45 protein-coding genes, 1 tRNA gene and 1 pseudogene (1 of these 47 running past the window's edge) are annotated in these 57,671 nt (G+C 26.1%); 16 read left to right on the top strand and 31 right to left on the bottom strand.

Annotation, left to right across the window (positions count from 1 at the left end; genetic code table 11):
* The first annotated feature begins 354 nt into the window (after positions 1 to 354).
* Positions 355 to 1,230: a DMT family transporter gene (locus tag BHYOB78_RS00005; protein WP_020064899.1), complete on the top strand. Its 876-nt coding sequence runs from the start codon at positions 355 to 357 to the stop codon at positions 1,228 to 1,230.
* A 68-nt stretch (positions 1,231 to 1,298) separates the two neighbouring features.
* Entirely contained in the window at positions 1,299 to 2,180 is an 882-nt protein-coding gene (locus BHYOB78_RS00010; RefSeq protein ID WP_012671285.1) for a VIT1/CCC1 transporter family protein, read from the top strand.
* A gap of 6 nt (positions 2,181 to 2,186) precedes the next feature.
* Here the strand turns inward: BHYOB78_RS00010 and BHYOB78_RS00015 are convergent, their stop codons facing one another.
* The 3 genes from BHYOB78_RS00015 to BHYOB78_RS00025 form a co-directional block, all read right to left on the bottom strand.
* The gene (locus BHYOB78_RS00015) at positions 2,187 to 2,606 is read right to left on the bottom strand and encodes a hypothetical protein (RefSeq protein WP_012671286.1); all 420 of its coding nucleotides are present in this window, start codon (positions 2,604 to 2,606) and stop codon (positions 2,187 to 2,189) included.
* A 13-nt stretch (positions 2,607 to 2,619) separates the two neighbouring features.
* Complete coding sequence (locus BHYOB78_RS00020; RefSeq protein WP_020064901.1) at positions 2,620 to 3,150, bottom strand: hypothetical protein; 531 nt, start codon at positions 3,148 to 3,150, stop codon at positions 2,620 to 2,622.
* Between the two features lie 557 nt (positions 3,151 to 3,707).
* Positions 3,708 to 5,297 carry an arginine--tRNA ligase gene (locus BHYOB78_RS00025; protein WP_020064902.1) on the bottom strand — a complete coding sequence of 530 codons (1,590 nt, stop codon included), beginning with the start codon at positions 5,295 to 5,297 and terminating at the stop codon, positions 3,708 to 3,710.
* Positions 5,298 to 5,858: 561 nt separating this feature from the next.
* Here BHYOB78_RS00025 and BHYOB78_RS00030 point away from each other — a divergent pair.
* Complete coding sequence (locus BHYOB78_RS00030; RefSeq protein WP_012671289.1) at positions 5,859 to 6,881, top strand: GGDEF domain-containing response regulator; 1,023 nt, start codon at positions 5,859 to 5,861, stop codon at positions 6,879 to 6,881.
* A gap of 16 nt (positions 6,882 to 6,897) precedes the next feature.
* The gene (locus BHYOB78_RS00035) at positions 6,898 to 7,494 is read left to right on the top strand and encodes an L-threonylcarbamoyladenylate synthase (RefSeq protein ID WP_020064903.1); all 597 of its coding nucleotides are present in this window, start codon (positions 6,898 to 6,900) and stop codon (positions 7,492 to 7,494) included.
* Positions 7,495 to 7,947: 453 nt separating this feature from the next.
* On the opposite strand, the pseudogene BHYOB78_RS00040 reads toward BHYOB78_RS00035, so the two are convergent.
* From BHYOB78_RS00040 to BHYOB78_RS00060, 5 genes and pseudogenes are all read right to left on the bottom strand, one after another.
* Positions 7,948 to 9,110: pseudogene (locus BHYOB78_RS00040) on the bottom strand (HEAT repeat domain-containing protein).
* A gap of 95 nt (positions 9,111 to 9,205) precedes the next feature.
* On the bottom strand, positions 9,206 to 9,847 hold the full coding sequence (locus BHYOB78_RS00045; protein ID WP_020064904.1) for an OmpA family protein: 642 nt from the start codon (positions 9,845 to 9,847) through the stop codon (positions 9,206 to 9,208).
* A gap of 20 nt (positions 9,848 to 9,867) precedes the next feature.
* Positions 9,868 to 10,479 carry an OmpA family protein gene (locus BHYOB78_RS00050; RefSeq protein ID WP_012671293.1) on the bottom strand — a complete coding sequence of 204 codons (612 nt, stop codon included), beginning with the start codon at positions 10,477 to 10,479 and terminating at the stop codon, positions 9,868 to 9,870.
* Between the two features lie 176 nt (positions 10,480 to 10,655).
* Positions 10,656 to 12,368 carry a class I SAM-dependent methyltransferase gene (locus BHYOB78_RS00055; RefSeq protein ID WP_012671294.1) on the bottom strand — a complete coding sequence of 571 codons (1,713 nt, stop codon included), beginning with the start codon at positions 12,366 to 12,368 and terminating at the stop codon, positions 10,656 to 10,658.
* A 119-nt stretch (positions 12,369 to 12,487) separates the two neighbouring features.
* Positions 12,488 to 13,183, bottom strand: a complete 696-nt coding sequence (locus tag BHYOB78_RS00060; protein ID WP_012671295.1) for an ankyrin repeat domain-containing protein — start codon at positions 13,181 to 13,183, stop codon at positions 12,488 to 12,490.
* 565 nt (positions 13,184 to 13,748) lie between these two features.
* On the opposite strand from BHYOB78_RS00060, the gene BHYOB78_RS00065 reads away from it, so the two are divergent.
* Complete coding sequence (locus BHYOB78_RS00065; RefSeq protein WP_020064905.1) at positions 13,749 to 15,323, top strand: aryl-sulfate sulfotransferase; 1,575 nt, start codon at positions 13,749 to 13,751, stop codon at positions 15,321 to 15,323.
* Positions 15,324 to 15,353: 30 nt separating this feature from the next.
* Complete coding sequence (locus BHYOB78_RS00070; protein WP_020064906.1) at positions 15,354 to 16,253, top strand: cysteine hydrolase family protein; 900 nt, start codon at positions 15,354 to 15,356, stop codon at positions 16,251 to 16,253.
* A 139-nt stretch (positions 16,254 to 16,392) separates the two neighbouring features.
* Here BHYOB78_RS00070 and BHYOB78_RS00075 read toward each other — a convergent pair whose 3' ends face one another.
* Positions 16,393 to 16,845, bottom strand: coding sequence for a DIP1984 family protein (locus BHYOB78_RS00075; RefSeq protein ID WP_012671300.1), 453 nt, complete (start codon positions 16,843 to 16,845; stop codon positions 16,393 to 16,395).
* Positions 16,846 to 16,913: 68 nt separating this feature from the next.
* On the opposite strand from BHYOB78_RS00075, the gene BHYOB78_RS00080 reads away from it, so the two are divergent.
* Entirely contained in the window at positions 16,914 to 17,336 is a 423-nt protein-coding gene (locus BHYOB78_RS00080) for a hypothetical protein (protein WP_020064907.1), read from the top strand.
* Positions 17,337 to 17,674: 338 nt separating this feature from the next.
* Here BHYOB78_RS00080 and BHYOB78_RS00085 read toward each other — a convergent pair whose 3' ends face one another.
* The 6 genes from BHYOB78_RS00085 to BHYOB78_RS00110 form a co-directional block, all read right to left on the bottom strand.
* A complete protein-coding gene (locus tag BHYOB78_RS00085) occupies positions 17,675 to 18,358 on the bottom strand; it encodes an HAD family hydrolase (RefSeq protein WP_020064908.1) in 684 nt (227 codons plus the stop codon).
* Between the two features lie 286 nt (positions 18,359 to 18,644).
* Positions 18,645 to 20,369, bottom strand: a complete 1,725-nt coding sequence (locus tag BHYOB78_RS00090) for a tetratricopeptide repeat protein (RefSeq protein ID WP_047108717.1) — start codon at positions 20,367 to 20,369, stop codon at positions 18,645 to 18,647.
* Positions 20,370 to 20,959: 590 nt separating this feature from the next.
* Complete coding sequence (gene aspS, locus BHYOB78_RS00095; RefSeq protein WP_012671307.1) at positions 20,960 to 22,720, bottom strand: aspartate--tRNA ligase; 1,761 nt, start codon at positions 22,718 to 22,720, stop codon at positions 20,960 to 20,962.
* Between the two features lie 210 nt (positions 22,721 to 22,930).
* Complete coding sequence (locus BHYOB78_RS00100; protein WP_012671308.1) at positions 22,931 to 23,473, bottom strand: ComF family protein; 543 nt, start codon at positions 23,471 to 23,473, stop codon at positions 22,931 to 22,933.
* A complete protein-coding gene (locus BHYOB78_RS00105) occupies positions 23,466 to 23,966 on the bottom strand; it encodes a hypothetical protein (protein ID WP_020064963.1) in 501 nt (166 codons plus the stop codon). The genes BHYOB78_RS00100 and BHYOB78_RS00105 overlap by 8 nt, the downstream gene beginning before the upstream one ends.
* Positions 23,967 to 24,484: 518 nt before the next feature.
* Positions 24,485 to 25,381 carry a fumarylacetoacetate hydrolase family protein gene (locus BHYOB78_RS00110; protein WP_020064964.1) on the bottom strand — a complete coding sequence of 299 codons (897 nt, stop codon included), beginning with the start codon at positions 25,379 to 25,381 and terminating at the stop codon, positions 24,485 to 24,487.
* Between the two features lie 219 nt (positions 25,382 to 25,600).
* Here BHYOB78_RS00110 and BHYOB78_RS00115 point away from each other — a divergent pair, with 219 nt between their 5' ends.
* Together BHYOB78_RS00115 and BHYOB78_RS00120 are read left to right on the top strand one after the other, a co-directional pair.
* Positions 25,601 to 27,580, top strand: coding sequence for an ATP-dependent helicase (locus tag BHYOB78_RS00115; RefSeq protein WP_020064965.1), 1,980 nt, complete (start codon positions 25,601 to 25,603; stop codon positions 27,578 to 27,580).
* A gap of 343 nt (positions 27,581 to 27,923) precedes the next feature.
* Positions 27,924 to 28,580 carry a DNA-formamidopyrimidine glycosylase family protein gene (locus BHYOB78_RS00120; RefSeq protein ID WP_012671313.1) on the top strand — a complete coding sequence of 219 codons (657 nt, stop codon included), beginning with the start codon at positions 27,924 to 27,926 and terminating at the stop codon, positions 28,578 to 28,580.
* Positions 28,581 to 28,650: 70 nt separating this feature from the next.
* On the opposite strand, the gene BHYOB78_RS00125 is transcribed toward BHYOB78_RS00120, so the two are convergent.
* Complete coding sequence (locus tag BHYOB78_RS00125) at positions 28,651 to 29,478, bottom strand: EFR1 family ferrodoxin (protein ID WP_012671314.1); 828 nt, start codon at positions 29,476 to 29,478, stop codon at positions 28,651 to 28,653.
* Between the two features lie 205 nt (positions 29,479 to 29,683).
* Here BHYOB78_RS00125 and BHYOB78_RS00130 point away from each other — a divergent pair.
* Positions 29,684 to 29,757, top strand: a tRNA-Ile gene (locus tag BHYOB78_RS00130).
* Positions 29,758 to 29,907: 150 nt separating this feature from the next.
* On the opposite strand, the gene BHYOB78_RS00135 is transcribed toward BHYOB78_RS00130, so the two are convergent.
* Together BHYOB78_RS00135 and BHYOB78_RS00140 are read right to left on the bottom strand one after the other, a co-directional pair.
* Positions 29,908 to 30,225: a hypothetical protein gene (locus BHYOB78_RS00135; RefSeq protein ID WP_012671315.1), complete on the bottom strand. Its 318-nt coding sequence runs from the start codon at positions 30,223 to 30,225 to the stop codon at positions 29,908 to 29,910.
* 162 nt (positions 30,226 to 30,387) lie between these two features.
* Positions 30,388 to 32,001, bottom strand: a complete 1,614-nt coding sequence (locus BHYOB78_RS00140; RefSeq protein ID WP_020064966.1) for a peptide ABC transporter substrate-binding protein — start codon at positions 31,999 to 32,001, stop codon at positions 30,388 to 30,390.
* A 298-nt stretch (positions 32,002 to 32,299) separates the two neighbouring features.
* On the opposite strand from BHYOB78_RS00140, the gene BHYOB78_RS00145 reads away from it, so the two are divergent.
* The 3 genes from BHYOB78_RS00145 to BHYOB78_RS00155 are packed head-to-tail and all read left to right on the top strand — an operon-like array spanning position 32,300 to position 33,616.
* On the top strand, positions 32,300 to 32,500 hold the full coding sequence (locus tag BHYOB78_RS00145; RefSeq protein ID WP_028331371.1) for a hypothetical protein: 201 nt from the start codon (positions 32,300 to 32,302) through the stop codon (positions 32,498 to 32,500).
* Between the two features lie 26 nt (positions 32,501 to 32,526).
* The gene (locus BHYOB78_RS00150; RefSeq protein ID WP_020064967.1) at positions 32,527 to 33,078 is read left to right on the top strand and encodes a hypothetical protein; all 552 of its coding nucleotides are present in this window, start codon (positions 32,527 to 32,529) and stop codon (positions 33,076 to 33,078) included.
* A gap of 25 nt (positions 33,079 to 33,103) precedes the next feature.
* Entirely contained in the window at positions 33,104 to 33,616 is a 513-nt protein-coding gene (locus tag BHYOB78_RS00155; protein ID WP_020064968.1) for a hypothetical protein, read from the top strand.
* Between the two features lie 566 nt (positions 33,617 to 34,182).
* On the opposite strand, the gene BHYOB78_RS00160 is transcribed toward BHYOB78_RS00155, so the two are convergent.
* Entirely contained in the window at positions 34,183 to 35,466 is a 1,284-nt protein-coding gene (locus BHYOB78_RS00160; RefSeq protein WP_020064969.1) for an adenylosuccinate synthase, read from the bottom strand.
* 463 nt (positions 35,467 to 35,929) lie between these two features.
* On the opposite strand from BHYOB78_RS00160, the gene BHYOB78_RS00165 reads away from it, so the two are divergent.
* Positions 35,930 to 37,693: a tetratricopeptide repeat protein gene (locus tag BHYOB78_RS00165; protein WP_020064869.1), complete on the top strand. Its 1,764-nt coding sequence runs from the start codon at positions 35,930 to 35,932 to the stop codon at positions 37,691 to 37,693.
* A gap of 27 nt (positions 37,694 to 37,720) precedes the next feature.
* On the opposite strand, the gene BHYOB78_RS00170 is transcribed toward BHYOB78_RS00165, so the two are convergent.
* The 12 genes from BHYOB78_RS00170 to mnmL form a co-directional block, all read right to left on the bottom strand.
* Entirely contained in the window at positions 37,721 to 38,884 is a 1,164-nt protein-coding gene (locus BHYOB78_RS00170; protein WP_020064868.1) for a hypothetical protein, read from the bottom strand.
* Positions 38,885 to 38,920: 36 nt separating this feature from the next.
* Positions 38,921 to 40,513 (bottom strand): hypothetical protein, encoded by a 1,593-nt coding sequence (locus tag BHYOB78_RS00175; protein WP_020064867.1) that lies wholly within the window; start codon positions 40,511 to 40,513, stop codon positions 38,921 to 38,923.
* Between the two features lie 14 nt (positions 40,514 to 40,527).
* Positions 40,528 to 41,322, bottom strand: a complete 795-nt coding sequence (locus BHYOB78_RS00180; protein WP_020064866.1) for a hypothetical protein — start codon at positions 41,320 to 41,322, stop codon at positions 40,528 to 40,530.
* A gap of 592 nt (positions 41,323 to 41,914) precedes the next feature.
* Complete coding sequence (locus BHYOB78_RS00185; RefSeq protein WP_028331363.1) at positions 41,915 to 44,101, bottom strand: methyl-accepting chemotaxis protein; 2,187 nt, start codon at positions 44,099 to 44,101, stop codon at positions 41,915 to 41,917.
* 261 nt (positions 44,102 to 44,362) lie between these two features.
* Complete coding sequence (locus BHYOB78_RS00190) at positions 44,363 to 45,523, bottom strand: iron-containing alcohol dehydrogenase (protein ID WP_020064864.1); 1,161 nt, start codon at positions 45,521 to 45,523, stop codon at positions 44,363 to 44,365.
* A gap of 108 nt (positions 45,524 to 45,631) precedes the next feature.
* Positions 45,632 to 48,688 carry a tetratricopeptide repeat protein gene (locus BHYOB78_RS00195; RefSeq protein ID WP_020064863.1) on the bottom strand — a complete coding sequence of 1,019 codons (3,057 nt, stop codon included), beginning with the start codon at positions 48,686 to 48,688 and terminating at the stop codon, positions 45,632 to 45,634.
* A gap of 3 nt (positions 48,689 to 48,691) precedes the next feature.
* Positions 48,692 to 49,048, bottom strand: coding sequence for a hypothetical protein (locus BHYOB78_RS00200; RefSeq protein ID WP_020064862.1), 357 nt, complete (start codon positions 49,046 to 49,048; stop codon positions 48,692 to 48,694).
* A 140-nt stretch (positions 49,049 to 49,188) separates the two neighbouring features.
* On the bottom strand, positions 49,189 to 49,554 hold the full coding sequence (locus BHYOB78_RS00205; RefSeq protein WP_020064861.1) for a hypothetical protein: 366 nt from the start codon (positions 49,552 to 49,554) through the stop codon (positions 49,189 to 49,191).
* Positions 49,555 to 49,699: 145 nt separating this feature from the next.
* Positions 49,700 to 52,474 (bottom strand): trep protein, encoded by a 2,775-nt coding sequence (locus BHYOB78_RS00210; protein WP_020064860.1) that lies wholly within the window; start codon positions 52,472 to 52,474, stop codon positions 49,700 to 49,702.
* A gap of 130 nt (positions 52,475 to 52,604) precedes the next feature.
* A complete protein-coding gene (locus BHYOB78_RS00215) occupies positions 52,605 to 53,024 on the bottom strand; it encodes a DUF3592 domain-containing protein (protein ID WP_020064859.1) in 420 nt (139 codons plus the stop codon).
* Positions 53,025 to 53,726: 702 nt separating this feature from the next.
* The gene (locus BHYOB78_RS00220) at positions 53,727 to 54,908 is read right to left on the bottom strand and encodes a dicarboxylate/amino acid:cation symporter (protein WP_012671336.1); all 1,182 of its coding nucleotides are present in this window, start codon (positions 54,906 to 54,908) and stop codon (positions 53,727 to 53,729) included.
* A 441-nt stretch (positions 54,909 to 55,349) separates the two neighbouring features.
* A complete protein-coding gene (gene mnmL / locus BHYOB78_RS00225; RefSeq protein ID WP_020064858.1) occupies positions 55,350 to 56,321 on the bottom strand; it encodes a tRNA modification radical SAM protein MnmL/YtqA in 972 nt (323 codons plus the stop codon).
* A 221-nt stretch (positions 56,322 to 56,542) separates the two neighbouring features.
* Here mnmL and BHYOB78_RS00230 point away from each other — a divergent pair, with 221 nt between their 5' ends.
* Positions 56,543 to 56,962 (top strand): DUF3592 domain-containing protein, encoded by a 420-nt coding sequence (locus tag BHYOB78_RS00230; protein ID WP_020064857.1) that lies wholly within the window; start codon positions 56,543 to 56,545, stop codon positions 56,960 to 56,962.
* A gap of 579 nt (positions 56,963 to 57,541) precedes the next feature.
* A protein-coding gene (locus BHYOB78_RS00235; protein ID WP_020064856.1) for a DUF2828 family protein crosses the window boundary here: on the top strand, positions 57,542 to 57,671 show its 5' end (the start). The gene runs 1,370 nt beyond the window's last position; 130 of the gene's 1,500 nt are visible here — the first part of the coding sequence; it begins with the start codon at positions 57,542 to 57,544; the stop codon falls past the right edge of the window.

Here is a 57,671-nt window from a genome sequence, read left to right on the forward strand (position 1 = left end):
TTTTGCATATAAGAAGAAATTAAAAAAAACATATAAATATGATGTTGATAACTATGTTGATATTAACAGATATGAAATAATGAAAAGATAATAAATTTTATAATGAAATTCAGAATTTTCATAAAATGAAAATTTGTTTGCAATGTTAATAGTTTTTTATTGTTTATTAACATCTTATCAACTAATATTATTTTAAATGATGTACTTTAAGAATTTATTTTATCATCATACTTAAAACTAAATACCATAAACAATTTATTTGTTCTTTTGAAATTTTTATAAACATATAATTATTGATTTTTAGATGATTTTAATATAATATTTTCCGATATTTACAAACCTAAAGAAAATGATATGATTAACGATTCAAATAATAATATAAAACTAGGTTCCTTATTTATAACGTTTTCAGCTCTTTCATTTAGTATAATGGAAATAGCAGTAAAAATTTCTGGTTCTAATATACCTGTGATGGAGCAGGTTTTTGTACGTAATTTAATAACATTATTTATAAGTGCCTTTGTTATGATTAGAGATAAAGAAAGGCTATTTCCAAATAAGAGCAATATTTTATCAATAGTATGCCGCTGTATATCAGGATATTTAGGTATTATATCCTATTTTTATGCTACTAATAACATGGTGCTTGCGGATGCTTCAGTGCTTCAAAAAACTTCTCCATTTTGGTCTAGTTTCTTTGCTTTTCTTTTGATAAAAGAAAAGGTTATTAAGATGCAATGGTTTGGAATGATTATTGCTGCAATAGGATCTATATTTATAATAAAGCCTAGTATGAATTCTAATGTTTTTCCTGCTATAGTAGCTCTTTCCGCTGCTATTTTTGCAGGCATTTCATATTCTATAATAGGTTCACTAAAAGGCAAAGAAAGCAACTCTTTGATAATATTTTATTTTTCTTTATTTTCATGTTTATTTTCTTTGTTCTTTGTAAAAAGCTTTGTAATACCAAATTTATTTGAATTATTTCTTCTTTTGCTCATAGGAATATTTGCAGGATTCGGACAATTCTTTTTAACTATAGCATATAAAAAAGCTCCTGTTTCTGCTGTAAGTATATATAATTATACAGGTGTTATATTTTCATATATTTTTAGTGTATTTTTATTTAAAGAAAGGGTAGATATTTATTCTATAATTGGAATGCTGCTTACAATATTTGCCGCTCTATTGGTTTATTTTTATAAAAATAAGATTTATATTAAAAATTAATTTATCACTATATTTTTCTTTTATATTATTATATAATAGATATATAAAATATTTTATTGGAAATAAAAATGGATAATAATATTTCTAAAAACACTATGAAGCTTTTATTAGAGATGCAGCAAAATGAAGTAACAGAACATGCTGTTTATTTAAATCTTGTAAAATTTGTGAAAAAAGAAGACGATAGAAAAATATTAGAGAATATTGCAAAAGAAGAATATGCTCATTCAAAAATATTAGAGAAATATACAAATAAAAAATTGAGACCTCAGAAATTAAAAGTATTAAAATATTTTATATTAAGTTTTATATTAGGATATACATTTGTAATAAAGATAATGGAGGGAGGGGAGAAGAACGCTGAGAATATATATTCAAGAATAGTATCTGAAGTCCCTGATGCCAAAAAGATAGCTTTTGATGAAGATGAGCATGAAAATAAGCTTATATCAATATTAGATGAAGACAGACTAAAATATGCAGGTTCTATGGTTTTGGGTTTAAGCGATGCTTTAGTTGAGATAAGCGGTACATTGGCTGGTTTGAGCTTTGCTTTGCAGAATAATAAATTAGTTGCATTATCTGGAATCATAACAGGTATATCTGCTACATTGTCAATGGCTTCTTCTGAATATTTATCTGCTAAAGCTGAAGGAGATAAAAATGCATTTAAATCATGTTCATATACAGGAATAATGTATTTAATAACAGTAACACTTTTGATATTGCCTTATCTTATTTTTCCAAGCAATCATTATTTATATGCTTTGATAACTATGCTTTGTATAGTTGTACTTATAATATTTTTCTTCACTTATTATATATCTGTGGCTAAAAGTCTTCCTTTCAAAAAGAGATTCTTTGAGATGGCAGGAATTAGTTTGACTGTTGCCGGAATTAGTTTTTTAATAGGTCTTTTAGTGAAGCAGTTTTTGGGTATAGATATTTAAAAATTATCAGCTTACTATATTTTCAAGTTCATTTATTATATTGGATATTATTTCATTATATTCTTTGAACCATCCGCTATTTGTAAGTGTATCCCAAGTGCTGAATTTTAAATCTTTTGTGTTTCCTGTAGTATTATCTAAAAGTTTTGTATTAGAAAAGTTTACAATGAATTTATCATATTCCAAATGGAAGTTTATATCAAAGCATAATGAATTATTATCAGTTATATTATTAGATACAAAGAATAAATATACTAGTCCATTATCATAGCTGCTGAATTTATTATTTCCTGCTTCATTTTTTACCCATTTAAGGATTTCTTTTCTTAAATCATTACCTTTTAATTTTGTAGATACAAATATTTTCTGTTCGGCTACAGCTATTGCATAGATATTAAATAAAAATATTAATATTATTTTTTTCATTTAAAGTTTTATATTATAACTCTCTTATTGTAGATAAAATATTATTAATTTGTTTTGATTGTCTTTTATAATCATTTTTTATCAAGGCAACCATAACTTGATGATAGTAATTTTCTGTTTCTAATGTATATAAAAGATAATGAACTAAAGTATTTTCATAATATGAATCAAATTCTGTTACATACATTTCTTTATTATTAACTTTTATTTTATTGGAAGATATGATATTTTCTCCATTTATGCCATTTAAAATACTTGTATTATATTTTTCCAAGCTGATATTATTTAAGTTCTCTTTAGATTTAGAGAACATTATAAAACATACGCCCTTTTTATTATTTATAGCTTCTAAATTAGAATTTTCATTAAGTTCATTTTTTACTTTAGATAATTTCCATTCATTATTGAATATTAGAGCAAATTTCCCATCATAACTTTTGATGTAAAATTCACCTTTTGAGTTTCTTCTTTTTAATACTATTAAAGCTGCTGATATTGTGATGATTGTACTGCTTAAAATGATTAGAGGAAGTTTTTTGCCCATAGTAATCACCCCTATATTTTATTACTAATAATAGGCTATAATATTTTAGTTAAAAAATCAAGGAAATGTATAAAATTATTTTCTTTTATTTATTAAAAAATATTATAATTAACGCACGGTTGGTAGATTATAATATTTAATTTTTATTTTAATTATAAATAGATTAGTAATTATATTATAGTTAATCGTGCGTTGTGTGAATTATAAATTTAAATAAATCTTGGGTGGGTGTTGTGATAACAGAAAAAGTTTTAAAATAAAAATAGCATAAAAATATCTTAAAAAATTTTAAAAGCATAAAGGGTGGGGTAGTGAGAATGAAGTTTTAAAACTTAATTACATTTGCCCGCCCTTTATATTTATAGTTTTATTATTAATGTTAGCTTTAATTTTTCTTAATAATCAAATTAGAATTTATTAGCTGCCCGCCCAGGAATTTTTTATATTTAAAGCAAATACACCGCACGCAAAATAAAATTTAGAATATATATTTATTTAGAATTCCAATTTAAACTATAAATAATAGTTTTACTAACCGTGCGAATTTTTAATAAAAATTATTCTTCAGACCACATTCTCTCTACTTTGGATATTCCTATTATGTCGAAGCATAGCCCAAGTATTTTTTTAACTGCTTTAATAAGAGTAAGTCTTTCCTGTCTTATTTCCGCATTTTCTTCTAGTACAATATTATCATAATAGAATCTATGCAAAGCACTGGCTATTTCATAAGTATAATTAATAAGAGTATAAACTTCTAAAGATTTAGCAGCCTCATATATTTCATCAGGGAATCTCAATATTATTTTAGCAAGTTTTAAAGAACTTTCATTAGCAATTTTTGAAATATCAAGTGATTTATTATCATCATAAGACATGTTTTTTTCTTCTAATTTGAAGAATATATTACAAATCCTTGCATATGCATATTGCACATAATAAACAGGATTGTCATTATCTTTTTTCTTAGCAAGCTCCAAGTCAAAATCTAAAGAACTAGAATATGAACGCATAAGTAGGAAATATCTAGTAGGATCAACTCCTATCTCATCAATAACATCTTCAAGACTAATCATATCGCCTGTTCTTTTACTCATTCTCACAAGTTCATTTCCTCTATATAGACGAACTAATTGCCCTAATATAACTTTTAAAGAAGCAGTATCTTTACTAACAGCCCTAACAGCAGCAGTAATTCTAGGTACATAACCATGATGGTCAGCACCTAATATATCTATTAAATAATGATATCCCCTGTCGATTTTATTTTTATGATATGTGATGTCCGGAGCGAAGTATGTATATGTTCCATTGCTTTTTTTAACAACTCTGTCTTTATCATCTCCGTATTTAGTGCTTTTAAACCAAACAGCATTATCCTCTTCAAATAAAAGTCCTTCCTTATCAAGAAAGTCCATAGTTTTTTCTAATTCTCCGCCCTCACGTATTTTTAATTCGGAGGCATAATTGTCCATATGAGTGCCGAATCTTTCTAATAGTTTTTTCTGACTTTCTAATATTATATCTTTAGGAACTCCGTCTTGTTTAGCGACATCTTTTATATATTCACCATGATAACCGTCTTCAGGTATCTCTCTTCCTTCTTGAACAGCCTTAACGCTTTCATTTAATTTAGTTATCTGTTCTCCTGCATCATTAACATAGAACTCTTGATAAACTTCATGGCCAGCATATTTAAGTATATTGGACAATGCACTTCCAATAGCAGCCCATCTTCCATGTCCTATATGAAGAGGTCCTGTTGGGTTTGCACTAACATATTCTACTAATATTTTCTTTTTATCTTCAACTGTGTTTTTTCCATAATCATCATTGTTGATAAGGTCATTTATACATTCATTTATATAATTATATGATAATGTTAAATTGATGAATCCAGGTTTTGCAACTTCCACTTTTTCAAAATATTTTTTATCTATTTTCTCTGTTATAGAGTTTGCTATTTCTAAAGGATTTTTCTTTAAAACTTTAGCAAGTCTCATGGCTACGGGGCAAGCATAATCACCAAATTTATCATCTACTGCATATCCGATTTCTATATAAGATTCTATGTCTTTAACATCAGTATCTTTTAAATATTCTTTTAATGCTTCTTTTAAGATATTTGAGATAATTTTTTTAAGCATATGCTCTCCATAAAAAGTAAAAATATTTTTTAGTATATAGAGTATATCAAAGATTAGAACTTCTGCAAGTATAATTTTTATATTTAATGAACGCTTGGGCAGGCATGCTTTTATGAGTAAGTATTAAGTTAAAAAAAATTATAATTTAAGATTTAAATAGAAAATATAAAAGGGCGGGGAATGTAAATAAAGTTTTAAAATTTAATTACACTTTCCCACCCATTATACTTTTTAATATATTTTGGAATTTTTATATTTTATTTCTTTGTTGTTTAATTAGAGTTTTAATGCCCACCCAAGCTTTTTTTATTAATTTAGCGCACGTATGATGATGCTAAAAATATATGATAATAGTATATTATAATTTAAGTTATATGTAGAATCTATTTACCGTGCGTTGTATTAATTTGGAATTGGTTTAGACTATATAAAATAATAGTATTTATTGTTTAATAACTCTACTTTATATTATTAATATAACTCTATTTTTTATTTAATAAATTCTATAAATTTACGATACTTTAATATAAGAATTTATATACTTTGAAGATGTAATTAATTATGAATGAGAATATTTTAGTAGTAGAGCATAGAGCAGACCTTTTGGACAGGTTTGTTGATCTATTAAGAGAAAGACATTATAACCCTATAGCAACTAAATCCAGAGCTCAGGCAGTTAATATTTCCAATGAAAGTACATTAGATTTGATACTATTGGATGCAGATATTGGGGACTCGCAGGGTTTGCAGCTTCTTGATACTTTTAAAAACCAGGAATCTACTAAAGGAACTCCTGTAATTCTTTTAAGTACACCCTATAGAAAAATGGAATTTATAGAGGAAGCTATAAATTTAGGGATTGACGGACTTATATTTATACCATTTGATGAGATGGAACTCGTTGTAAGAGTTAATAGCTGTTTAAAGTATAGAAAATTATATGTAGAGCATCAAAAACTAATTAAACAGGCTGATTATCTACAGAATTCTTTAACTGACATGACAGAAGTTTCCAATAGAAATTATCAATCATATAAGGATGCTCAGAAAAAATATGATGATATATTGAATGTAGATTTAGAAACAGGTCTTTGGAATAAAAAAGAGTTTTATGAGCAGTTTACAAGGCTTCTTTATGAAACAGTAAGGCATGAAGAAACTATAGTACTTGCATGCTTTTCTATAGACGGACTTGATAGTATCATAAGCGAATACGGTATAATTGCAGCCGAAGAAATAATGCTTAAATTTACTGAAGTTCTTAGAAAGACAACAAGAAGAGAAGATATTTTAGCAAGATTTGATAATAATGAGTTTATGGTTGCATTCAATAGAATGAATATAAAATTATATGATAAGAAGCTTGAAGAGATAAGAAGTTTTGTTGATAAAAATGAATTAGAATATAACGGAATTATAATTAAGTATACAATATCAGCTGGAATATCATATACAGCATATAAAAAGAATTATCATATAGAAGGTATGGAAAAAGAAATAGCCCCTGTATTGCTTGCTCTTCATAATGCTAAAAGACGCGGATTTGCAAGTTTATTTGTACATCCTACTTTGATAAAGAAATAATATTTAAAGGCATTATATGATAATCAATCTCGATAAAAATAATTCTGAAAGTATAGAGTATGCAGCTAATGAAGTTATAAAAGTTATTAATGATGGCGGAATAGTAGTTTCTCCAACAGATACGGTTTATGGAATGCTTGCCGATGCTTTTAATACTGATGCTGTAAATAGAATATATACTATAAAAGATAGAGAGAAGAATAAGCCTCTTTTAATATTATCAAAAGATTTAGAAAGCGTAAAAAAATTCTCCGATAAAGAAGTTCCTGATATAATAAAAAATAATATACCGGGAGAATTAACTTTCATTGTTCCTCTTTTAGAAGAGTTAAAAAATAAGTTCTCATATTTAAAAGATAAGGTAGCCTTAAGAATACCGAATGATAAATATATGCAGATTATATTAAAAGGCACTAATCCTTTGGTAGCTCCTTCGGCCAATCCAAGCGGTTATGGTGTTATACTTGACGGCAATGAATTAGCAGAGCTTTACAAAGACAAAGCTGATTTAATAGTTAATGCCGGAGTTTTAGAAAATAAAATGCCTTCTACACTTTATGACTGCTTAGCAAATAAAGTACTTCGTCAGGGCTCTGTTCATTTGGATATATGATGCAATATATAAATTAAGTCTAGCATTTTTTAATTATCAATTTTCCTATAAACCTCATCAATATTTTGAAATTGTTATATTAACATTATATTTAAATTTTTAATTCATCTAAGTATTTAAAAACATATGGAAAATTTGAATATTTTTTATGCTTTTTGTTTGTGGTGGCTTTGCCCCCACACCCCTAGTTCTTTTATTGATATAAAAGAACCAAAAGAACTGCATTTTAAGCTAAAAATAGGCATTATAAAATATTTGCACTTTCGCGAAGCGTGCCTGCGGCAGCAACTTTGACGAAGTCTGCAGAGCATGTGCAGCAGGAAAAGTTGATAAATGAATTAAAAAATTTAAAATAAGTTAGGGGAGGGTGGGTGGGCAGAGTAGATTTAAAAAAATAAAAAGGCTTACTATTTCTAAATAAACAGCAAGCCTAATAAAAATATATATAACTTTTTAATTAGCAGTGTTAGCTGAATCGTTTTTTATACCTGTTAGAGATTCTTCTATAGTTGTAGCTGAAGATGATCCGTCTTCTCCTATAACAGATTTAGCAAGATTTTTTATTTTATCGCTGGCTGATGAATCTGCTAAAGTTTTTATAGCATCGTACATATTTCCTGTAGGTGCAGATTCTTTGTATAAATTAAGTATCTCTACAGTGATAGCCTCTGAATTATCGTTTTTAAGTCTGTAAAGAAGAAGTTCTTCTATTTCAGGCTCGGATTTGTAATTGGATAAAGCCTTAATGGCATAAATACGTACAGAATCACTGTCATTTTTAGCAGCCTCTATTACATCCTTTTTTACATCTCCATAAGCGCTGTATTCAGGTAGTACATATATAACTCTTGCGGTATAATCTCAGGTAAATCTTCAGCAAGAAGTTTTTGAAGTATCTCATAATTTTCAGCACTAGGATAAGCACCCAATGCCACAACCCCCATATATCTAACTAAAGCAGGTTCTCCGGCATTTTGAGCGGCATTCTGACAAATCTTCTCACCTTTAGTATTTTTAGTTTCGCTGAAATATCTTAATATCTCAACTTTAGTACTTGATCCAACAGTATTATTTGTATATATCTCTAATAAATAATCAGCAGCCATCTCTGATTTTATAGCTCCCAAGGCATTTACCATACTGTCTAATACAAGCCCTGTAGCATTTGTGATTTCTGACATTATAGGAACTTCATATTGAATATCCGGATAAATAGAGCATAAATAATAAGCATCTTTTCTTACGCTGTCATTTTCATCTTTGATAGCATATTCTATTATAGCTTTTGCATTATCATTTTTGTTCTGTTTAAAGAAATTTATGATCTCGCTTTTTACTCTGTTATTCTTTTCTTCAGGGTAATGATTTGCAAGCATTGCAATATCGGCTTCATTTTTTGTTCTTTTTATTTTAGCAATAGTAGCTATTTTCTGAGTAGGAGTTCCATATTTAAAAGCTTTTTCATATTCAGCATTAAGCATTCCTGATGTTTCAGCAGCTGAAGTATTTGTTGAAATTGTAGGAGCTGTAGGAGCTTCATTAGTAGGACTTTCTGAAAAAGCTGTAAAATTTATTAGTATAGTGAATAATAAAGTGCAAATAGTAATATTTCTCATAAAATAAAAATTTCCTTAAAGTTTATAATAAAAAACCTCCTTTACAGTATTAATGATAAAGGAGGCTTGTTTTTAGTGTTTTTTATAGAATATAATCAGTTTCCCTGATATGTACTTTCATTTCTTACATCCAAATTGGAAATATAAGTATTATATTTTACTAAATCTTCATCATTTGCTATTATAACGAACTCATATCTTCTAAGCTCATTTTGAGTAGGATATTCAGGAAGAGCTTCTCCAAGAGGACTTTCTATAACTCTTTCTGAAGGAATTCCTTTAGCTAGCAAGTATGCCTTACCGTTTTTAGCTCTTACAACAGAAAGGTTATAATTGTAAGGATAAGCTTTACCTCTGTTGCTTGTATGAGCTTCCAAAACTATATTCACATTAGGATTTTTCTCTAAAAACTCTACAACTTGATTGAATGACATTTCTGCTGTTGCAGGCATATTAGTCTCTACAAATTTGAATATTACTTTTGGAGTAGTTTCTAGTATTCTTCCTCTTTCAGTATCTCTTATAGAAGTATCCATAGGTAGATAAAGCTCTTCAGAACCAGATGCCAATGTTTTAGTATCAGCTACTACTTCTTCTGGTTTTGGTTCTTCTTCTGCTACTGCAGGGGCAGGATCATCTGCTATAACTACATCTTCCGGTGTTGTACTTGTAGGCGTACTTTTACATGCTGCTATGACAAAGATCAATAAACTAAAAATAAATAAAAGTTTTTTCATTATTTACTTAAACCTCGGCATTAATTTGTTTCCTTATTAATGTCGACAGTTTTGGCAAAATCGTTATACTTTTTCAAATCATCTTCAGTCATTATTATTATAAATTCGCTTCTTCTATTTTCTTTAAGAGTAGGGTATTCAGGCAAAGCCTCTCCAAAAGCATTTTTTAATAATTTGCTGTTTTCTACACCTAATTTTATTATATAATTGAAGCTTTTATCAGATCTTCTCTGAGATAGTTTATAGTTATAAGGAGCAGGGCCTTCTTTACTTGAATTACCTTCCACCATTATTCTAACACCAGGATTATTATTTATTATCTGATAAACTAAATTATAAGCCTCTTTATATGTTCCTATTTCTATAGTATTATCAAATCCAAATTTTACCTCATAAGTTGAACCAGGTTTACCAACATCTGTTTTAGATTTAGGATCATGTAATACTAATACTTTACCTCTTGGAGTTTCTCTTACAGTAGCTCCGTCAGGTAAGTTAAGTCCTTTAGCATTTTGATTATTAGCTTCTGTTGTTTTGAAACCGCTTGTGTCTTCAGGACCGGTTGCAACAGGAGCACTTTTACATGCAGCTGCTATAATAACTACTGACATAAGTAAAAATATTTTTTTCATAACTATCTTTCCTTAAGAATCATATTTGTATACTATTACATTAAAACAATTAACATAATATATATTTATAACAAAAATAATACAATATTCGTAAAATGCCAAAAACAGCAGTATTTTTCATATAGTAGTAATTAATCATTTAATACATTGTTAATATACTACATTTAATACGTTTTTTATGATTTATGATATATGCATTCAAATGTATCGCCTAAATTTTTGCTTTTAGCTAATGAACTATATATTCCTGATAAAAGCTTATTATTTTTAATAAAATTGAAACTGAATATATCACAGAATCTATTATAATATACACTTTGATTTTCTAAATTTATGCATTTTAGTGAATATTTAGACATAAGTATATCAAGAGATTTAGGATTAGCTTCAAAGGCATGATCAGAAGGTACTATTGAGAAGTAGTTTTTATTGAATTTTCCGCTTAAACCGCTGCCATTAGGGGTGGCAAAAGCTAATATTCCGTCATCTTTAAGAGAGTAAATAATACGCTCCAAAATACTTTCAAAATTGTATATATGCTCTACAACATACCAAGCTGTGATTATATCATATTCTTTTTCTTTATATTCGAAATCTAGTAAAGAACAATTATGAACATTAAGATTAAGAGTATTTATACAGTAGTCTGATGCATATTGGCTTATTTCTATTCCCTCTGTTTCATATCCGTATTCTCTTGCCTCTTTAAGGAAGAATCCCATAGCACTTCCTATATCAAGTATTTTTCCATTAGGTTTTATTTTTTTTATTTTTTCTAATCTTCTTTTAGCCAAAGCCGTTAAATTGTCACTGTCTTCCTCATAGGTTTTTCCATACTGATTCTTATAATCTTCAACAAAATATTTAGATGAATAATCTGTAAATGGAGGAAGGAAATATTTTCTGAATAATGTATTACATTTTTGACATTTATATAAATTAGATTCCAAATTTCTATTTTTCATTTCTATATTTCTGCTTTTACAAAATGGGCATTCTATATTTTTGAAATCTTTTATATTATCTATTATAGTTTTTATACGCTCCAAAGATTTATCTGTATTGATTAATTTACCTTTTTCTTTAAATTTATTTTGCATATCATTATTGAATAGGAATTCTCTCAATTTATTTACAGCTATATCAGTGTCTATATTTTGGAAGAATCCCAAATTAAAGAATAATTCTTCCTGACTTTTAGCCAAGTCATCATGATACTTTGTAGGTGAAAGCAATATTACAGGTATAGAAGATTCTAGGCATTCAAAGGCAGTGAGTCCGAAATAGGTTATAACTGCACTATATGGATTTTCAAATATATCAGTTCCGAAATTTTTATAAGTTATATTATTATATTCGCTTTCTCTTTCTGTATCTATCAATACAAAATTTTTATTCTCTATTTTGCTTATTATTTCTATAGCTTTATTTTTTAATTCATTATTAAATCCAAGATAAAGAAGAATAGGGGCATCAGCATCATATTTAGGTTTTACATTAGAGTTTAATATAGTAGCTATGAAAGGCTTTATATTTACTTCTTTAGAATTATCTATATTAGGAAGCATTTCTATAACTATATCAGCGAATGCTCTTTCATTTCCTACACTGTCTATTATTATAACACTGCTTATTTTTTTTAATTCTTTTATATATTTTGAGTCTACTTCTCTGCTGTCTACTATTATTAGATAAGGATTTAAATTTTCTATTTCATTATACTTACATGTTTTTATAGTATTATCTTTAAATATACCGCTGTTATCATTAATAGAAGAAAATGTAAAATTATAATATTCTTTTAATTTATTTGATATGAACTTCATACGAGTAATATGTCCAAACCCATATATTGTTCCTATATCTGTTATTATACATATATCCTGCATAAATCTTACAACTATTTGAAATTTATTTATAATTCTGAATATTATATAACAAAAAAAATATTATTACAAATTAATATTTAGGGGCGGGCGGGCAGTATATGTAAAAAAAAATATAATTTCTATTTATAATTAGATATCATATCATTTATTCTATTCATAGTTTTTAAATCTTCATCGCTTTCATTATTTTCATTACTTTTTAGATATATGAAAGCATTATCTCCATTATTATCAACTTCATTAATATTTACATTATTTTCAAGAAGTTCTTTTACTATATCTTCTTTAAGCATTAAGCATGCATACATAAGTCCATTAACACCATCATTAGTTTTGCTGTTAATATCTGCATTATGATTTATAAGAAGTTTTAATATATCGGTATTATCATGATTGCAGGCATAAATGAGCGGAGTAAAGCCTTCATCATTTTTTGTATTAACATCAGCATTATATTTTAATAATAGTTTAACAATATCAATTCTTTTATAAAATACAGCAGTAAGAAATGCATCGAAACCCTGTTTGTTTTTTATATTTAAGTCAGCATTATTTTTTAGCAGAATTTCAGAGATTTCACTATGCCCGTAAAATGAAGCAAATATCAAAGCAGTCCAATTTTCATCGGTTTGCAAATTAATATCAGCATTATTTTTTATTAACTCTTCAGCTATGTTGATTCTATTAAATATCGAGGCAAGCATTAAGGCAGTAAAGCCTTCATCGTCTAATATATTTATATTGATATTTTTATTCAAGCATTCTTTTAATTTGTTTAAATCTCCGCTTTTAGCAGCATCAAAAAATTCTTTCATATTATTAAAAACCTTTATTTATTATGAAGTTTAAATATTTAATTAAATCTTTAATTGTTAATATATAACTAAACAACTACATTTTGTCAATTTTAGTTTTTTTAATTTTATTGTTTGTGGGGACTAGCCCCCACACCCCCACTTCTTTTGTTGCCGCAAAGAAGCAAAAAGGCTATATTTTAGCTTAAATTAATAGTTTATATTACATGTAAAACAATAAAGTATATTATAATGCTTTTAACAGTAATTAATATTACAGCGATAACATATATTATAATAATATTATTATTTGATTTTGCAGTTTCAGTGGTAAGCATTTCTTTCCAAAGGCTTTCCATAAGTAAACTATCTTTTACGTGTGAAATTTTAATTTTTAATTTTTTCTCCTTTGAACTATTATTAAAAAATTAACTTATAAAAAATAAAGACAGTATTTTATATAAAAAATTAATATTTTCAATTATATTTATATTTTTTTATACATTTTTTTATTGCAAAAACTTATTTTATTATTTAGAATATCAAAAAAACTTTACATTAATTATGATAATTATGGTATTTAAAAATGAAAAGATTTATAATTTTTTTAATGATATTATTTTCATGTTTTTCATGTTCAAAAAAGGAAATACCTCTTCCAGATGATAAAATAGGAGAGCTCATATTAAATCCTAACGGCCAGACTCCTTTATCATTGGTATATAAAACAGAGACTAATAATAATTATCCTGTTACTGTAATCACGAAAGGATTATTAGGCGATGAAGATATAGTTTTTACTTATCCTAAGAATTACGGATCTAATTTTGCAATACATGGACTTTATTCAGAAAATACAAATACCATTCATATTATTAATGGTACAAATAGAATATCAACTAATATATCAGTAGGCAAACTTTCTATAGATGGACTATATATTCCTGCTACAAACAGAGTTATAAGAAATTTAGAACCTGAAGAAGATGTATATTTCTTTAATATTAATGATGAAACTTCCATAAGTAATTTACAGGATAATAATGCAGAATTATATTTTGCAAGTCCTGTTATAAATAGAAGCTGGAAAGGATTATTTTTAATGGGTGTAAGCAGAAATGGAAATTTACGTTATGTAAATTATTCAAACTTCTATCTTACTAATGAAATAGCAAAAGTAATAAATCAAGATGATGATATTGTTATATATGATACTATGGGTGTAAGTGATTTGCTTGGAAATGCAAAACTTGATGTTACTAAATTGAATATAGGTGTTCATCATGATGTTATAAGAAAAAAGTCTGACAGTAATTATATAATGCTTGCCAATTCACAGTGGGGTGTTGAAGATAGAATTTGTGAAGTTGACAGCAATGGAAATTTGATAAGAGATTTATATGTAGGTGATTTGATAAAAAAGATAGTTAATAAAAATGGTGATGAGGCAGAAAAAGAGTATTTAAAAAAATTAATATTCGATGAAGACAATAAATACTACAGCATAGGAAGAAAAAAAGATTTTCCTATGGATTGGGCGCATTGTAATTCTTTAGTTTATGATGAGTTTAATGATATACTTTATTTATCTGTTAGAAGTTTAGCTGTTATGGCTGTTGACTATAGTGAATGGGAGCTTATATGGTATATGGCTGATGACACATTAGATACTATGGAATCATATAATCCTTATGGCAGATATTTGAAAGACTTAAAATCATTTGATCCTTATAAAGTATTAGGAGACGGAAATACTGACGGACCTAAAAGTCAGCATGCTTTATTTTTAATATCAACAAATGTAATAGCTATGTTTGATAATCAAGGAGATGAAGATACAAATCCTAATGGCTCAAGATATGTAGAATATAAAATAACAGGTTCTCATGGTTCTTGGAAAGCTGAAAAGATTTATGAGTATAAAACAGAAAATAAATTATATTCTCATTATATATCAGATATAGATTTTTTGAGTAATGGACATATGCTTCTTGATTTTGGAAATAATGCTCAGATAATGGAAGTTGATAAAGAAACAAAGGAAGTTTTTTATCATTTAAAATTCGGTATAAAGACTTGGGGCATTTATAGAATAGATAAAATGCCTTTATACTATTCTAAGGAACATAAATATAGTGAGGATAGTTCTTTTGTAAATTAAATGATTTTATAGTACATGGAGGGTAGTAGAATGAGTGATTTATATGAAAAAATTGTTAATGAAAAATACATAGGAAAAGAAGTTAATCCTATAAATCAGAGCGATATATTTAATATTGCTGATACTTATTCAAAGAAATTAACTTCTAAAAATAATAATAATATAGCATTATTAATAATAGATATGCAGAGGGATTTTATAGATCCTAAAAAGGGTTCTTTACCTGTGAAAGGTGCTGTAAAAGATATCAAAAGAATAATAAATTTTATATATTCAAATTTAGAAGATATATCCAGAATTTATGTAACTATGGATACTCATTATTATGATTCTATATTTCATCCTTATATGTGGAAGAAGCCTAATGGAGAGGACGCGGATCCTTTTACTGAAATTACCTTAGAAAAGATATATAATCATGAAATTATACCTATATATAAAAAAGAGCAAATAGAATATGTGAAGAAGCTCAAGAAATCTAATTTAAAAAATCTTATAATATGGCCTTATCATTGTATTCATGGCACAGATGGCTGGCTTATAGAAAAGCAGCTTAATAATATGCTTTTATTTTATGAGAGAGCGAGAGAAAAAAAGATACATAAAATAATAAAAGGTACTGAACGTTTAACAGAAATGTACGGAGCTGTAAGACCTGAAATTGTTACTCCTGAAACTAGATTTTTTGATATGGCTTGGGTTTATGAATTAAAAAATTATAAATATATATACGTTTGCGGAGAGGCAAAAGATTTTAGTCTTTATGATACATTATGTCAGATATGCGATGTTTATTCAAACGATAAAACTATCACAAAGAAAATTAATGTTATGATAAATTGCTGCAGCAGCATATACAATAACAAAGAAATTGATAAAAAGTATATTCAGTTGCAGAAAGATTATGGAATTAATATAGTAGAAGTATGATAAAACAGTAAAAAATTATGTGATAAAAAACTTATGATTTAATCAATGGTTTTATCAGAATTTAGAAATGATTAGAATATTAAATTAATTCCGGTATAGATATTTTTTATCTGTACCGGTTTTTTTATTTCTTTACTAATTATAAATCAGTATTCCAATTAGCAGACTGTATCATAATATCTATATCATTTAATGCTTTGGATAATTTATCAAATTCATTTTGTATATCTTTTACATTAATTAGCACTTTCATTTTTAATTCATTCTTTGCTGTTCTAAAGTCTTTACTGTTTACCTCTTTTAATATACTTTTATAAATATCAATTTCCCTTGTTAATTTATCTTTTATATTAATTGCTTCTGATATTGATATGCCTATCTCTAATCTTGTAGTATTTTCTTTATTATTTATCTTCATAATCAAGTCAGATAATTCATTATTTGTTTCTATATATTCTTTAATTAAATCATTAGGGTCTTCATTATTTTCATTGTCTTCTTTCATAACAACATTATTTTTTACTCTTTTCTTTAGATTATCTATTTTTTTTACATATTCATCTTTTTTTAATAATGCTTCTCCTAGTTTCATAAATATTCTCCTATAATTCTTTTGACATAAATTTATTTTGTAGTATTATATATCCATAAGGGTAAAATATGAACAGATTATCAAAAATTATAATAATATTTTCTGCATTTTTTATATGCAGCTGTCTTAATTTTAATACAGGTTCAGTATCGTTTAATAATGATGGAATAGACAGCAAATATTATGGAACTTACGAAAGTTCAATAACAATAAAAGAAAACAATAATTTTACATCGCAGGCTACAGCTAATGTGGTAGTAAGCAGCGGAAGTGCTATATCTATAAGAATTACAGGAAGTAATATTAATGTTTATAGTACAGCATACAAAGAAAATATAATAAAAATATCTGATAATGTGTATAAAGTTTCTATTACTTCATCAGGAAATAAGTATGACTTTACTTTATCTTTCAATAATAATTCTATGAATCTTTCTTTTTATGCCAACAATAATACTTCAGGCGAAGGCAATTTAACAAAGATAAGATAAAAGTATTTTAAATCCCGCCCTTTATGTTTTATAGTACATTTTTCAAATTTTAATCTGCATTATTTTATTATTTATTTAGAAATTGTAACGCCCGCCCAAGTTCTAATTATATTTAAAATCCACTTACCGCACGGTGAGCAGATTTTAAAACATAATAAATATTGTATTATTAATCTATTTATATTTTTTAATTTAGCTAAACGTGCGTTGTGAGATTTTTAAAATTTAAAAAACACTTGGGTGGGTGCTGTAATTTCTAATTAGGCTTTAAATATAATTAGTATTAAAATTTCATGATACAGCATCAAACTTTAAAGGGCGGGGAATTAGAATAAAATTTAATTATATTTAAAATTATTTTCTATATAGTTTTTTACTTCTATTAAATCATTAAATTTTTTGTATGCTAATTCTTTTTCATCTTCCTCAGATAATAAAAGCAAATCTGGAATATAAAATCTTTTTTCTATATCAGCATTTTTAGCAGATAGAAGTCCATTTTTAGAATCTTCTAATATTATTACATTATTTTTATCAGCATTAAAATAAACGCATGCATTATTATATAAATGAGGATAAGGCTTAGGGAATTCTGCTTCATCCCCGCAAACTATATAATCAAATTCTTTTTTCAAGTTAGTTTTTTCTAAATACAAATCAACTTTTTTTCTTATGCTTGAACTAGCTATAGCTTTTTTTATATTATTATCATTTAAAAACTTTATTAATTCATTGGCTCCCTTTTTTATATTGATACCATCTTCTCTAACTATATTAAAAGATTCATCAACTTGGCTTTTAATTATATCATAAAATAATTTTTCATTATTATTTGAAATTTCCATTATTATGTTTTTTATTGCATTTTCATTTGATCCTAATATTTTACTGAAAAACAATTTTTCAACATCTATATTGACATTATAATTTTTAAAAGATTTTTTCCAAGCAGCCAAACTTATAGTTTCAGTATCAAGTAGCAGACCGTCCATATCGAATATTACTAAATCTAATTTATTCATATTTTATATTCCTTCAATTCAAAAAAATAAAATTATTGATTAATTATATAATACAATTAATTATCTACTTTTTTGCCGCACACACTCTGCGGACTTCGTCAAAGTAGCTGCCTCAGGCACGCTTCGCGAAAACGCAATTACTAGAACTTTATATTAAATATGTACTTATTAAAAATATAGGATATAACCTAAATTTAGATTATAAATGCAGTTCTTTTGGTTCTTTTATACCAATAAAAGAACTGGGGTGTGGGGCAAAGCCCTGCAAATATTTTACATTAAAAAATTATTTTGACAACTCCCAACCCTTTTCATCGCATATTTTTATAGCAGCTTCATTATTGTGTTTAGCTAAATCAATAATTTTTTGTTCGTACTCTTTTTTAGACGTATCATCAGCCAAATCATAACATTTAATTAAATCATTATAAGCTTCTTCATTATGTCCTAAATATAATTTAGCTAAACCTCTATTATAATAAGCCATAAAATTATTTGTATTCAGTTCTATAGCTTTATCATAATCTTTAATAGCTTCCTCATATTGTTTTAAAATCCTTTTAGCATTACCTCTATTATAATAATAATCTGAATTATTAGGATTTAATTCTATGGCTTTATCATAATCTTTAATAGATTCTTCATATTGTTTTAAATTATATTTAGAATTTCCTCTATTGTTGTAAGCACTTGCATTATTTGAATTTAACTCAATAGCTTTGTCGTAATCTTTAATAGCTTCTTCATATAATTCTAAATTATATTTAGAATTGCCTCTATTATTATAAGCATTTGAATAATCAGGATTTAATTCTATAGCTTTATCATAATCTTTAATAGCTTCTTCATTTAATCCTAAATTCTTTTTAGCAATACCTCTATTATTATAAGCCATACTATTGTTAGTATCTAACTCAATAGCTTTATCATAATCTTTAATAGCTTCTTCATATAATCCTAAATTCTTTTTAGCATTACCTATATTATTATAAGCTATCAAGTAATTATTTTTATATTGAGAATATTTTTCAGAGTTTTCATCATATTCTTTCAATAAATCATCTGTCGTTTCTATGATTTGATTATAATAATTTATAGATTCATTATATTCTTTATTATTATAAGCCTGATAGGCTGAATTAAATAAATTTGATATTTGTATGTTTATATTATTTTCTTCTATTAGTTTTTTAGTTTCTTCTTCTGCTTGTTTTTTTATATTTTCTATTGATTTATAAGATTCATATTTTATTTTATTTATATTATCAAATGCTTTTTCATTTTCAAACTTTAATTTTTCTAATTCATTTTTTATAGAATTCATAGTATCATTAATATGCATTTTTTCTTTATCTATATAATATGATGTTTCTTTATATTGTTTATTAACATCTTGAATAAATTTATTGATATTATCCTGTTGTTTATTAATATTTTTTTGTGTTTCTATATCTATATCAGATATAAGTTTTTTGGATTCATATTTGAATTCTTCCATTTCTTTTTTAAGGTTTTCTATATATTCCAGATTTTCTTTACTTTCGGATAAAATATTATTATTGATAAATATTCCTGCAAATGTAAATACTATCATTATTACTGATAAAAATGCAAACCAGAAACTTAAAACATCATTTGAGTTTTTCATTATCTCTGCCATTGATGATTCAAGCATTCTTGTATTTATATCGAATGTTGATTTGAAATTATTTGCTATTTCTTCACTAATTATAAATTCATTGTTTATTGTAATTGTATTTTCTGATTCATTAGTTGTAACAGTTTTATCTATAGTTGTATTGCTTATTATAGTTTGTATATTTAGAGAATAATTTTCTAATGCTTTATTAAATCTGCTTTCTATGTTTTTAGTATGTAAAAAATATATTCCCGAAAATGCTCCAAAAGCAAGTATAAATAATATAATCATTATGCATGTATTATTTTTATATTTACCATTGTTTTTAGAATTATTATTTGTATTATTGTTGTTTGTATTATTATCTTCCATAAATAAACCTTAGATGATTTGATATATTATACAGCATTATGAAAATTATTAAACAATATATAAAATGTAAGTATTAAAAAATTAAAAGTATATATACCTAAACAACTATATTTTGTCAAAAGTAATTTTTTTAATTTAAAATATTTGCAGGGCTTTGCCCCGCACCCCAGTTCTTTTATTGGTATAAAAGAACCAAAAGAACTGCATTTTTAATATAAATTTAGGTTGTATACTATATTTAATAAGTATATATTTGATATAAAGTTCTAGCAATTGCGTTTTCGCGAAGCGTGCCTGAGGCAGCTACTTTGACGAAGTCCGCAGAGTGTGTGCGGCAAAAAAGTAGATAATATATTTATAAAGCATAGAGATTTACAAAATATAATTATTTGGGTATATTCATATTTTTTAAATTTAAAATCCTATTGGGGTGCTAAAAAATCTAATTAAGTAATGAGAAAATAAAAAACTTTATTTACAGATTTAAATAATAAGCCTAGAGGGTGGGGAATTAAAATAAATTTAAAAAAATAAAAGCCCCAATATATAAAATATAATGGGACTTTTTTATTAAAAGTTATTATTTATTCTTATTCTTCTATACTCAAATGAAGCTCTTCTAATTGATCAGCATCAACAGTAGAAGGACATCCGCTCATCAAACACTGACCTTTTTGAGTTTTAGGGAATGCTATAACTTCTCTAATGCTGTCTTGTTTTTGTAAAAGCATAACAACTCTGTCTATACCATAAGCCATACCGCACATAGGAGGAGCACCATATTTCAAAGCATCAAGCAAGAATCCGAATCTCAATTTTGCTTTCTCTTCATCTATGCCTAAAAGTTTGAATATTATAGCCTGTACTTTGCTGTCATAAATACGCTGACCGCCGCCACCTATTTCATTACCATTTAATACCAAGTCATAAGTATCGCTTCTTACTTTTAAAGGCTCGCTTTCAAGTATAGCAACATCTTCAGGTACTGGTGCAGTGAATGGGTGGTGAGTAGCTGATATTCTCTTCTCTTTATGATCATATTCAAATAATGGGAATTCTACTACCCATAAGAAATTTAATTTATCTTTATCTATTAAGTTTAATTTCTCAGCAACTCTTAATCTTAAATTACCCAAAGCATCAAATGTAACTTTTGGAGTATCAGCAACGAAGAATAATAAGTCGCCTTTTTCTGCTTTAGTAACTTCTAATATTTTCTTTTGATTTTCTTCAGAGAAGAATTTAACTATATTAGATTCAAGTCCTTTATCAGTAACTCTCATCCAAGCAAGTCCTTTAGCTCCGAATATACCAACATATTTAGTAAAGTCATCAATATCTTTTCTGCTTAATTTCTCTCCGCCTTTAGCATTCAAACATCTTATTATAAATTTGTTGTCTAATGCATTTTTGAATACTGCAAAATCACATCCTCTAACAGCATCTTCAACATTGATAAGTTTTAATTCAAATCTAGTATCAGGTTTATCGCTTCCGTACATTTCCATAGCATCATAATAATTTAATCTAGGGAATGGAGTAGGTAAGTCAATACCATAAACATCTTTAACTATATTAGCAGTAACATTTTCCATAATAGATAAAAACTCATCAGTATTAAGGAAAGAAGTTTCAATATCTACCTGAGTAAATTCAGGCTGTCTGTCTGCTCTCAAGTCCTCATCACGGAAACATTTAGCTATTTGATAGTATCTGTCAAAACCGCCTATCATAAGTATTTGCTTGAATATTTGAGGAGACTGAGGCAATGCATAGAAATCTCCAGCATTTAATCTTGAAGGAACTAGGAAGTCTCTTGCACCTTCAGGAGTACTTTTATTTAATATAGGAGTTTCTACATCTATAAAACCATTATCAGATAAATGTTTTCTAAAAGCATTAGTAATTTGGAATCTTTTATATAAGTTGTTGAATACAGTAGGTCTTCTTAAATCTAAGTATCTGTATTTTAATCTTATATCTTCACCAGTATCAATATCATCTTCAAGTAGGAAAGGAGGAGTTTCAGAAGTATTAAGAAGCTCCATTTTTTCAACCATAACTTCAATTTCACCAGTAGGAATTTTAGGGTTAATCATTTCAGGACTTCTAGCTCTGATTTTACCTTCTACACTGATAACATATTCGCTTCTCAAATCCTGAGCGTCATTATGTGCTTCTTTGCTTATTTCAGGATTGAATACTATTTGTACGAATCCTGTTCTGTCTCTTAAATCTACGAATATTACTCCGCCATGATCTCTTCTTCTTAAAACCCAGCCTGCTAGCTTAACTTCTTTACCGATATCATCTTTTGTTAATATACCATTATAGGCACTTTTAAAACGCATATTGATTCCTCTTTTTTAATTGATTATTTATTTTATTGTTTAAAAATTTATTATAAAAATAAGTTATATTTCTTTTTGAATAAACATAATAATTATATTATAAATAGGTATAAAAATCAACAATCTAACAAAATATGTATCAATTTTTATAGTAATTTATTGACTTATATAAAAGAATAATATCAGATTTATGTTTGAAATAGTTTATAATTATCTAAAAATATGATTCCTATAACAGAAAATTAATATTTCTAAATTATAATTGAATTGAAATCCTTTAAATATTTTGATAATTTCTTTTATAGTTTCACCAGAGGCATAAACATCATCTATTAAAAGTATATTTTTATTTTTGAGTTTGTCATAATTTATTATTTCAAAGGCATCTTTAATATTTTCACTTCTCTCTTTTAGAGTTTCTAAAAATTTCTGTTCTTTTATATTCTTATTTATTTTTATAAACTCGCATTTTTTTATATCAAATTCTTTAGAAATATAATCAGCAAAAAAATCCATTACACCATTATTTTTATTTGAAGGTACATAAAGTATAATATCAAATTTTTTATTATTTGTTTTTATATAATCAGAATAATAATTTTTTATTTGTTCTGTTATCTTTGTAGGGAAATCAATAGACTTTTTTTTGAATGCTCTTAATTCATCTCCTAGCTCTTTGTCCAAATCACCTAATGCGGTTATGTCTATATTATCTATACTGAATTTTTTATAGGCAGTGAAAATATTATTCATTAATTTTATCTTTTAGTATTAAGTACATCACACTTGCAAAAATCCAATTTACTATTATTCCTTTGTATCCTAGAATAACTCCGTTTAACCAAGTATTAATGCTTATATCAAAAATAAATGTAAGAATTACAGATGATAATCTTCCTAGTATTAAAGCAAGTAATGATGTTAATATAAAAGATATATTTTTATTTTTCATTAAACTTATAACAATAGAAAATACTAAACCTTCAAGTATTAAAAAATATAATGTTGGAGGCATAGGCATATTTGTAAGAAAATAATTCAAAAGAGGAGATATAAAACTAAGCATTATTAAAAATATAGGATTTAATATATAAGCTCCCAAAGATAATGCAAAGAATATAGGGAGGAATTCTGTACCTTTAAATCCGAAGTAATGAGTTATAATAGGGGAAGCCAAACTTATAATGCTTAGAATAAACAATATAAAAATATTGACATTTATTTTTCTTAAAGATAGAGTTCTCATAAAAATATCCTGATTAAATTATTTTATTTTATTATACTTAAATATTTATATTTGTCAAAATTTACGCACGCTAATTACATTATAAAATATAAAAATATTTTAATTCATAATTTAAACAATTAATAAAAAATCATCATACGTGCGTTGAATGAGATTAAAAAATTAATAAAAACTTGGGCGGGTATTAACATTTCAGTGTTAATATATAAGAAAATAATTAAGCAGAAATTTTAGAATGAATGTTAAAAGGAATAAAGGGCGGGGTATGTAATTAAAGTTTTAAAAATTAATTACAAGCCCACCCTCAAGGTTTATAGTTTTTATATGCAATATAAACTCTTAATTTTTTTATTACTAAATTAGAATTTATTAGCTGCCCACCCAAGCGTTATTTAAATTTAGAATATTACACACCGCACGCGATGTAAATTTAGAGCATCTGCTTATTAATAATTGCAATATAAATTATATAAAGCCTGCTTACCGTGCGTTTTTAAGATAAAATAAATAATAAAAAATTACTCGGCGAAATTTATAAGCTCGCCTATATTTTCTATTAAGCAAATTATCTTATCTCCTTTTTTCATGTATTTAGGAGGATTAAAAGACATTCCAACACCTCCAGGAGTTCCTGTGGCAATTATATCTCCTGCTTCTAAAGTCATACCTTTTGATATGTCGGATATTAAATAATTTATATCATGAATCATATACTTAGTATTTGAAGATTGCCTTACTTCATCATTTAGAATGCTTTTTATATCGAGTTTCAAAGGTAATTTAAAATCATCTTTATGAACTATGCAAGGTCCCATAGCACTGTATGAATCCAAACTTTTTCCTTTGTACCACTGAGAATGTTCTTTTTGTATATTTCTTGATGATATATCATTGAATATACTGTAGCCAAATATATAATCATTAACTTCTTCAGGCTTTATATCTTTTGCAGTTTTTCCTATGATTACAGCTAATTCAACTTCATAATCAAGACATTCATCTAAATCAAATCTTGCTTTTATTTTATCGCCGAAACCAATTATTTCTATGGCCCTTTTAGAAAAGTATACAGGTGCTTTAACCTCTTTAAAATCTTTCATATCCTTTTTTATTTCGCCTAAATGATCACTGTAATTTACACCTACACATATGATATCATGAATTGGCTTTCTTATTGGAGATAATATTTTAACATTATCTATAGAGTATGCTCTTTCAAAATTTTCTTCAGCATATTTTAGTTTATTTAAAATATCATTGTTTTCATTTATCATGTTTATTAATTGTATCATAGGATTAGAATAACATTTAAAGTCAGATATTATTTCATTAATAGCAATAACTTTTTTTCCATCCTTGCTTAATATACCTACAGATTCAGTATTATTCCATTCGACAAAAGATACTAATTTCATTATTATAACTCCGAAAAATATTTTTATTGATATATTAAACTTCTCTATACGATTATCATTTTAATAAAAAATTGAGATAATTTTTAAAGTTTTTTAATCAATAGTGTTTCATACATTATAGTAAATTTATAAATGTTTTTCAATATAACGATAATAAAAACTTGAATATTAAAGAATATAAAATATAATTAGTATCTATTTTTATATTAAGGTGCATATATGGATATACTTGAAAATGTGAGCGAAGTTCAAAGAGAGGGAATACTGCATACCGGAAGTCCGCTTCTTCTTTTGGCTGGTGCAGGAAGCGGTAAGACTTTAGTTATTACCAGAAAAATAGCTTATCTTATTAATGAGTTAGAAGTAGTTCCTGAAAATATAATGGCTGTAACTTTTACAAATAAAGCAGCACATGAAATGAAAGAGAGAGTATGCAGCTTGCTTCCGGATATAAAGCCAAGCAGATTATTTATAAGAACTTTTCACTCTGCATGTTTAAGAATATTGAAAGAGAATGCACATTTTTTGGGATATAAATCTAATTTTCTTATTTTAGATGAAGGAGATAAGGCTTCTGTTATTAAAAGAATAATGAAGGAAGAAGAAGTGCCAAAAAGTATAGGACAGAAACTTATAACAAGATTTATATCCAATGTGAAAAATGGAATGGATGACGGTATAGTTTTCGATAGAGATATTTTTGAAAATGTTTATAAAAAATATACAGAATATGAGTTTAATGAAAATGTGATGGATTTTGATGATTTAATTTTAAATACTATAAAATTATTTGAACAAGAAAATAAGGTTTTAAATTATTATAGAAACAGATTTAAATATATATTAGTAGATGAGTTCCAGGATACTAATCCTCAGCAGTATAAATTAATAAAATTATTAACTCAGGATGCAGAGAATGATTTAACGGTTGTAGGTGATGATGATCAGAGTATATATGCATTCAGAGGGGCAGATGTTTTAAATATCCTTGATTTTGAAAAAGATTATCCTAATACAAAGATAGTTCGTCTTGAAGAGAATTACAGATGTCCAAAGGATATTGTAGAAGCTGCTTTGAGTGTAATAAAAAATAATAGTAATCGTCATGAAAAGAATGTATTTTCTAATAAGCCTAATGAGTTTAAAATAGAAAATTGGATTTGCTATAGTGATTTGGAAGAGGCTAGAAGTGTAGTCAATGAAATAGAATCTTTATTTGATAATGGATTTGAGGCAAGAGATATTGTTGTCTTATTTAGAACTAATAGCCAATCAAGAGCTTATGAAAAAGAGTTGAGGCTTCATTCTATAAATTATAAAATAGTTGGCGGTGTAGGGTTCTTTGATCGTATAGAGATAAAAGATTCAATTTCTTTTTTAAGACTTATGACAGGTTTCGGAGATAATTTTAGCGTAAGACGAACTATAAATGTTCCGCCTAGAGGAATAGGGGAGAAAAGTTTTAATAATTTTGAAACTTTTGCAAATAGCAGAAAATTGAGCCTTTACAATGCTATTGATTATATTGATGAATCAGGACTTTCTAAAAAGGCTATTTCCAATATAAAAGCATACAAAAGTATTATAGAAGAATATGCTGTAAAAATAAAAGAAGACATTATAAATGAAGACGGTATTCATATAGAGTTATTATTTTTCGAGTTTTTAAAAGAGATAGATTATTTTTCAATATTTAAAGGCGATGGTAATGAAAGAGTAATAACAGCAGAAGAGAATATTAAAGAACTTTTCAGAGGTTTTTATGATTATAAATCAATGGAAGCTAATGCTACACTAATAACATTCTTAGAAGAAAATACTTTGTACAGAGATTTAAATACTAATGATGAAAAGGAAGATTATGTAACATTGATGACTATTCATAATGCTAAGGGTTTGGAATTTGATGTGGTATTTATGACAGGAATGGAGCAGGGTGTTTTTCCTCATTATTTCTCACTTGAAGAAGAAAAAGGAATTGATGAAGAGAGAAGGCTTTGCTATGTAGGGATTACAAGGGCAAGAAGAAAACTTTATCTCACATACTCAAAAAAACGAAGGGTAAGTACAGGTATAATGGAGCAGATTCCTTCATCATTCTTATTAGAGATACCTAAAAAATTGATGCTTATCAAAGAAAAAGCTAATTATTATTCTGGTAATTATATGGATATAGATGAAGATGCTTTTGATTATTGATTGTTTTATTAATAAAAAAAATTTAAATGATTAATAATAAAAATATATCAACTTTTCCATTATTTTATAAAAGTTTCAAAATAATATATAAATTATAATACTATGAAATTTTAAATAATTAAGTTTCAAAACTTTATTTACATGCCCCGCCCCTTATTCTTTAGTATTTTACTATGAAATTTTAATTTAATTTTATTTAAATACTAATTTAGAAATGTTAATACCCGCCCAAACTTTTATTAAATTTATAATATACCCCTGTAGTTATATCATAAAATTTGATTTTTTTTTCTTTCATGCTAAAATATAAAGTAAACATAATATAAGAGGAAGATTATAAGCTATGAAAGAACTGCCAAATTTAATTACATTAATAAATTCTATTAAAAGCGAAATTTGCTATTCTTATATTAATAAAATAGTAGCTATAGATAAACAATATAAAGAAATGGAAGATATAGAAGGACAGAAAATAATAGATGTTCTCAGATATGGAGGATATATGCATTTTCAGTTTTCTCAAGATGCCATGCTAGTAGATTTGGGACCTAACGGCTCTTTTGTACTTACTGAAGATGATACATACGAAAACAGCATATTAAAATTAGAAACAGATCATGGTAATTTCTTTGTTGTAGATGATGGTAAAGATAAGAATGAAATTACTAAAATAATACCTATTTGGAAAGATTCTACTACAATGCCTCAAATAGGGTATGATCCTTTAACTAAACAATTTAATTATAATTTATTCTGTCAGTTACTAGCAGATAATGATACAACAGTAGAGAAACTTATAAAAAATCCATTGATATTGAGCGGAATAGGTAATGTATATGGCGATATGATATTAAAGAAAGCATCTATTACAAAGAAAACTAAAACATCGGATGTAACCAAAGTAAAAGCAAGAGAAATATTTGATGCAATAAAACAGGTTCTAAGAGAAGCCTCTGGAAATACTGAAGAAGAAGATGGAGATTCATCAGAAGAGGAATAATTTTAAAATTTATAATAATAAAAAAGCCCTGAAATAATTTCAGGGCTTTTTTTTTTACTATAGGCTAATATCAATAGAATAATTCAGGCTCAGCTCTTCTTTTGAACTCATCTTCTAAGTCATGCTGATGGTATAAGAAACCTTCATCATCATAATATCTGCAATGCTCAGGGCATTTCTTAATACAAGCACCGCATTTAATACATTTACCTACATATTTAGTTATATCATCAAAGTCAATAGAAGCTAGAGGACATACATGTGCACAGGTCTTACAATTAGTACATTTTGAAGTATCTACTTTAGGCTTAACTTTTAATATATCTATAGCATGTTCATTCTTGTCTTTAGGCATATAATAAGGGCGTATAGGATCATTTCCTCTAACTTTAATAGGTTCTTTAGGAATATCAGTCATATTTTTGATTTTTTCAACAACTTTATCAACGAATTCAGCGGCAATTGCCATATCTTTATCATCAGGTCTTCCAGCTCCAAGAGTATAAGAAAAAGCATGCTCTCCTATAAATCCAGCACCGGCTATAGTGTAAAAACCATTTTCCTGCATAGTATTTCTAAGTTCTATCAAAGAATCATCAAAATTTCTATTTCCATAAAGTACAACCGGTATTGCTAAAGCTCCATTAGCTTTAATATTATTCTTGTAGTATGGAAGCATTACATTAGGTATTCTTCCGGCATATGTAGGAGTTCCGCATATTACTAAATCATTTTCTTTAAACTCCAATATTCCTTCTCTTTTCTTTGGCAAAGTAAAATTATATTTTTCAAAGTCAACATTAAGTTTCTTTGCTATATTTTCGCCTATATAAGAAACTATCTTCTGTGTAGTACCTGTGGCACTATAATATATTGAATAGACTTTATCAACTTTCATAATAAATATACTCCCTTCATGTATTTTTTGCTATATAATAATTTATTATGTAAATTTATTTCTGTAAGTCAATAGTAAAAGCATAAAAAAGTATTTTAATATTCCTTTTATATGAAAAAATAAAAAAATATCCGTTTAAGTATTGACTTTTTTTTTATTTATTATATAATAACTAAATCTAAAGAAGAATTTTCTTAAGAATTAGGGGCCAGTAGCTCAGTCGGTTAGAGCAGATGACTCATAATCATCGGGTCCGGGGTTCAAGTCCCTGCTGGCCCAATACCCTAAATACCATTTATCATATTTTACATTACCAATTTTTCATTTTAATGTGAGTTATTTATAAAAAAATAATACCATTTGATAATAAAACTTTTTTCTAAATATATAAAAAATCAGTTCTCTTAATTATTTTGAGCGAACTGATTTTTATGTTCGGCTTAAAGTTACATTCCTTGTTACTATTAAACTTCCATTAATTTTTTCAGGTAATTCTATTTCTATAGATTTATTAGAATCAAATTTTATATGGAATGTATCTTCTCCAAATTTCATATCATAATTATCTTTGTCATAGTTAGGACCCAAAGATATACTATGACTTATCTTACCAACTATAGGTGCTATAGTGCTTACTTTTATTTCGCCTTTTTCGTCTATTAAAGCTTCTATATCTATATCGAAACTAAGAAAATTTTTTATTGTTGCATTGCCTCTGTAAAGGCCTTTTCTATCTTTTAATAACATAATATAATTCCCGAATAATTTTTATATAAATATAATAACATTTTTTTAAAAAAAGACAAATTTAAAAAAGTGTCTAATATTGAAAATTACATAAATAAAGACGGATTTTCTAAAATATATTAAGAAATCCGCCTTTTTTATTATTAAAATCAATTAATTTTATTATTCAGCTAATTTCGCATAATAGAATTTATGGGCTCCAAGAGGATCAAAAATAACATCAGATAACTTTTTACTAATCATAATAGGGTCAGTATAGAAATAAAGAGGTATTAATCCCATATCTTCCATAAGTATATCTTCTGCCTCATGCATAGCTTTCATTCTTATATCTTGATCTATTGTAGACATAGCAAGCTTCAATTTATCATCATAGGCCTTATTAGAATAACCGCCGTTATTTTGTATACTATAGCTTAAAAATACACCCAAGAAACTCATAGGGTCATTATAATCAGCTATCCAGCCATGACGTGCTATAACATAGTTTTTTTCCTGTCTTGTAGTTTGGAAAGTAGCCCATTCTTCCTGAGCTATAGTAGAGTCTATACCAAGACCCTCTTTCCACATCTGCTGAACTGCTTCAAAGATTTGTATATGCTCTCCTGAATTTGATTTGAACTCTATAACAGGGAAATTTTCACCATTAGGATAACCGGCATCTGCTAGAAGTTGTTTTGCCTCTTCTAAATTCTTTTGATGATCTTCAGGTTTTATACTGTAATAATCACCGCCTACCTTTCTGAAATCTCCATCAGCTCCTTCAACATCATTTACTCCGCTAGGAACCCAAGCACTTGCAGGAAGTTGTCCGGCTCTTGTTACTTGTTCTACTAGATAATTTCTATCTATAGCTAAAGTTAAAGCCTTACGAACTCTAGCATCTTTTAATATTTCATTAGTGATATTCAAACAATAATAATATGTACCCAAGTAAGGAGAAATATGCATTAAACCTTCGCTTTTTAAATTTTCAATATCCTGAAGCGGAGGATTATTAGCAAAATGTAAAGAACCTTCTTTTATTCCGGCAACAGCAGCTGTACCATTTTGCATAAGTATAAATACCAATTTTTTAGGAACTATATTATTAACATTCCAATAATTAGTATTTTTTACAACTACTATTCTGTCATCTGTTCTTCTCTCTGTCATTATAAAAGGTCCGTTTCCTATATAAGTATCAGGAGAAAGTGTCCAATTATCTCCATTTTCTTCTATCATATCTTTTCTAACAGGGTAGAATGTATAAAAAGCCACTAGCTCCAAAAAATAAGCTGTAGGGGTATTCAATTTTACTTCCAAAGTTTTTTCATCTATAGCTTTAATACCTAATTCAGAAACCGGCTTCTTACCAGAATTAATGTCCATAGCATTTAATACAGGTTCAAACTGATAAGCATATTCGCTTGCAGTAACAGGATCAACTACCCTCTGCCAAGCATAAACAAAATCCTCTGCTGTAATCTTTTCTCCATCAGACCATTTAGCATTATCTCTTATATGGAATGTATAAGTAAGTCCGTCTTCGCTTATATCCCATCTTTCAGCAACGCCCGGTACTATTTTATTATCCTTGTCTCTTGTAGCAAGCCCCTCAAAAACATGCTGAATATAGATATTAGCATCTACAGTAGAATTTAAAGCAGGATCTATAGTTTTAGGCTCAGGTCCTACATTAATATATATAGCTCCTTCTTCATTTTTCTTTCCGCCGCATGATATAAATAATAGCATCATGATTACAGATAAAATCATAATTAGAATCTTTTTCATAGCTGTTATCCTATATATTTTTTATTTAAAAGTATTATATTTTATATTAACTATTAATCAATGATTTTTTTTACATTTAAACATATTTATCTAAAATAATTAATCTGCTCATAAATTTTATACTTTATATATAATAAATTATTTTAAATTTCTTAAAAATGTATTATTTGTATTACATATTAATTTACAATTAATTTACAATACTATATTTTTTGTAAAATTTATTTAAATTCACCTTTACAAAACTTATTTAATGTGCTATACTTTAATTATAAGGGATTAATAAGGAGGTAATAATATGAAAAAGTTAAGTTTAATGGCTTTAGTATCTGCCTTTATTATGACTGTCAATTTATACTCTTTTGATTTAATAGAAGATACTTTTGACTTTATTTTTGATGATTTAGCAAAAATAATTGGTATTGTAGTAATAATAGCAGCGGGAGTATATGTATTCAAAAAATATGTTAAAAAAGATAATAATTCTGATGACAGATAATAAAAAATAATGGGAGAAAGTAAGTAATGAAAAAATTAGGATTAAAAGCTTTTATTTTCAATTTGATTATGGCTGCAAATCTATACTGTTTCGATTTAATAGATGATGTAGATGATTTTATTGAAGATATAATAAAGCTTATACTCATGGTTGTTGTAATACTAGCCGTGATATACTTCATAAAAAAAGTTTTGAAAGATGATAATACTTCAGGAAAGATAAGAAAGAGTGATAGGGATGATGATTACAGAAGACCAAGCAGAAGAAGAAAAGTAAGAATAAGAGATGATTATTATGATGACTATGAAGATGATTATGACAGCAGAGTAAGAAATGATAGGAATTATGATGATTATGAAGATGATTATAGAAATGAAAGAACTAACAGAAGAGAAAGAATAAAAGAAGATGATATACGATATGAATATGATATGAGAGATTATGACAGAAGAGAGAGGAGACTGCCAAATAATATAAAAAGCAATATAGACAGCAGAGAAAATGACCCTAGATATGAGAAAGTTTATGAATTAAAACCTGAATACAAATTAAAAGATGATAAAAAAAGAATAAGATAATTTATTTTTTATAAAGGAGGATATTATGAAAAATAATATAATGTCAGTTGTGAAATCAAAAAAGTTTATAATTATTTCTGCTTCAATAGCTGCAGCTGCATTATTTATATCTGCTGTAAGATTTTTAGGTTTGCAGTATTATATGTTTTATTTAATGCATGATTTTGATGAGTTCTTAGAGGCATTATTAAAGATAGCAGTTTTCGCTGTAATGGTAATGTTTGCTATTGTTTTATTCAAAAAAATAGATTCAAAAGACAATAAACAATCAAAAGAAAGTGAATCTAATAATGAAAAAAAGGATCTTATAGTTGTTAAAGATAAAAATAATAAATCTAAAAGCCTTATTATTATATTTGCTGTAATTGGAATATTGGCATTAATATCATTGTTTGTATTTTATTCAAGATTTTTCGGAATGCATTATATGCTTTACAATTTAGATGATATTGTAGAAGGTATTTTCCAATTAGCAGTAGTGATAGCTGTTATAGGTTTTGGAGCTGTATTTGCTAAGAAACTTTTAGAAAAATTATAATTTAATAGTATTTTATAATATAAAAAATAAATGCGGCAGAGTATTATATACTTTACCGCATTTTTATTATTTAAATAACTTTATTAAAAGTTTTAAACTTCATTACATTTTCCACCCTATAAATATATAATTTTATTTTTAAATAAAATTTTATATTTATTTGTTTCAAAAATAGAATTTATAATTTACCACCATAGATTCTTTTTAAATTATAATATGTATAGTTATTTTTGTATTACGCTTCTATTTATCCTTTACCACTATTATAATATTCAGCCCAAGATTTTTTTAAATTTATTGCTAAACCTAGATTATTCGTATATTAAAATGCAATCTGCCGAACGTGCATTGTACTTTGAATAAAAAAAGGCAATACCGTTCGGGAAGTACGTACGACTAGTACTTGGCGGGCGTTAATATTTCTAAGAGCGTAGAAAGATAAAATAAATTAAAATTTCATAGTAAAATATTGAAGAAAAGAGGGCAGGGAATTAGAAATAAATTAAAAAGCCTGCATTTGATTTATACAAACACAGGCTCAATAATTTCTATATTATATATATAAATTAAAAAATATTCTTAATTATTATAGTTTCATCTCTTCCAGCACCTACTGAAACAATAGATATATCTGTTTCAATAACTTCGCTTAATCTCTTAAGATATTTTTTAGCATTTTCTGGAAGTTTATCATATTCTCTAATATCTCTTGTGCTTGTTTTCCATCCTTCAAACTCTTCATAAACAGGTTCAACTTTTGAAAGTATATCTAAATCTGCAGGATATCCTTCCAATATTTCACCATTATATTTATAGGCAACGCATATTTTTAATTTATCTAATTCATCTAATATATCAAGTCTAGTTATGGCAATGGAATCAAGTCCATTAACATAAGAAGCATATTTAACAACGCAAGCATCAAGCCAGCCGCATCTTCTAGCCCTTCCTGTAACAGTACCGTATTCGCCGCCTTTATCTCTTATAAACTGTCCTACATCATCAAAAAGCTCTGAAGGGAAAGGACCTTCTCCAACTCTTGTAGCATAAGCCTTAACAACTCCTATAACATTATCGATTTTTCTAGGGCCAACTCCTGAACCTGTACAAGCTCCGCCTGCAGCAGGATAAGATGATGTTACAAAAGGATAAGTACCATGATCTAAATCAAGCATAGTAGCCTGAGCACCTTCAAATAATATATTTTTCTTTTCTTTTATAGCCTTATTTAATATAGTAGTAGTGTCAGCAACAAAAGGTCTTAACTTTTCAGCATATTCTAAATACTCTTTTAATAACTCATCATAATTAACGCCATCATGATTATAAAGTTTTTTAAGTAATTTATTTTTTAACTCTACATTAAACTTTAATTTTTTAGCGAATGTTTCTTTATTCATAAGATCAACTATTCTTATACCCAAACGGCTTGATTTATCCATATAGCAAGGACCTATACCGTTTTTAGTAGTGCCGAGTTTATTTTCTCCGAGATCCTCTTCCTGAAGCTCATCTAAAATTTTATGATAAGGCATAAGAACATGAGCTCTGTCTGATATTTTAAGATTTGATATATTAACTTTTTTCTCTATTAAAGAATCAATTTCACTTAAAAAAACTTTAGGCTCTATAACCACACCATTACCAATTACACAAACTTTATCTTTATGAAGTATACCGGAAGGTAAAAGTCTTAATTTATATTTAATATTATCCACAACAACGGTATGACCGGCATTACTTCCGCCTTGAGAACGAACAACATATTCGCAATTTTCAGCAAGATAATCAACTATTTTTCCCTTACCCTCATCACCCCATTGAGTGCCTACAATAATTACTGAAGCCATTTTTAACTCCTTATTCTATTATTAAAAAATAGATATTTTATGAAAATTTTTGTAAAAATAAAAAATTTCTATAAAACACACAAGGGCTATTATATTAATATTTTTTAAGAATTTCAAGCGAATTTGATTAGAAATTTCTATTCATAATAATGCTAGTTGATAATTTTATAGTATGAAACAATCATTTATCATAATGGTATTTACAAGATGTTATTATAAATATAATTAAAAACTACTTTTTGTAAAACGTGTTATTATTACATATTTAGTTTATAATAGAAGTATGATTTTTAAGTTTTTTGTTCAACTTTTTCCCGCCGCAAAAAGTTGCAAAAAGTGCATTTTTTATGCAGTCTTTAGTGAAGAGTATACAAGTTTATTAATTTTAGATGTCAATAAACTATATATTGTTTTAATATTTTTATAATGCCTTATAATAATTAAAAATATTTTGGATTATTTTATGACTGAAGAATTAAGAATAAAAGTACAAAAACTAATAAACGAAGAACATTTTGAAGAAGCAATAAAACTATGCGATGAAGCCATTGAAAAAAATGATAAAGATAAGTATTCATATTTTATAAAAGCAAACTGCTATTTTAAATTAGAAAATTATAATGCATCAATAGAAAATTTAAATAAACTAATAGATATGGATAAGAATAATATATATGCTTGTTTTAATAGAGGACTTTCAAAATTAAAATTAGAAAAATATAAAGAAGCTATAAAAGATTTTAATAAAGTTATAGAATTAAATCCAAATTATGATAAAGCATATTTTTGTAGAGGATTTTCAAAAGCAATATTAAAAAAATATAAAGAATCTATAGAGGATTTTGATAAAGTTATAGAGATAAATAAAGATTATAAAAATGCATATTTTTTAAGAGGTATTTGCAAAATTTATTTAAATAATGAAAATGCTATAGAAGATTTTAGAAATTTCTTTAAAATTAATAAGAACTATAATATATACATAATTACCATATTACAGAAGTTTGATGAGTATGATAATATTGAAATATTATTTAAATTTATAGTTGATATAAACAATAATGAATTATGGAAAAATGAACCAATAACAAATTTAATTTCTCGCTTTGATGAGAGTAAAAATTTTGATGATAAGCTTAAAGAAAATATAAAATATATTTTATTATATGAATATTTTTTACTTAAAATTTTAACTTTTGATACGGATTATTCTGAAAAAGAAAATAATAATATAAAAATATCTCATTATACATCTTTAGATATTCTGCTATTATTATTAAATGTTAAAGGAAGTACAAAAGAAAGCGGAAATATAAGAATAAATAATATAACAACTGCTAATGATCCTAAAGAAGGAAAGATTTTAGAAAGAATTTTAAATAAAAATAATATAGATATAAAAATAGAAAATGATGAAAAAGCTTTAACATTACAAACATCATATTCAAGGAATAAAGATTCTCTTACGATGTTTAGGCTTTATGGTAAAAAAGAAAATAAAGAAGCTACAGGGATATGTTTAGTTTTAGATAATAAATATTTTAATAATACATATACTTCACCTTATTCTTATGAATTCAAATTAAAAATAGAAAATAATAAAATTGAAATGGATGAAAAAATTAATAAAGAAAAATTACAAGAAAATAAAAGAAATTTATATTGGGTGCTTTATTATAACGAGAAAGAAAATCAGCTCATTTACAATAAAGAAAAATCTAAATATGCAAGCAATATTATTGATTTAAATGATTTGAATAGTCCTAATTATAAAGTAGAGTTAAAAGAAGATGATAAAAAAGAAGATATGATTAAATATGCATTTGCAAAAATATTTGATTATACAAAAGAGATAAAAAAACAAATAGAAGAAAATGAAATTTATAAAAATATTAAAAATCAATTATACAGCTATTTATTTGAAAATATAAAATACATAATAAAGCATGAAGCATTCTTTGAAGAACAGGAACTTAGAATGCTTGTAACAAATGATTATAAATCAGATGAGATATTAATTGATAATGATAATAAAAAACTTTATATTGATTATATAAAACTTTTTGATGAAAAGAGCAATTATATAAAAGAAATAATAATAGGCTCTAAAGTAGAAAACAATGAGGCAGTTGCAGAGTATATAAGAAAGGTACTTCACTCAAAAAATACAGAGATGAATAAATTAGATGATATAAAGGTTAGTATATCGGAAGCACCTTTAAGATAATAAATTGTTTAAAAATATATAAAAAAATTATCTTGAATACATTTGACTGTTTCTTGCTTTGTAGCTGTTCATAAGCCTGTAAACTTCATCAGGATTCAAAGCCTGTTCTACATTTATAGTAACATTCCAAATATCGCCTTTAGAAAAATTTTGTTCCTTAAGTTGTGCATTACTTTGAACTGTGATTCTTCCTGATTTATTGCTTACAAGTTCCGCACCCATTTCACCAACTATGGCAGATCCTCCGTCTGGAATAGTGTATCCTGTTGTACCGAATGCAAATTGAGGAGCTTGAGGAGGATTGGATTTTATTGCATCCAATGCATTAGCTGATGATACTATACCAGAAGCGGCAGAAATCGCTGATGATATTGCAGTTGCTGATATTATAAGCCCAGCTGCAAATCCTGCAGGGCCTCCTTGTGCAAATGAAGATGCAACTCCTAAAGCTGATTGGGCTATGGCAAGTGAAGGTATTAAAACCGCATCCGCTATTGCCTTTGATTTTTCCATCTCTGCAAGTTTTACATTATTATCCCACTCGGCATAAGATTTATTGTACTCTGCTTGTGCTAATTCTTTTTCTAATAATTCTCTTTGAGTTTTTATTTCTTTTTCTTTTTGTAAATCTTCTTTTTCTTTATCCTGTTTTTTCTTTAACTCTTCTTTTTTTATTCTTATAGCTTCGGCACTCATAGCATCTTTATTTTCAATAGCTAATTCTAATTCTTCATCGAGCCTTGCTAAATAGTTTTCATAATCTTCATCATCTTCTAATTTTTTATTTTCTTTTAATTTCCTTTGATAATCATCGAATTCCTGAAGTTTATTTTTGGCTTCTTCGATTGCATTATCATAAGAACTTAAATCATAATGAAAAAAGTCAGAAAAACTTGCACTTAAATCTTTATATATACTTGATACACTTGAAAGAGAATCTTTTATTCCGTCAGTGAAATTTTTTATATTAATACTTTTAATGCTTTCATCAAGAGAGTTTATAGATGATGATGTATTATCTATAGCTTTATTTGCTTCTTCTGCCGATATTGTGAAGTCATTAAATTTATTTGATGAATCATTAAAAAATAAAGAAGATTCAAATGATGAATTTATTTTTTTTATACTGTTTTCTATATTCTGCAATTCTTTATTTGTATCAGAAATATTTTTGTTTAGATTGTTATTCATATTTATAAACCTCTTTTATTAATTAACTAACTATAATTAAAAACCGCTGCTGTTTAATATTCTCTCAAGATTTTTTCTTCGCTCTTCCTGATTATATAAATAATTAGTAAGATTAATATTCATCTTTGCAAGTTCCAAATCTATATTAAGTGCATTCTTTTCAAATTTATAATCTATTGTTCGCACATTCATATCAACAACTCTTGACCCTATATCAAAAAAGCAAATGAATTTATCATATAAAATATTTCCTCTCTCTGAAGTTATTATAATATTTCTTTTATCATAACCGCGTACATCAAATACACCGAAACCATTAGTAAAATACTTTCTTTGAAAATGTTCTTTGTCTTCAATTTGAAATACCGCTGAAATGTTTTTGTTTTTTTCTTCATCTTGAATACCGTCAGAAAAAAATATCACTATCTTAGTAATGTTGTAACTTTGATTGCAAATTTGTTTATAATATCTGTCTATATCTGTAAGCGTAACTGACTGCTGCTGTTTATAATTAGGATATTTTCTATATTCTATACTTGAATCAATGTCTATTATATCCGATGAATAAACTTCATTTAATCTGCTTTCTGTTTCTGTGAAATCATTAAAATCTATAATTTGATAAAAATTATTAGTAGGCTTTAATATGCATTCTATACATTCATTAATATTTAAATCATAATTTTTGCTGTTAAGAGTTTTTATTTTAACAATTTCTTTTTTTGTTTGATTAGTTAAAAATTGATAAGCAAACTCATAAGCTAAATCGTAATTTTCTAATTTATATTCTATTTCAAATATATCAGTTTTTATTCCAATCTCTTTTTCTAATGGTATCTGTGGATATAGTTTATCAGCACCAACTATTTTTGGAAGAGTTCTATATACTTCTTCTTCATTTCCTTCATCATCTGTAATAGTATCTTTCATCTTAATAATATAACGGCTTACTAAATCAGCAGAATCTTCTTCATATTCACTATCTGAAAAATCATTATTATGCCAATTTAATTTTTTATTTGGTATATCAGAGAACTCTTTAAAATAAAAATATCCATCAAAATCCACTCCCCAGCACCAAGTATCTGATAAATTTTCTTCTACCTCATCGAGTATGTCAGAAATATTTTTTCCGCTGAATGACATTGTTATTTGTTTATCATTATTAAGAGTGATATTTTTTTCATCGAATATTATATTCATTTCTTCAATTTTTTCTCTTAAAGATAAAACTATATCCAATGCTCCTTTTGTTGCTTCTAATATTAAATCTCCCTGTATATATTGATGAAGAAGTTTTCCCCATATTGGAATAATACTTAAATTAAGTCCGGCATTATCTATACTTTCCACATATCCTGCAAATCTTTTTTTGCCGTTTAAATAATATTCAACTTTATCATTTATATTAAAATAATTAAGAGGAGTACTAAAACTTACTTTGCTTACATCGCCTCCTCTTTTATTAACTTTAAACTCATAACTTGAATAAGTATTATAAGCATTTTCTGAATATATATTTCCATTAATTTTTATATAAGTACCGAACTCTTCAAAATTAATATAAGGGGCTGGAGGAAGTTTATATATTTTATTTCTCAAAAAATGATAAGGCATTTTTTTCATCATATTAAAAATTCCTTTTATATTAATATTCCTCTTTTATAGCTTATAGAAGCCTTAACACAAGTTTGATTACTCTCTAAATAAAATATATTATTACCAACATTTAATTCAGGCTGAACTCCTTTATAATTATAAGAGACTCCATTTACATTTAATTTCTCACCATCAAAATCAATATTATAAACTCCATTTCTTAGCTCCGCATTAAATTGTATTCCAAAGTTCTGTCTATTAGCAAATAAGAACTCCAATGCTCCGCCTACAACTATAAACTCCAAATTAAAATTTACAGGCACAGGAACTAAACTTAATGATTTATAATTTATATCCTGTTTATTTTCTTCTGTAATAGGCAGTTCATATTCCTCTTCTTTTTGTCTTAGAAAAACTTTGTCCAATGCTTCAAGTGAAATATCTATCACCCCCAAATTATTTATATATTTTATATTATATCCGCCAACTGATTTCATGATATATTCTGCTTCATAAACTTCATCTTCAAATATAGTTCTTATGAAATATCTTTTAATATTGCTTGATAAAACCATGCTTGTATATTTAGTATATTGTTCTTCTATTCTTACCCAAGAACCTAATTCATTTTTATATTCATAAATAGGAATACCTATATTAAAAGTTCTTCCGCTTGCAATATTTCCTATGCCTGTTTTTATAGAGTATGATCTGCTTCCGTCAGTTACTTTATAATCAGTTTTTATATCATCAGCCTTTATGCTTTGAACTGTATTTATAATATCAAAAATCTCTTCTGAATATTTATCCCTTACTATCAGTTTAAAATCAAAAGCCATAATAAAAACTCCTTAATTATTATACTAATAGTAAAAAATATAAGGATTTATAAGCATTATTAATTCTATAATTAAAAAAAATTTTCTTTAACGCACGGTAAGTAGATTTTTATTTATTATTGAAGTTAGAATTTTTAATAATCATATATTTAAAATTTTGTTTATCGTGCGTTGTGCAGATTATAAATTTAAATAAAGCTTGGGTGGGTGCTATAATTTCTAATGAAGCAATAAAGAAGTTGAAAGTAAAAATAACAAAATAAATTAAAAAGCATAAAGGGTGGGCGAGTGTAATTAAATTTTAAAACTTAATTTACATACCCCCGCCCTTTTGTTTTTCTGGCTTAATTTTGAAATGATAATTTTAATTTGTTTTGATGCTGAATTAGAAATGTTAACACCCGCCCAAGTGATTATTAGATTTAAAATCTATTTAACGCACGATTAACTAAATTCAATAAAAAATTTTAAACTAAAATAGATTTATATTTTTGGATTTATTCTGGAGGCTGTACATTAAAATTTTTTAAAATAAAAAAGCATCTGGTAAATAAATACCGGATGCTTTGAATTTAATATTTATAAAATAATTTTAGAATGAAGCAAAACCATCATCTGTCATACCTGTAGAAGTAGAAGAATATGTAACACCAAATTCATCATTTCTTACTGTAGAGTTATCTTGTTTTTGAGATTCCATAGCTCTAGCTCTTTCTACAGAAGGAGGAACTTTTAATTCTTTTTTACTGCTTTCATTTGATGCATTTTCTTTTTTAATAGTTTCCTTTTTAGGACTTTCTTTTTTAATGCTCTCTTGTTTATCAACATTTTGTTTTTTTATGTTTTCAGTTTTTGTTTCTTGTTTTTGAATACTATCATTTTCTTTAGTTTCTTTTTTTATTTTTTGCATATTAACTTTTTTTACATCATCAGCATTTAATTTAAAGAAGCTTACAGTATCTTTAAGAACATGTGCCTGAGCAAGTAATGATTCAGATGTATTAGCACTTTCCTGTACTAAAGAAGCATTATGCTGAGTTACAGTATCCATTTCAGCAACAGCTCTATTAACCTGATCTACTCCTGTTTGCTGTTCCATAGCAGTAGCACTAATATCCTGCATTATTCTAGCAGTATCTTCTATTTTTTGCTGAATATCTATAAATATATCCTGAGACTGACGGGCTGTTTCAGTAGCTTTATTAATTTTTTCATTTGTGTTATCAACTAAAGCAGTAATGTCTTTAACAGATGACTGAGTAGTTTGAGCCAGGTTTCTAACTTCAGAAGCAACAACAGCGAAACCCTTACCTTGATCCCCAGCTCTTGCTGCCTCTACTGCGGCATTCAAAGCAAGTATATTAGTTTGAAATGCTATATCTTCAATAATTTTAGTAATGTTTTTAATTTTTGTACTAGCCTCATATACTTCTTCTATATTGGTAGTAGTTTCAGCAATAATTTTACCAGCATTTTCAACAGCCTCTCTTGAAGCAACCATCATATTATTTCCGGCAACAGCATGATCTGTAGAAGATTTAATTGTAGAAGCCATCTCTTCCATAGAACTTGCAGTTTCTTCAAGACTTGCTGCCTGAGACTCAGTTCTTCTTGATAAATCGGTATTTCCCTGAGATAATTCCTGAGCAGCTTTTACTATATTATTAGAAGCGGTATTAACCTCTGTAATAGTTTCAGCAAGTTTTTTTCTCATGCTGACAAAAGATTTTGATAAAACTCCTATCTCATCTTTTCTAGGTTTTATACGCTGCTTAATATTACTTAAATCACCTCTCTCTATTTCCTGAGCTTCTTCAACTACTATTTCAAGAGGCTTAGTTATAGTTCCAATAAATATACTTACAAATATTGCAAGTGCTACTATTGATATAATTCCGATTATTATAGTTGCTATTATTAATTTTGTATTCTGAGCAAATATTTCATAATCCATCATAGCGAGTGCTATTATCCAAGGTCTGCTTTTCATTTTATAATAAGCAGCTGTTCTTTGTTCACCGTTTACATCATAAGTAATTATACCGCTTCCGGCACCAGTGAATGCCTGCTTATATATAGGATTAATCTTCATATTAGCTATATTTTCATATTTTGAATCCATTATATTATAAAGGTTTTCGCTGGTTATGAAGAGTCCGCCTGTTTCTCCTAAATCTATATTAGAAAAATGTGTTTGATGAAGTATTGACCAATCAAAAAGAACATATATATATCCGGCATTTTGATTATTACTGTCTTTAACAATTTTTATGGCAGGCATAGCCCATTTACCTGTAACTTCAGACTGCATTAAAATATCGCCGTATACAATTTCTTCGCTATTTGCTGATACTTTTGACCAAGTATTAGGAATATAGTCTTTTAAATTTCTGCCTACGAGTGCAGATGATACAGAATCTGCAATTATATTTCCATTCATATCTGTAAGTCCCATATTAATTATATAAGGGTTACTGTTTTTGAAATTCTTTATAGTGTTTATTAATAATTCTAATGAAGTATCTGGATAACCTTCCAAGTATCTAACAACTACAGGTGTTACAGCATAAGTATTTACTAAAGAGCTTTCAAGTCCAAACCAAGTATCTAAAACAGAAGCATATCCTGCTATAGTACTATTGAATCCTCCAAGTTTACTGTCGCTTATGCCTTTGCTTCCTATTCTTATAGAAGATATTAGCATTGCTATTATTATAACAACAACCATTATACATATAACGAAAGGCATTCTAAATGCTAAGCTATTTATTTTCTTCATAATATTATTATTCTCCAAAATAAAAATTTATTTACAATAAAATAAATATTATTATATATATAGTAACAAATAATTATTATTTTTGATAAAGAAAAAATAAAATTTAACAATTTTTTTTCAAAATACAATTTATTTTATTAAAAAATTAATAAAAATAATATATAAGCTAATGATGAAATACAAAGTAATAAAGATATGCAAAAAGAAAAGCTATAGTAAAATATACCATAGCTTTTATTATTGTAAAATTAATATATAAAATTATTTATAAGATTTTTCTAATACACTTAAAACTTCTTCATCTGTGAAGTTATGAGGATCTGTTTCAAATAATCCTCCCATAGCAAATTTAGCATTTTTAGCTATAGCAGGTAAATCTTCTTTTTTCATTCCATAATCTGAAAGTTTCAAATTATCAACTCCGCATGCTTTTTGAAGTTCTACTAATGCATCAACAAAATCTATAGCCTTATTAGCATCTTTTTTGCCCAAAGCTTTAGCCATATTTATCATTTTTTCATCACAGTCATGAGCATTAGCAATAACTGTATAATATTCTTTACTAATGATGATAAGTCCTGCACCATGCTCAAGTTTAGGATAATAAGCACTCAAAGCATGTTCCATAGAATGTTCTGAAGTGCAGCTTGAAGTACTTTCTACTATACCAGATAAAGTATTAGCCATAGCAACATTCTCTCTAGCTTCCATATTATTTCCATCTTTAACTGCATCAGCTAAGCTTTTGCCTATAAGTTCTATTGCTTTTAAAGCGAATAAGTCGCTCATCTCACTAGCAATTTTATTTATATAACCTTCAGTACTGTGGAATAATGCATCGAAACCTTGATAAGCTGTAAGTTTTGGAGGAACTGTTTTCATAAGTTCAGGGTCTACTATAGAAAGATATGGATAAGTTTTTTCATATCCGAATCCTATTTTTTCATTTCCATTAGTAATAACAGTCCAAGGATCAGCTTCTGTTCCAGTACCAGCAGTTGTAGTTATTGCTACTATAGGAAGAGGATCATTTGGTATAGGTTTTCCTTTACCAGTACCGCCGAATATATAATCCCAATAGTCTCCTTCATTTGTAGCCATTATAGCAATAGATTTTGAAGAGTCCATACTGCTTCCGCCGCCTATTCCTATAACGAAATCACAATTTTCTTTTTTTGCTAAAGCAGCACCTTCCATTACATGATCCTTAATAGGATTAGGAAGTATTTTATCAAACAAAACATGATTTATATTTGCTTTATCTAATTGTTCTTCCAATCTTTTTAAATATCCGTATTTTTTTACAGATGTACCGCCTGTAACTATTAATGCTCTTTTTCCAGGTAATTTTTGTTTATGCAGTTTTTCTAAAGAACCGCATCCGAATATTACTTTACTAGGCATATAAAAACTAAAATTCATATTACTACCCCTTATAAAATTAATACAAATATATTATGTTTACTATTATATATTTTTTTTTTATTTAAATCAAATTGATTTATTATCATATAAAATATATATAATCTATTATGAAGAACGAGGCAATCTTTTAATTATTTGAAGATACTTGATAAATCTTCTTATCTTTACATTTTTTTTATTGGCATTCAATGCTTTTTTATAATAGTCTAAAGAATTGTTGTAATATTCATCTATTTCTCTATGCTTCTTGTATTTAAAATAATAACATATTCCCATACCGAAATAAACTTCATAATTATTCTTTCCATAATATTTATTTTCTATGGATAGATTATAATTATATATTGCCCTATCTAAATATTCCTCATCTGGTTTTTGTTTTTTGTATAAAAGCAAATATATATCTCCCATTAATGAATATGCTTCTATATTTCCTAAATTTACAGAACAAATCAGATTATTGAAAGCATTCTCTATAAAATACATTTTTGAAGTTTTTTCAAATAAATGTTTTAATATTAAGGCTCTATTATAATTGCATTTAGGATATTTAGAGTTTATATCCAAAACTCTGCTGTAGCAATGAAAAGAGTTTACAGCATACTCATAATTTTTAGTTTTTAGAAATATTTTGTAATGGAGCATTCCCATATCAAAATAATAATCTATATTATTTTTTTCTATATTGATTATATATTCTAAATAAAATAATGAGAACAATGCATATTTTATTTTTTTTGTAATATCAAATAAATGCTTGAAAAAATCTATGCATAATCTTATAGAAAATATATCTATATTTAAACTGCTTAAACATTTTCCTGCTTTTATCAAATACTTATTATTCTTATAAATATCATACATAACATTATTTAAAATAAATAAATATTTATTTGCAAGTATTCTATTTTCCTGAAGAAAATTAATATATTTATCAAAATAATCATTTATTATAATTTTGTCATTATATTCGCTGAATAATATAAAATAAATATTTCCTAATTTTTTATATATAATGTCTATACCTGCTCCATAATTTAAAGCATCATTATAGTAATCAATACATTTCATAATAAGATCATACTTAGTTTCTTTATCAAAAGTATTATTTGAAATTTTTAAATTATATATATCTCCCAAACCTTCTAATGCTATTAATGATTTATTGTCATTATATAATACTGTTTCAAAACAGGATAAACTATTATTAAATATTTCTTCAACATTATAATTGCTGTATAGATTATTATATAAAAAACCTAAATTTTCTCTTGCAATATAATATGTACTGTCAAGTTCAATAGCTTTAAGATAATTTTTTTCTGCTAATTGATAATTTTCAAAATTACTTTCAAGAAGTTTAAAATGATTAAGAAGAGCCAAATTATAATATAAGGTTTTATCATATTCATTTATTTCTAGTGCATAATTGAAGTTTTCCAAAGAGATATTAAAATATTTTATATCTTTTTCTATTTTATATGCTTCATAATAGAGTATGGCTTTTTGTAATAAATTTTTTATATCGTATCTGAAATTATTAAAATTCTTTTCTATATATGAAAGAGATAAATTAAAATATTTATTGCTGTTATGGTCTTCAATATATTTAAGTCTATAAAGATCGCTTATGGCTATAAGAGAATTTGAATGGCTGAAAAATAATAATGATTTACTAAAAAATTCTTCTCTTATATTATAATTGGAGAATGAAAAATTATCTTCCAAACTATTGCAATATAAAAAATGATAAAAGCATCCCAAATTATAATTCATATAGTAATTTAATGTATTATCAGTATTTAATTGTCCGTCATTTAGCAATGTTTCATAATCATTAACAACAAATTTAAAATAGTTCACATCATCAAAATAATAAAATGCTAATCTGTATAATTCAAATCTATTAATATATGTATAAAAATAATCATTGTCTATAGCTAATGCTTTATTATAGTAAAATAGAGAATTATCAAAATCATCTTTATTTCTGGTTATTGAAAATCTGCATTCATACAAATATGCAAGTGAATTCAATATATCAATATCATCTGTATCTAAATGATTGAAGGCAGATAAAGAAGCATTAAAATATAATTCATCTTTTGTATTCTTATAACATAAAATATATAGGTATGCTATAAAATAATATGCATTATTATCTAAGTCTTTAGCTTTATCATAGTAATTCATAGCAGAAGAAAAATCTTCATTATCCTGAGTGAAACTGTATCTTATACTATAAGCATACCCTAAAAGATTATATAATATATTATTGCCATTATTAGTATCTTCTATTTTTTTAAAAACAGAAACGGCATCATCAGAAAAATGTATGTATTTGCTATACTTAAACATAATAGTATGCAGAAAACCTACATTAATAAGTATGTTAATATCATTAGCTGTATAATATAAGTCTATATAATAATTTATAGAAAGAAGATAATAATCAGGATTCTTAGTAAAAAGAAATTGATCTTTATATAATTTGGCTATATGTTCTAAGGCGAATATATTATCATTATCAAAATCTAAAATTTCTAAATATTCTTCTGCTGCTATATCAAAATGTTTTTCTTTTTCTGCATTTATATATTTGCTTTTATATAATGAAAAAATATTATAGCTTAAATTTATATCATTTCCTATTAAATTTAATACTTCTTTATAAGAGTCTAATGCCTTATAAAAATATTTATTATTTTTAGTTCTTACATATTTAAGATGATTTAATATTGCTAAAATAAAATGGCTGGTTTCATTATTATGATGAATTATTTTTTCTATATGATCTGAAACTATATCATAGTAAATATCATCATAATCATAAATATATTTAGTATAATATAAAAATGCTGCTTTATTTCTAGCATACAGATTATTGCTATTTTTTATAAGTATTGAGTTTATGCTTCCTATAACATTTTCAAAACTTTCATTATCTCCATTATAAGCACATTCATCTATATAAGAATCTATTAATAATTGAAGTATTGCAGTATCATTATATCGTATATTTATTTTTTTATCATTTTTAAGTTTTTCAGTAAAATCATAAAAAAATAAATCATTATTTTCTAATGTTTCAAAATTAAGTTTTTTAAGAAAGGAAAGAGCAGAATCTGCTTTCATATTATGAATAAAGTTATAATGATCCATATATTAATTTTCTGTTTTTATTCTATTATATTCCTTTAAAAAATCATTAGCTATTTTTTTTAATTCTTTATTATATTCTATATTAAGCTGTATACTTTCATCTATAAGCTTTTGATTTCTTTTTTCTTTGCACATCTCTATATCTATTTTTATTTTCTCTATAGCAATTTTTTGTTTTAATTCATGAAATTTAGGCTGATATTGATCTTTTAACTGAATTATTTTCTGTAATTGTTTTTCTGTTAAACCTTCTGCATTTATTATAAAATAATCATAATTACTATTAAAATACGGACAATAATAAGAGAATAAATAAGATGAAAAAATAAATAATAATGCGGCAGCAGAAATATTTTTCATAACTTATCCTTAAAACTAATTAATGATTATATTATACATATAAAAGCAATTTATTGAAATATATTAAAATGATTTTATATAAAAAAGGAGAGATAATTAATCTCTCCTTTAGTAAAATATGGTTTTTATTTATTATAAAATTATTTGTTATTTTTTATTTCATTATATTTCTTTAGAAAATCACTGGCTATTTTTCTTAATTCCTTGGCATATTCCATATTTAAATTTATAGAATTATTAATAATAAGCTCATCAGGATTTTTTTTAGACATTTCTAGATCTATTTTAGTTCTTTCCAAATACATTTTTTTTCTTAATTCTGAAATTTTAGGCTGATATTCACTTTTTAATTCAATTATTTCATTTAATTGTTCTTCTGTAATAGAATTTTCATTATAAATAAAGTATGTGTAAGGCTCTTCAGGACAATAATAATCTTCACTTTCTGCAAATAATGACATAGACATTATAATAGCGGCAAAAAGAACCAAAATAACGCGTTTCATGGTTTTCTCCTCAAACTAATTTTAATTATATTATTAGACGAATAGTATTGTAAAAAGTTCCCAAATATTTTAAATATATTTAAATAAAATTATGAATTAAATAAATTATAAATATGAAGTAAAACTAACAATTTTTTGTTTAGCATTACCAAGACATTTGAAGTCCGAAACCTATATATATATCATTTAAAGTGGGATAATTTCCTATGATATTTTTATCTAAAGTTGTAGGAAGTCTTAGAGCAAGCAATATATAAGGCTCTCCTGTTACAATATTTTGATATCCGGATATAGGTATGCTGGCATCAACTCCAACTTTTAGAGCAGCGGAATGCATATATTCTTTTGAGTAATAGGCAAATCTGTATGAAAGAGAAGCAAAGAAATTATCAAAATATATATGGCTTAAATTAAAATGCGAACTTAAATAACCTAAAAGCTCAACATCGCCTCCTAAAAAATAATTTGCATTATATTTTTTATTTTTTACATAGGCATAGAATTCTTCAGGAGCTTTTATTTCTCTTGAACCGAATACTACAGAAGTACCATCGAATGCAGCATTTGTATCGAATGCATAAGAACCATAGAAGCTAGCTCTAATAGGAATATATCTTGTTTGAAACTTTGTACTAAAATCTAGTGCAAATTTATTGTATTTAATTGAATATATAGGACTAACTGTAATATTTACTAAATCATCTCTATAAGGCTTATCAGTTTGTACTCTAAATATCATTGAAGCTTTTAAAGAAACATTAAAAGTCCAAGAAGAATATTTCCAATTAAAAGCACTTGATGTATTAGTTTGAGGATTAACAAATTCAGAAAATAAAGCTCCTGAAACTGTAGGCTCGAGCATAAAGTATAATTTATCACTTTCGGTATTAAGCATAAACTGCATGGCTATATAAGTGTTTAATCTCCAATAATTGTAATCGGAATAAACAACATCGCTTTTTAATCCGAAGTAAAAAGGATAAAGCATTTTATAGGAGGTAACTGTTAATTCGGTTTGCAGAAAGTTTGAAGGTATATCATATCCAAGCCATATTAAAGCTATATTATCAGATGAAGGTGAAGATATTGCAGATAATATTCCAAGTCCATTAATGAAAAATGGAAAAGTATCACTCATTTGAGGCAGAGGAACCCACATAGCCCAAGGCTTAAAATATTTAAAGCTATTATAATATCCGATTTCCATTTGAGGAGTAAATTCATATTTATTTATTGTTTTGTCTGTGTAGTTAAAGTTTTTTGTTACAGATTCATTATCAGAATATTTCATAAGTCTGTCGAATTCTGAAAATCTTCCTTTATAATAAATATTATTTCCGGCATAAACCGGTGAAAATACTCCGCCTGAATAATCTTTTGTATAAAGCTTCATTTGATTATTATTTAAATCAATTTCACCTAATTTATAATATCTATCATTATTATTATATGAGAATAGAAGTTTATTATTAGAATATCTTAAATATCTTACATAGTTTAAAGTATTATCTTTTGTATCAATATATCTTAATGATTTATTATTGTAATTGAATATTGCTATATGTTTTACTCCGTTTTCAGTAACTATTAAAGCTATATTATCATCATCGATAACTGTAGGTGAACTGTATCCGAAATTATCATTAGCTTGTAATAAAATTTCTTTTTCATTATTTTCATTTATATATATTAAAATAGAGTTATGCAAATCTTTAGATATTCCTATGATTCCATTTCTGAAATATCTTGCATACTGCATATCAAACCATTTTCTTCTAGTTCTAGTTTTTTTATTTAAATCATATTCTTTTACTATATATTTATAGAGTCCTCCATTAAACATATAAGAAACTATTAATGCATTGCTTCCATCTTTTGATATATCTAAACTTTCAGAACTTCTGTCTATTAAGAATTCTAATTTTAAATCTTTTTTATTATTTTGATTATTTCTTTTTTCTTTATAAGAATATAAAGCTCCTATATCTCCATCTATATAATAAACAGTATCTACATAGGAAGAAATATCATTAATAAATGTTTCTTTATCATTTACTATTAAGTTTTCGCTAGGATTAACATTTTCTAATGCGAGCGAATTTTGAAAGTCTGACCATACTTCAGTGAATTTCATTCCATAAACTTTTTTAAAAGCTCCGTAAACTCCAGAATTATAAATAAGAAAAGAAAAGCTGAGACTAGTCTGCATTCTATTCCAAAACTCTGCATATTTTTCCATTCCGAATCTTTCCTGCAGATATTTTGAAAATAATCCACCATACTCATAATATACATTTCCATAAGGGCTTTTAGTCCATAAATATGATGCCTGAATGGGAGTTCTGAAATTTCCTTCAAATATATCCTGCCTTAATCTTTGCCTCACCAAAGGATCATTAGCACGTCCAAAACCTGTTAAACTTTCCATACTAACTGGACTTCCTTCAATCATAAAAGGCATAGCATTAATATGTACAAAAGAAGCCCAAGTACCGAATATTTTAGTGGATAGTCCTGTATTTTCTGAAGTCATAGAAAGTAAATGAGTAAGTTCATGTATAAATACAGATTCAAAATTATTACTATAGCTTGTAAAATTTTCATCTAAATTAGTATCATAAAGTATTAAACTTGGATATGGTATTGTCATAGCCATTGAATTAAACAAGTTTACATCCGGTGTTATTGTTATTGGAATTTTTCCTGCTACTGTACTATTTAAAATTTTTGAATATTTATAGTATATATCATCAGCTACTTTTGCCAAATTTTCTGCTGTTCTTCTAGATTCCATAGGAAATATTATTTCAAATTTTTCTGTTTGTATGGTATAGAGATTTCTAAATGGTTTAAAAACTTGACCACAAAGATTAGTGTATATAATAAATATTAAAGCAAAATATATAAGAAATTTTTTCATAAATAAGTGATTGATAGTATATTATAGTTTAGCATTTTTGCAATAAATTGTTATATATAACTTAAATATAATTTAAAAAAAATTGAATAAATAAGAAATATCAGATTTTAGACTTAAACTATCATAATAGCTATTTATTTTTTATTATAATATAAAGTCCAAAATGAATTATTAGCGATCCTATAACAATGCTTAGTATATAAGAAATACTATCAGAAAATGGAAGTTTTATATTGCTTGGTTCATCAGGATCATACCATAAAGGCAATTCATCTCCTACTTTTCTAAATGGATAATAACTTCTTAAAGTAGCATATAATGTTCCATGATTATCAGCTTCATAGCTTATTACCATTGTTTTTTCATATCTAGTTTCTCCGGATTCATATACCCTTTTTCTTCTATCGCACTCTTCAACTACTCCTACAGTATGAATATAATTTTTTGTATCAATAAAAGAAAACAATCCTGCTACACCATCCAATGTTAAAACTATTCCTGCAAAAACTATTAGTATTTTTCCTATAATTGAAATTTTTTTTTTGTTCATTATTAAAACCTAATATTATTTTTTATTAAAATAACTTTGCATTCTGTTTTATTTGACATTGTTTTTTAATTAATAAAATTGATAGAAAGTATATTATAATTTTGATTTTTTGCAAATACGTACTTACTGTAATTTATGTTAATATGTTTTTTATTATTTAATGTATTAATTTTATTTTTACGTGCGGTGAATGCATTTTTAAATTTAAAAAACTTGGGTGGGTGTTTACAAATTCTATTTTTGTAATAAAGAAGTCAAAGTTTTAATGTAAAATTTAAATTATAAGTATGGAGGGTGGGCAAATGTAATTAAACTTTAAAACTTTTATTACATATCCCCCATTTAAAATTTATTGACATATTTTTTATTTTAGCTTTAATTATATTTAAAGCATTATTAGAAAACAAGATTTAACTAGATTTAAAAATATTTTCCTAGCACGATAAGTGCATCTTTATATATTGTTTAAATTATAATTCAAAATTTGTTTTATGTTTAGAATAAATGTTAGTTATGCTATAAGTTTTAAAGCGATAAACGAGCAGCTGATAACTTTAGTTGTCAGCTTCATTTTAGCGAGTTTATCGCTAGCAATAATAAAAAATTATTATTTATTGTTTGTTAATGCAAAATACAAAAATAAGCAAGCTTAAAATTAAGCTCGCTTATTTTTATAAAAAGATAGGAGAAATATTTTATAACTTAACTTGCATTATCTTTTTTAAATATACCTTGAAGTATTAAGGCCAAAGCACCGTCTCCTGTTACATTACATGCAGTACCAAAACTATCTTGTAATGCAAATATAGCAAGTATCAAAGCTGTACCATCATCATTAAAACCTAAAACTGAAATTATTATTCCTAAAGAAGCAACAACAGTTCCTCCAGGTACTCCCGGAGCTCCAACAGCAAATATACCAAGCAATATAACAAATAAAATCATAGTACCAATAGCAGGAAGCTGTCCATATAATATTTTTGATATAGTCATAACAAAGAAAGTTTCTGTAAGTACTGATCCGCATAAGTGTATAGTTGCTCCCATAGGTATTGCAAAGTTTACTATATCTTTATCTAATGCATCAGATTTGCTTGCACATTTCAAAGCTACAGGCAAAGTTGCAGCAGATGACATAGTACCTACAGCAGTGAAATAAGCAGGTCCATAATGTTTAAATACTCTTGCAGGATTTTTCTTTGAAACAATACCAGCTATAGAATATAAAACAGTAAGCCATATAAAATGTCCTACTATTGCTATTATTATAATTATTAAAAATACAGGCACACTTTTAATTATAGTACCTTCATATGATAAAGTAGCAAAAGTAGTTCCTATATAAAACGGTAATACTGGTACTACTACATTATTTACTAGAAATAATATTATATTATTAAGTTCATCTAATAAATTTTCAAAATATTTAGATTTAGTTTTTATAACAGCTACTCCTCCGCATATAGCCAAGAACAATGCAGTTATTACAGGAAATATAGGGTTAATATCTAATTTAAATATTATTTCAGGAAGTTCTTTACCGCCTGCAACATTTGAAGCAATATTTAAATTAGGAATTATTATATATCCGGCAATAGTAGCAAATAAAGCAGCACCAACTGAAGAGAAATATGCTAAAGCAAGAATAACTCCTAACATCTTATTTGCCTTACTTCCCATTCTTGTAATAGCAGGGGCAATAAAACCTAATACAATTAATGGAACCATAAATGATATCACTTGATTAAGCACATATTTTATAGATTGTATGACATTGATAACGGCTTCATTGCAAAACATTCCTATTACAACACCTAAAGCTATACCTAATAGCAGTTTTATTAATAAGTAGTCTTTTTTGGATTTTTGTTCTAGCTCTTCCATAAAAAATATCCTCAAAATTTTTATTATTATAAGATAGTATATTCAATTTACATTCATTTGCAAATAAAATTAATTTTTTAATAAATTTTTTTTATTCTAATTAGAATTTTTATATTTGAAAATTATATGAAAAAAGCTTGATAAAAATTATTTTTTCATATATAATATTATTCTGTTTTTATATGGGGGGAATGAGGGTGAAAGTCCTTCGCTGGCACGCAACCGTAAAGTTTAATTTATTAATACTAAATTAACGAAGTCGGATTACCCGCTAATAAATAATCAGTCGAGTGCACTAGATTATATTCTAAACTTGCACTCCTATTATTAATTACTTTAAAAATGATTATAACAATATAAATTTGATTGATCTCTTATACATAAATAAACCAAATATCTAAAACTAGGCAGGAGTTAATTTTTTAATTCCTGCCGTATTTTTTAAACATTATAATTTATACCCTGAATTATATTTTTTTCTTTCATTCTTTTTGTTATTAGATTTATTATTTCACCTTTTGATTTTTTCCATTTTGGAGCGATTAAACTATCTCCCAAACTATCACCCATTAAACGAGCTATTATAATATCCGATCTTGTAAAAGAAATTGCATCGCTCATCAAATCTATATAAAAATCTTCATCTAAAGTAGGGAACTCGCAATCTTTATACATATTTTCAAAATAAGATCCTTTTACTATATCAAGCTGATGAAATTTTACAGCATCAATTTTCAAAGTAGATATATCTTTAACTGTTTTTATCATATCATCTCTGCTTTCCAATTCTATTGTTTTTTTGTCGTTATCATTAAATTTTTTAGGCAGTCCGAATATTATATGAGTGCATATTATGATATTATTATAATTATTTTTTATATGATTTACCGTTTCAGCAAATGATTTGTAATCATGGCTTCTATTAATAAATTTTGAAGTTTCATCATTAGAAGATTGAAGTCCCATTTCAAGCCAAATTTCTTTGCCTAATAATTCAGATAAATCACTAAGTTCTTTCAGTACCTCATCTTCAAGCATATCGCTTCTAGCTCCAAACATTAATCCAACGCATTCATCAAAATGAACTAATTTATTAGCATATTTTAAAGATTCTTTAGAAGCTAAAGGTGATAATGGAGTGCCTAGCTGAAAATATCCGTAGAATTTTTGATATCTTCCTTTATAATTTTTTAATCCGTTAATCCATTGATTATTGATATCTTCTTCTGTTACATAAGGAGGTTTATAGCTATTTAAATTGCAGAATCTACATCCGCCTTCATTAACTTTATGGGCACAGCCGAAATCTGTGTCTATTGAAATTTTTCCTACTTTCACTCCGAATTTATTTTTTACATAATCAGAAAATGAATAGTAATTTTTATTATTTTGTTTATTATCTTTGTTTTGCATACTTCTTTTAGTATAGCATAAATTTTCAAAACTAAAAGTATTATAATGTATATTGATTTTTAGTTTTTATATGTTAGAATCCTGATATAAATTTATGCAGTAAATACATTTTTATGAAGAAAGAATATTTTTAGTTTTTTGATAAATTTATTTCAAAAGATAATGTGTTTATTAAAGCAATAACAAAAGTAAAATTATTAAAAAATAGTGTGTGGGTAATAATGAATAGAAAAAAAATTTCAATTATAGAAAAAATATTAATATGTTCTGTAGGAATAGTTTTAACTTTTGATGGGGTAGTAGGATTCTTTTCTTTTATTAATACAAGAAATTATATTCATACTGTAGGAGTGGTTGAAGAGTTAGATAGAAAAAAAATAGTATATAACCCTAGAAAAATTGGATATAAAAAGGTAATGGTAATAAGATATGAAACTGATAATCATGGAACATTATATGCTACTTTAAGAAGTCATTATCCATTTAGAAAAGTAGGAGATGAATTGCCTTTATGGTATGATCCTGATGAACCAAAAAATATAAAACTTCCTTTTTCTGATAGTATTTCTTATATATTAAGCATTGTTATAGGAGTGCTAATAATTTATTTTGGAATTTTTATTGTAAATAAAAATAGATAGCTATATTGCTGTTATTATATAAAGTTTATATTTTATCTTTATGATTAAGTATATGATATTTTTATTTTTTAAATTTTTTTAAATTATAATTAATATATAACAGTTTATTTATATTTGAGAATTTAATATCCATATTTTCTGAATTTCTTAATCCTGATATATGTTTAGTATGCAAAATATTATTAAGATACTGTTTACCGATATAACAGGTTAGTTTTTATATTAGACTTGCTGCAAATTTAGACAAGAATCTAACTTCAAATTATTTTATTTTCAAATGTTATGGCGGCATTTTATATTGACAAAATTGATACTAAATAATAAAATAAAAAGCAGATTCCAACAGCAAAATAATATAAATCCATAAATACTGGGTTAAATGTAATCTAGTTTTTTATTTTGGAAATAATATTTTTTAGACACGAACAGCAATTTATTTTCTGGTAGTAAGAAGGTTCAACTCCTTTAGCCATTTTTAATGGTGTATATTGTGTCTAGTTTTTAATTCTATGCTTATTTAATTATAGGCATAGAATATTTTTTTATTATAGAACTTTTTATTATAGGAGAATTCATTTTATGTCTTTTTTAGATTTGCTTAAAAATTCTTTTAATAAAACTTATACGCAGAATTTCGCTGATACTAATATTTCATCATTAAGCAATGTAATAGATTTATTTGCAACTATGGGAGCAAGCAGATTAAAAA

Origin of the sequence: Brachyspira hyodysenteriae ATCC 27164, assembly GCF_001676785.2 — a bacterium.
In the GTDB taxonomy this organism is placed as follows: Bacteria; Spirochaetota; Brachyspiria; order Brachyspirales; family Brachyspiraceae; genus Brachyspira; species Brachyspira hyodysenteriae.

Coding starts and splice junctions, on each gene's coding strand:
- BHYOB78_RS00005 (WP_020064899.1), top strand. CDS start 355: ATGATTAACGATTCAAATAATAATATAAAACTAGGTTCCTTATTTATA.
- BHYOB78_RS00010 (WP_012671285.1), top strand. CDS start 1,299: ATGGATAATAATATTTCTAAAAACACTATGAAGCTTTTATTAGAGATG.
- BHYOB78_RS00015 (WP_012671286.1), bottom strand. CDS start 2,606: ATGAAAAAAATAATATTAATATTTTTATTTAATATCTATGCAATAGCT.
- BHYOB78_RS00020 (WP_020064901.1), bottom strand. CDS start 3,150: ATGGGCAAAAAACTTCCTCTAATCATTTTAAGCAGTACAATCATCACA.
- BHYOB78_RS00025 (WP_020064902.1), bottom strand. CDS start 5,297: ATGCTTAAAAAAATTATCTCAAATATCTTAAAAGAAGCATTAAAAGAA.
- BHYOB78_RS00030 (WP_012671289.1), top strand. CDS start 5,859: ATGAATGAGAATATTTTAGTAGTAGAGCATAGAGCAGACCTTTTGGAC.
- BHYOB78_RS00035 (WP_020064903.1), top strand. CDS start 6,898: ATGATAATCAATCTCGATAAAAATAATTCTGAAAGTATAGAGTATGCA.
- BHYOB78_RS00045 (WP_020064904.1), bottom strand. CDS start 9,847: ATGAAAAAACTTTTATTTATTTTTAGTTTATTGATCTTTGTCATAGCA.
- BHYOB78_RS00050 (WP_012671293.1), bottom strand. CDS start 10,479: ATGAAAAAAATATTTTTACTTATGTCAGTAGTTATTATAGCAGCTGCA.
- BHYOB78_RS00055 (WP_012671294.1), bottom strand. CDS start 12,368: ATGCAGGATATATGTATAATAACAGATATAGGAACAATATATGGGTTT.
- BHYOB78_RS00060 (WP_012671295.1), bottom strand. CDS start 13,183: ATGAAAGAATTTTTTGATGCTGCTAAAAGCGGAGATTTAAACAAATTA.
- BHYOB78_RS00065 (WP_020064905.1), top strand. CDS start 13,749: ATGAAAAGATTTATAATTTTTTTAATGATATTATTTTCATGTTTTTCA.
- BHYOB78_RS00070 (WP_020064906.1), top strand. CDS start 15,354: ATGAGTGATTTATATGAAAAAATTGTTAATGAAAAATACATAGGAAAA.
- BHYOB78_RS00075 (WP_012671300.1), bottom strand. CDS start 16,845: ATGAAACTAGGAGAAGCATTATTAAAAAAAGATGAATATGTAAAAAAA.
- BHYOB78_RS00080 (WP_020064907.1), top strand. CDS start 16,914: ATGAACAGATTATCAAAAATTATAATAATATTTTCTGCATTTTTTATA.
- BHYOB78_RS00085 (WP_020064908.1), bottom strand. CDS start 18,358: ATGAATAAATTAGATTTAGTAATATTCGATATGGACGGTCTGCTACTT.
- BHYOB78_RS00090 (WP_047108717.1), bottom strand. CDS start 20,369: ATGGAAGATAATAATACAAACAACAATAATACAAATAATAATTCTAAA.
- aspS (WP_012671307.1), bottom strand. CDS start 22,720: ATGCGTTTTAAAAGTGCCTATAATGGTATATTAACAAAAGATGATATC.
- BHYOB78_RS00100 (WP_012671308.1), bottom strand. CDS start 23,473: ATGAATAATATTTTCACTGCCTATAAAAAATTCAGTATAGATAATATA.
- BHYOB78_RS00105 (WP_020064963.1), bottom strand. CDS start 23,966: ATGAGAACTCTATCTTTAAGAAAAATAAATGTCAATATTTTTATATTG.
- BHYOB78_RS00110 (WP_020064964.1), bottom strand. CDS start 25,381: ATGAAATTAGTATCTTTTGTCGAATGGAATAATACTGAATCTGTAGGT.
- BHYOB78_RS00115 (WP_020064965.1), top strand. CDS start 25,601: ATGGATATACTTGAAAATGTGAGCGAAGTTCAAAGAGAGGGAATACTG.
- BHYOB78_RS00120 (WP_012671313.1), top strand. CDS start 27,924: ATGAAAGAACTGCCAAATTTAATTACATTAATAAATTCTATTAAAAGC.
- BHYOB78_RS00125 (WP_012671314.1), bottom strand. CDS start 29,478: ATGAAAGTTGATAAAGTCTATTCAATATATTATAGTGCCACAGGTACT.
- BHYOB78_RS00135 (WP_012671315.1), bottom strand. CDS start 30,225: ATGTTATTAAAAGATAGAAAAGGCCTTTACAGAGGCAATGCAACAATA.
- BHYOB78_RS00140 (WP_020064966.1), bottom strand. CDS start 32,001: ATGAAAAAGATTCTAATTATGATTTTATCTGTAATCATGATGCTATTA.
- BHYOB78_RS00145 (WP_028331371.1), top strand. CDS start 32,300: ATGAAAAAGTTAAGTTTAATGGCTTTAGTATCTGCCTTTATTATGACT.
- BHYOB78_RS00150 (WP_020064967.1), top strand. CDS start 32,527: ATGAAAAAATTAGGATTAAAAGCTTTTATTTTCAATTTGATTATGGCT.
- BHYOB78_RS00155 (WP_020064968.1), top strand. CDS start 33,104: ATGAAAAATAATATAATGTCAGTTGTGAAATCAAAAAAGTTTATAATT.
- BHYOB78_RS00160 (WP_020064969.1), bottom strand. CDS start 35,466: ATGGCTTCAGTAATTATTGTAGGCACTCAATGGGGTGATGAGGGTAAG.
- BHYOB78_RS00165 (WP_020064869.1), top strand. CDS start 35,930: ATGACTGAAGAATTAAGAATAAAAGTACAAAAACTAATAAACGAAGAA.
- BHYOB78_RS00170 (WP_020064868.1), bottom strand. CDS start 38,884: ATGAATAACAATCTAAACAAAAATATTTCTGATACAAATAAAGAATTG.
- BHYOB78_RS00175 (WP_020064867.1), bottom strand. CDS start 40,513: ATGATGAAAAAAATGCCTTATCATTTTTTGAGAAATAAAATATATAAA.
- BHYOB78_RS00180 (WP_020064866.1), bottom strand. CDS start 41,322: ATGGCTTTTGATTTTAAACTGATAGTAAGGGATAAATATTCAGAAGAG.
- BHYOB78_RS00185 (WP_028331363.1), bottom strand. CDS start 44,101: ATGAAGAAAATAAATAGCTTAGCATTTAGAATGCCTTTCGTTATATGT.
- BHYOB78_RS00190 (WP_020064864.1), bottom strand. CDS start 45,523: ATGAATTTTAGTTTTTATATGCCTAGTAAAGTAATATTCGGATGCGGT.
- BHYOB78_RS00195 (WP_020064863.1), bottom strand. CDS start 48,688: ATGGATCATTATAACTTTATTCATAATATGAAAGCAGATTCTGCTCTT.
- BHYOB78_RS00200 (WP_020064862.1), bottom strand. CDS start 49,048: ATGAAAAATATTTCTGCTGCCGCATTATTATTTATTTTTTCATCTTAT.
- BHYOB78_RS00205 (WP_020064861.1), bottom strand. CDS start 49,554: ATGAAACGCGTTATTTTGGTTCTTTTTGCCGCTATTATAATGTCTATG.
- BHYOB78_RS00210 (WP_020064860.1), bottom strand. CDS start 52,474: ATGAAAAAATTTCTTATATATTTTGCTTTAATATTTATTATATACACT.
- BHYOB78_RS00215 (WP_020064859.1), bottom strand. CDS start 53,024: ATGAACAAAAAAAAAATTTCAATTATAGGAAAAATACTAATAGTTTTT.
- BHYOB78_RS00220 (WP_012671336.1), bottom strand. CDS start 54,908: ATGGAAGAGCTAGAACAAAAATCCAAAAAAGACTACTTATTAATAAAA.
- mnmL (WP_020064858.1), bottom strand. CDS start 56,321: ATGCAAAACAAAGATAATAAACAAAATAATAAAAATTACTATTCATTT.
- BHYOB78_RS00230 (WP_020064857.1), top strand. CDS start 56,543: ATGAATAGAAAAAAAATTTCAATTATAGAAAAAATATTAATATGTTCT.